This window comes from uncultured Halopseudomonas sp. (genome assembly GCF_963977355.1).
In the GTDB taxonomy this organism is placed as follows: Bacteria; Pseudomonadota; Gammaproteobacteria; order Pseudomonadales; family Pseudomonadaceae; genus Halopseudomonas.
The window spans coordinates 1-56,625 of record NZ_CAXBOV010000021.1 but is presented as its reverse complement, the minus strand read 5'-3'; the positions used below and the strand labels follow the sequence as shown (position 1 = coordinate 56,625).

Annotated in this window: 55 protein-coding genes, 1 other RNA gene and 1 riboswitch (1 of these 57 only partly in view); of the genes, 16 read left to right on the top strand and 40 right to left on the bottom strand. The window is 56.3% G+C overall.

The window, feature by feature from the left end:
• Positions 1-824, bottom strand: partial view of a murein biosynthesis integral membrane protein MurJ gene (murJ, locus tag AAC076_RS12640; RefSeq protein ID WP_339846178.1) — the 5' portion only. The gene continues 748 nt to the left of window position 1, outside the view; only the first 824 of its 1,572 coding nucleotides appear in the window; its start codon is at positions 822-824; the stop codon falls past the left edge of the window.
• A 242-nt stretch (positions 825-1,066) separates the two neighbouring features.
• On the opposite strand from murJ, the gene rpsT reads away from it, so the two are divergent.
• Complete coding sequence (gene rpsT / locus AAC076_RS12635) at positions 1,067-1,339, top strand: 30S ribosomal protein S20 (protein ID WP_339846175.1); 273 nt, start codon at positions 1,067-1,069, stop codon at positions 1,337-1,339.
• A gap of 179 nt (positions 1,340-1,518) precedes the next feature.
• On the opposite strand, the gene proB is transcribed toward rpsT, so the two are convergent.
• The 4 genes from proB to rplU all read right to left on the bottom strand — a co-directional run bounded on the left by proB (position 1,519) and on the right by rplU (position 4,666).
• Complete coding sequence (proB, locus tag AAC076_RS12630; protein ID WP_339846173.1) at positions 1,519-2,637, bottom strand: glutamate 5-kinase; 1,119 nt, start codon at positions 2,635-2,637, stop codon at positions 1,519-1,521.
• Between the two features lie 133 nt (positions 2,638-2,770).
• Positions 2,771-3,973 carry an Obg family GTPase CgtA gene (cgtA, locus tag AAC076_RS12625; RefSeq protein ID WP_339846171.1) on the bottom strand — a complete coding sequence of 401 codons (1,203 nt, stop codon included), beginning with the start codon at positions 3,971-3,973 and terminating at the stop codon, positions 2,771-2,773.
• A gap of 100 nt (positions 3,974-4,073) precedes the next feature.
• Complete coding sequence (rpmA, locus tag AAC076_RS12620) at positions 4,074-4,331, bottom strand: 50S ribosomal protein L27 (RefSeq protein WP_150278154.1); 258 nt, start codon at positions 4,329-4,331, stop codon at positions 4,074-4,076.
• A 23-nt stretch (positions 4,332-4,354) separates the two neighbouring features.
• The gene (gene rplU, locus AAC076_RS12615; protein WP_339846167.1) at positions 4,355-4,666 is read right to left on the bottom strand and encodes a 50S ribosomal protein L21; all 312 of its coding nucleotides are present in this window, start codon (positions 4,664-4,666) and stop codon (positions 4,355-4,357) included.
• A gap of 296 nt (positions 4,667-4,962) precedes the next feature.
• Between rplU and AAC076_RS12610 the strand changes: the two genes are divergently transcribed.
• Positions 4,963-5,931, top strand: coding sequence for a polyprenyl synthetase family protein (locus tag AAC076_RS12610; protein WP_339846165.1), 969 nt, complete (start codon positions 4,963-4,965; stop codon positions 5,929-5,931).
• A gap of 68 nt (positions 5,932-5,999) precedes the next feature.
• Here the strand turns inward: AAC076_RS12610 and AAC076_RS12605 are convergent, their stop codons facing one another.
• Positions 6,000-6,614 carry an FKBP-type peptidyl-prolyl cis-trans isomerase gene (locus tag AAC076_RS12605; protein WP_339846162.1) on the bottom strand — a complete coding sequence of 205 codons (615 nt, stop codon included), beginning with the start codon at positions 6,612-6,614 and terminating at the stop codon, positions 6,000-6,002.
• A 119-nt stretch (positions 6,615-6,733) separates the two neighbouring features.
• Between AAC076_RS12605 and AAC076_RS12600 the strand changes: the two genes are divergently transcribed.
• Positions 6,734-8,026, top strand: coding sequence for an NCS2 family permease (locus AAC076_RS12600; RefSeq protein ID WP_339846160.1), 1,293 nt, complete (start codon positions 6,734-6,736; stop codon positions 8,024-8,026).
• A complete protein-coding gene (gene trmA, locus AAC076_RS12595) occupies positions 8,026-9,111 on the top strand; it encodes a tRNA (uridine(54)-C5)-methyltransferase TrmA (RefSeq protein WP_339846159.1) in 1,086 nt (361 codons plus the stop codon). The genes AAC076_RS12600 and trmA overlap by 1 nt, the downstream gene beginning before the upstream one ends.
• Positions 9,112-9,140: 29 nt before the next feature.
• Here the strand turns inward: trmA and AAC076_RS12590 are convergent, their stop codons facing one another.
• The 6 genes from AAC076_RS12590 to AAC076_RS12565 are packed head-to-tail and all read right to left on the bottom strand — an operon-like array spanning position 9,141 to position 14,982.
• Positions 9,141-9,536: a type IV pilin protein gene (locus AAC076_RS12590; RefSeq protein WP_339846157.1), complete on the bottom strand. Its 396-nt coding sequence runs from the start codon at positions 9,534-9,536 to the stop codon at positions 9,141-9,143.
• A gap of 9 nt (positions 9,537-9,545) precedes the next feature.
• Positions 9,546-12,794 carry a PilC/PilY family type IV pilus protein gene (locus AAC076_RS12585; protein ID WP_339846155.1) on the bottom strand — a complete coding sequence of 1,083 codons (3,249 nt, stop codon included), beginning with the start codon at positions 12,792-12,794 and terminating at the stop codon, positions 9,546-9,548.
• On the bottom strand, positions 12,781-13,269 hold the full coding sequence (locus tag AAC076_RS12580; RefSeq protein ID WP_339846153.1) for a PilX N-terminal domain-containing pilus assembly protein: 489 nt from the start codon (positions 13,267-13,269) through the stop codon (positions 12,781-12,783). The genes AAC076_RS12585 and AAC076_RS12580 overlap by 14 nt, the downstream gene beginning before the upstream one ends.
• A gap of 11 nt (positions 13,270-13,280) precedes the next feature.
• Positions 13,281-14,015, bottom strand: coding sequence for a prepilin-type N-terminal cleavage/methylation domain-containing protein (locus AAC076_RS12575; RefSeq protein ID WP_339846150.1), 735 nt, complete (start codon positions 14,013-14,015; stop codon positions 13,281-13,283).
• A complete protein-coding gene (gene pilV / locus AAC076_RS12570) occupies positions 14,012-14,500 on the bottom strand; it encodes a type IV pilus modification protein PilV (RefSeq protein ID WP_339846147.1) in 489 nt (162 codons plus the stop codon). The genes AAC076_RS12575 and pilV overlap by 4 nt, the downstream gene beginning before the upstream one ends.
• On the bottom strand, positions 14,497-14,982 hold the full coding sequence (locus AAC076_RS12565) for a GspH/FimT family pseudopilin (RefSeq protein WP_339846146.1): 486 nt from the start codon (positions 14,980-14,982) through the stop codon (positions 14,497-14,499). Before AAC076_RS12565 ends, pilV begins: the two co-directional genes overlap by 4 nt.
• A gap of 161 nt (positions 14,983-15,143) precedes the next feature.
• Between AAC076_RS12565 and AAC076_RS12560 the strand changes: the two genes are divergently transcribed.
• Positions 15,144-15,659 (top strand): GspH/FimT family pseudopilin, encoded by a 516-nt coding sequence (locus tag AAC076_RS12560; protein ID WP_339846144.1) that lies wholly within the window; start codon positions 15,144-15,146, stop codon positions 15,657-15,659.
• A 34-nt stretch (positions 15,660-15,693) separates the two neighbouring features.
• Here AAC076_RS12560 and argJ read toward each other — a convergent pair whose 3' ends face one another.
• The 3 genes from argJ to AAC076_RS12545 all read right to left on the bottom strand — a co-directional run bounded on the left by argJ (position 15,694) and on the right by AAC076_RS12545 (position 20,946).
• Positions 15,694-16,911: a bifunctional glutamate N-acetyltransferase/amino-acid acetyltransferase ArgJ gene (gene argJ / locus AAC076_RS12555; protein ID WP_339846141.1), complete on the bottom strand. Its 1,218-nt coding sequence runs from the start codon at positions 16,909-16,911 to the stop codon at positions 15,694-15,696.
• Positions 16,912-17,029: 118 nt separating this feature from the next.
• Complete coding sequence (secA, locus tag AAC076_RS12550) at positions 17,030-19,774, bottom strand: preprotein translocase subunit SecA (RefSeq protein ID WP_339846140.1); 2,745 nt, start codon at positions 19,772-19,774, stop codon at positions 17,030-17,032.
• 248 nt (positions 19,775-20,022) lie between these two features.
• A complete protein-coding gene (locus tag AAC076_RS12545; protein ID WP_339846137.1) occupies positions 20,023-20,946 on the bottom strand; it encodes a M23 family metallopeptidase in 924 nt (307 codons plus the stop codon).
• Positions 20,947-21,022: 76 nt separating this feature from the next.
• Between AAC076_RS12545 and AAC076_RS12540 the strand changes: the two genes are divergently transcribed.
• Positions 21,023-21,475: a DciA family protein gene (locus tag AAC076_RS12540; RefSeq protein WP_339846135.1), complete on the top strand. Its 453-nt coding sequence runs from the start codon at positions 21,023-21,025 to the stop codon at positions 21,473-21,475.
• 93 nt (positions 21,476-21,568) lie between these two features.
• Here AAC076_RS12540 and lpxC read toward each other — a convergent pair whose 3' ends face one another.
• The 17 genes from lpxC to rnpB all read right to left on the bottom strand — a co-directional run bounded on the left by lpxC (position 21,569) and on the right by rnpB (position 40,044).
• Positions 21,569-22,480 (bottom strand): UDP-3-O-acyl-N-acetylglucosamine deacetylase, encoded by a 912-nt coding sequence (gene lpxC / locus AAC076_RS12535; protein ID WP_339846133.1) that lies wholly within the window; start codon positions 22,478-22,480, stop codon positions 21,569-21,571.
• Positions 22,481-22,625: 145 nt separating this feature from the next.
• Positions 22,626-23,807, bottom strand: a complete 1,182-nt coding sequence (gene ftsZ, locus AAC076_RS12530) for a cell division protein FtsZ (protein ID WP_339846130.1) — start codon at positions 23,805-23,807, stop codon at positions 22,626-22,628.
• A gap of 98 nt (positions 23,808-23,905) precedes the next feature.
• Positions 23,906-25,135, bottom strand: a complete 1,230-nt coding sequence (ftsA, locus tag AAC076_RS12525; protein WP_339846127.1) for a cell division protein FtsA — start codon at positions 25,133-25,135, stop codon at positions 23,906-23,908.
• Positions 25,136-25,144: 9 nt separating this feature from the next.
• Positions 25,145-26,011 carry a cell division protein FtsQ/DivIB gene (locus tag AAC076_RS12520; protein ID WP_339846124.1) on the bottom strand — a complete coding sequence of 289 codons (867 nt, stop codon included), beginning with the start codon at positions 26,009-26,011 and terminating at the stop codon, positions 25,145-25,147.
• 9 nt (positions 26,012-26,020) lie between these two features.
• Positions 26,021-26,938, bottom strand: a complete 918-nt coding sequence (locus AAC076_RS12515; protein WP_339846122.1) for a D-alanine--D-alanine ligase — start codon at positions 26,936-26,938, stop codon at positions 26,021-26,023.
• Positions 26,935-28,350 (bottom strand): UDP-N-acetylmuramate--L-alanine ligase, encoded by a 1,416-nt coding sequence (murC, locus tag AAC076_RS12510; protein ID WP_339846219.1) that lies wholly within the window; start codon positions 28,348-28,350, stop codon positions 26,935-26,937. The genes AAC076_RS12515 and murC overlap by 4 nt, the downstream gene beginning before the upstream one ends.
• A 34-nt stretch (positions 28,351-28,384) precedes the next feature.
• Entirely contained in the window at positions 28,385-29,455 is a 1,071-nt protein-coding gene (gene murG, locus AAC076_RS12505; RefSeq protein ID WP_339846120.1) for an undecaprenyldiphospho-muramoylpentapeptide beta-N-acetylglucosaminyltransferase, read from the bottom strand.
• Positions 29,448-30,623, bottom strand: coding sequence for a putative lipid II flippase FtsW (gene ftsW / locus AAC076_RS12500; protein WP_339846117.1), 1,176 nt, complete (start codon positions 30,621-30,623; stop codon positions 29,448-29,450). The genes murG and ftsW overlap by 8 nt, the downstream gene beginning before the upstream one ends.
• On the bottom strand, positions 30,620-31,969 hold the full coding sequence (gene murD / locus AAC076_RS12495; protein WP_339846114.1) for a UDP-N-acetylmuramoyl-L-alanine--D-glutamate ligase: 1,350 nt from the start codon (positions 31,967-31,969) through the stop codon (positions 30,620-30,622). Before murD ends, ftsW begins: the two co-directional genes overlap by 4 nt.
• 10 nt (positions 31,970-31,979) lie before the next feature.
• Positions 31,980-33,062 carry a phospho-N-acetylmuramoyl-pentapeptide-transferase gene (gene mraY / locus AAC076_RS12490; RefSeq protein ID WP_339846113.1) on the bottom strand — a complete coding sequence of 361 codons (1,083 nt, stop codon included), beginning with the start codon at positions 33,060-33,062 and terminating at the stop codon, positions 31,980-31,982.
• Between the two features lies 1 nt (position 33,063).
• The gene (gene murF / locus AAC076_RS12485; protein ID WP_339846112.1) at positions 33,064-34,458 is read right to left on the bottom strand and encodes a UDP-N-acetylmuramoyl-tripeptide--D-alanyl-D-alanine ligase; all 1,395 of its coding nucleotides are present in this window, start codon (positions 34,456-34,458) and stop codon (positions 33,064-33,066) included.
• Positions 34,451-35,923 (bottom strand): UDP-N-acetylmuramoyl-L-alanyl-D-glutamate--2,6-diaminopimelate ligase, encoded by a 1,473-nt coding sequence (locus AAC076_RS12480; protein ID WP_339846111.1) that lies wholly within the window; start codon positions 35,921-35,923, stop codon positions 34,451-34,453. The genes murF and AAC076_RS12480 overlap by 8 nt, the downstream gene beginning before the upstream one ends.
• Positions 35,920-37,653: a penicillin-binding transpeptidase domain-containing protein gene (locus tag AAC076_RS12475; RefSeq protein WP_339846110.1), complete on the bottom strand. Its 1,734-nt coding sequence runs from the start codon at positions 37,651-37,653 to the stop codon at positions 35,920-35,922. The genes AAC076_RS12480 and AAC076_RS12475 overlap by 4 nt, the downstream gene beginning before the upstream one ends.
• The gene (gene ftsL / locus AAC076_RS12470) at positions 37,650-37,943 is read right to left on the bottom strand and encodes a cell division protein FtsL (RefSeq protein ID WP_339846217.1); all 294 of its coding nucleotides are present in this window, start codon (positions 37,941-37,943) and stop codon (positions 37,650-37,652) included. Before ftsL ends, AAC076_RS12475 begins: the two co-directional genes overlap by 4 nt.
• Before the next feature lie 20 nt (positions 37,944-37,963).
• Positions 37,964-38,905, bottom strand: coding sequence for a 16S rRNA (cytosine(1402)-N(4))-methyltransferase RsmH (rsmH, locus tag AAC076_RS12465; protein ID WP_339846108.1), 942 nt, complete (start codon positions 38,903-38,905; stop codon positions 37,964-37,966).
• Positions 38,902-39,357: a division/cell wall cluster transcriptional repressor MraZ gene (gene mraZ, locus AAC076_RS12460; protein WP_339846106.1), complete on the bottom strand. Its 456-nt coding sequence runs from the start codon at positions 39,355-39,357 to the stop codon at positions 38,902-38,904. The genes rsmH and mraZ overlap by 4 nt, the downstream gene beginning before the upstream one ends.
• 333 nt (positions 39,358-39,690) lie before the next feature.
• An RNA gene (gene rnpB / locus AAC076_RS12455) (RNase P RNA component class A) lies at positions 39,691-40,044 on the bottom strand.
• Between the two features lie 260 nt (positions 40,045-40,304).
• Positions 40,305-40,405, top strand: a riboswitch (guanidine-I (ykkC/yxkD leader).
• Positions 40,406-40,451: 46 nt separating this feature from the next.
• On the opposite strand from rnpB, the gene AAC076_RS12450 reads away from it, so the two are divergent.
• The 5 genes from AAC076_RS12450 (at position 40,452) to uca (ending at position 47,153) form a co-directional block, all read left to right on the top strand.
• Complete coding sequence (locus tag AAC076_RS12450; RefSeq protein WP_339846105.1) at positions 40,452-41,270, top strand: ABC transporter permease subunit; 819 nt, start codon at positions 40,452-40,454, stop codon at positions 41,268-41,270.
• Position 41,271: 1 nt separating this feature from the next.
• Positions 41,272-42,081, top strand: coding sequence for an ABC transporter ATP-binding protein (locus tag AAC076_RS12445; protein ID WP_339846104.1), 810 nt, complete (start codon positions 41,272-41,274; stop codon positions 42,079-42,081).
• On the top strand, positions 42,078-42,806 hold the full coding sequence (locus tag AAC076_RS12440) for an urea amidolyase associated protein UAAP1 (RefSeq protein WP_339846102.1): 729 nt from the start codon (positions 42,078-42,080) through the stop codon (positions 42,804-42,806). Before AAC076_RS12445 ends, AAC076_RS12440 begins: the two co-directional genes overlap by 4 nt.
• Positions 42,807-42,818: 12 nt before the next feature.
• Positions 42,819-43,454, top strand: a complete 636-nt coding sequence (locus AAC076_RS12435) for an urea amidolyase associated protein UAAP2 (RefSeq protein WP_339846100.1) — start codon at positions 42,819-42,821, stop codon at positions 43,452-43,454.
• Positions 43,455-43,550: 96 nt separating this feature from the next.
• Complete coding sequence (gene uca, locus AAC076_RS12430; protein ID WP_339846098.1) at positions 43,551-47,153, top strand: urea carboxylase; 3,603 nt, start codon at positions 43,551-43,553, stop codon at positions 47,151-47,153.
• A 27-nt stretch (positions 47,154-47,180) separates the two neighbouring features.
• On the opposite strand, the gene rsmI is transcribed toward uca, so the two are convergent.
• Positions 47,181-48,032: a 16S rRNA (cytidine(1402)-2'-O)-methyltransferase gene (gene rsmI, locus AAC076_RS12425; protein ID WP_339846096.1), complete on the bottom strand. Its 852-nt coding sequence runs from the start codon at positions 48,030-48,032 to the stop codon at positions 47,181-47,183.
• On the opposite strand from rsmI, the gene AAC076_RS12420 reads away from it, so the two are divergent.
• Genes AAC076_RS12420 through AAC076_RS12400 form a run of 5 tightly spaced genes read left to right on the top strand, consistent with a single transcriptional unit; the run spans position 48,031 to position 51,549 of the window.
• Positions 48,031-48,171 (top strand): hypothetical protein, encoded by a 141-nt coding sequence (locus tag AAC076_RS12420; protein WP_339846094.1) that lies wholly within the window; start codon positions 48,031-48,033, stop codon positions 48,169-48,171. The genes rsmI and AAC076_RS12420 overlap by 2 nt on opposite strands.
• 12 nt (positions 48,172-48,183) lie before the next feature.
• Positions 48,184-50,007 carry a penicillin-binding protein activator gene (locus AAC076_RS12415; RefSeq protein WP_339846091.1) on the top strand — a complete coding sequence of 608 codons (1,824 nt, stop codon included), beginning with the start codon at positions 48,184-48,186 and terminating at the stop codon, positions 50,005-50,007.
• A 5-nt stretch (positions 50,008-50,012) separates the two neighbouring features.
• A complete protein-coding gene (locus tag AAC076_RS12410) occupies positions 50,013-50,378 on the top strand; it encodes a YraN family protein (protein WP_339846215.1) in 366 nt (121 codons plus the stop codon).
• A gap of 14 nt (positions 50,379-50,392) precedes the next feature.
• Positions 50,393-50,986 (top strand): phosphoheptose isomerase, encoded by a 594-nt coding sequence (locus AAC076_RS12405; protein WP_339846087.1) that lies wholly within the window; start codon positions 50,393-50,395, stop codon positions 50,984-50,986.
• Entirely contained in the window at positions 50,983-51,549 is a 567-nt protein-coding gene (locus AAC076_RS12400) for a BON domain-containing protein (RefSeq protein WP_339846085.1), read from the top strand. Before AAC076_RS12405 ends, AAC076_RS12400 begins: the two co-directional genes overlap by 4 nt.
• A gap of 73 nt (positions 51,550-51,622) precedes the next feature.
• Here the strand turns inward: AAC076_RS12400 and AAC076_RS12395 are convergent, their stop codons facing one another.
• The 7 genes from AAC076_RS12395 to rplM all read right to left on the bottom strand — a co-directional run bounded on the left by AAC076_RS12395 (position 51,623) and on the right by rplM (position 56,588).
• The gene (locus AAC076_RS12395) at positions 51,623-52,036 is read right to left on the bottom strand and encodes a ClpXP protease specificity-enhancing factor (protein WP_339846213.1); all 414 of its coding nucleotides are present in this window, start codon (positions 52,034-52,036) and stop codon (positions 51,623-51,625) included.
• 50 nt (positions 52,037-52,086) lie between these two features.
• Positions 52,087-52,716: a glutathione S-transferase N-terminal domain-containing protein gene (locus tag AAC076_RS12390; protein ID WP_339846082.1), complete on the bottom strand. Its 630-nt coding sequence runs from the start codon at positions 52,714-52,716 to the stop codon at positions 52,087-52,089.
• A gap of 174 nt (positions 52,717-52,890) precedes the next feature.
• Positions 52,891-53,673: a cytochrome c1 gene (locus tag AAC076_RS12385; protein WP_339846079.1), complete on the bottom strand. Its 783-nt coding sequence runs from the start codon at positions 53,671-53,673 to the stop codon at positions 52,891-52,893.
• On the bottom strand, positions 53,673-54,896 hold the full coding sequence (locus AAC076_RS12380) for a cytochrome bc complex cytochrome b subunit (protein WP_339846076.1): 1,224 nt from the start codon (positions 54,894-54,896) through the stop codon (positions 53,673-53,675). The genes AAC076_RS12385 and AAC076_RS12380 overlap by 1 nt, the downstream gene beginning before the upstream one ends.
• Positions 54,896-55,489: a ubiquinol-cytochrome c reductase iron-sulfur subunit gene (gene petA, locus AAC076_RS12375; RefSeq protein WP_339846074.1), complete on the bottom strand. Its 594-nt coding sequence runs from the start codon at positions 55,487-55,489 to the stop codon at positions 54,896-54,898. The genes AAC076_RS12380 and petA overlap by 1 nt, the downstream gene beginning before the upstream one ends.
• Before the next feature lie 265 nt (positions 55,490-55,754).
• Positions 55,755-56,147, bottom strand: coding sequence for a 30S ribosomal protein S9 (rpsI, locus tag AAC076_RS12370; RefSeq protein ID WP_150278111.1), 393 nt, complete (start codon positions 56,145-56,147; stop codon positions 55,755-55,757).
• A 12-nt stretch (positions 56,148-56,159) separates the two neighbouring features.
• Positions 56,160-56,588 (bottom strand): 50S ribosomal protein L13, encoded by a 429-nt coding sequence (rplM, locus tag AAC076_RS12365; protein WP_339846211.1) that lies wholly within the window; start codon positions 56,586-56,588, stop codon positions 56,160-56,162.
• Positions 56,589-56,625 lie beyond the last annotated feature (37 nt).

Below are 56,625 nucleotides of genomic sequence, written 5' to 3'. Positions count from 1 at the left end.
CTACCCGTCTCCAGAAAAGACGCCAGCACGGTATCCAGAAGCAAGTTGATCTGACTGACCGACACACCGAAGAGCGCCGGCAGCATCAGCGTCATGATGCGTTTGACTCCTTCGTGCTTGCGGTTCGGGCGCGGCATTGGCAACAGCTTGATCTGGGCGAGGAATGGCAACTGGAACAGCAGCTGCAGCACACCGGCGATAAAAACGCCCCAGGCCAGCGCCATGATCGGCTCGGCAAAATAGGGCGTCATCAGAACAGTCGCCCCTATCATGCTCACATTGAGCAATACCGGGGTAAAAGCCGGCACCGCAAATCGACCGTAGCTGTTGAGGATTGAGCCACACAGAGCTGTGAGTGAAATCAACAGCAGATAGGGAAAGGTAATGCGCAGCATATCGGTAGCCAGCGCAAGCTTCTCCGTGTCCCCATGGAAGCCTGGGGCAAAAATCGTTATCAGCACTGGAGCGCCCGCCACCCCCAGCGCAGTAATGGCCACCAGTGTGATCCCCAGCGTCCCGGCAACGCCGTTCACCAGATATTTAACATCCTCCAGGCTGCGTTTGGCCCGGTATTCGGAAAGCACCGGAACAAATGCCTGGGCAAAAGCGCCTTCGGCAAACAATCTGCGCAGAAAATTGGGGATCTTGAAGGCTATAAAAAAAGCGTCAGCTTCGGATTGGGAGCCGAAATAGGCGGCAACCACAACGTCACGCACCATGCCGAGCACGCGCGAGAGCAGCGTCATGATGCTCACAACCATGCCTGAACGCAGTAGCGTCGGGGCTTTGGGTTCAGGAGCTGTAGGAGGAGCCTGATCGGTCATGCGTTAGGGTCGCCGGATAAAACCGCGATGATAGCCTCCGAACGCACTCCCTGGCGAGAACCCTACTCAAGCAAAAGCTTGTGGCCAGGGCGCAAAAGCCTCAAGCTATCGTCCCACGGTAAATGGCTTGAAACTTCTGGTTTGCAGCCGACTTACAACCCTTGACATTGGTACAGGCTGGCGGCATAGTACGCGGCCTTATTTGTACCCTTATTCATCACGATTTTCTGAGGAGCACGACGGTGGCAAACTCACCTCAAGCCAAGAAACGCGCCAAGCAGGCCGAGAAGCGCCGCAATCACAACGCAAGCCTGCGCTCCATGGTTCGTACCTATATCAAGAACGTGGTCAAGGCTATTGAAGCCAAAGACCTGGAAAAAGCTAAATCTGCCTACACCGCAGCAGTGCCGGTTATTGACCGCATGGCTGACAAGGGCATCATTCCCAAGAACAGGGCAGCTCGTCATAAAAGCCGCCTGAACGCACACATTAAGGCAATGGCTACCGCCGCCTGATTTGCGTTCCTTGTGGAAGAAAAAACCGGCCTAGAGCCGGTTTTTTTGTGGGTGCTGTTTGGGCCACTAGCTTATTCGAGCAATGCAACAGAGCGTAGCTGTCTGCCCAGCAGAATGAATCCCCGCCTTCGCGATGATGACGGGACCAGGCGCGGGGTTTGCAGTTAGCGACCAAGAACTTAAACCAGGACCAGATTATCTCGATGGACCATTTCAGGCTCATCAATATATCCCAGTATCTTTGCCACCGAATCGGTAGGCTGGCCAAGGATACGACTGGCGTCCAGAGCACTGTAGTTGACCAGCCCGCGAGCAACCTCCCTCCCGTCAGGCCCAACGCAAACAACCATTTCACCGCGCCTGAAAGCACCTTCAACGGCAACTACGCCGACCGGCAACAGGCTACGGCGTCCAGAGGCAAGCGCTTTTACCGCACCTTCATCGATAACCAGCCGCCCGCGCGTCTGAAGATGCCCTGCGAGCCATTGCTTGCGAGCTGCCAGCATGCCTTTTTCAGGCAGCAATAACGTGCCCAGCTCCTCGCCAGCCTGAAGCCGCTCTACGACGCGATCAATCCTGCCGCCGACAATCACAGTACCTGCACCCGAACGCGCAGCCAGTCGCGCAGCACGCAGCTTGGTGAGCATGCCACCGCGCCCCAGCGCACCAGCGCTACCACCAGCCATTGCATCCAGGGAGGGATCGTCCGCCATTGCTTCGCGCACCAGCTCCGCCTGGGGGTTGTTTCTGGGGTCCGCTGTATACAAACCGTCCCGGTCGGTCAGTATTACCAATAAGTCTGCCTCGACCAGATTGGTCACCAGCGCGCCCAGGGTATCGTTATCACCAAAGCGGATCTCGTCAGTGACAACGGTATCGTTTTCGTTGACCACGGGAATCACACCCAGATCGAGCAAGGCCCGTAGCGTACTGCGGGCATTCAGGTAACGTTTGCGGTCAGACAGGTCATCATGGGTCAAAAGGACCTGGGCAGTAGAAAGACCATGGGCCTGAAAACTGGATTCCCATGCCTGAACCAGACCCATTTGACCAATAGCCGCCGCCGCCTGCATCTGGTGGATGGTTTTAGGTCGTTCAGCCCAACCAAGCCGACTCATACCCGCGGCCACAGCACCGGAAGAAACCAGTACCAGCTCCGCCCCACTCTTGCGCAACTCGACAAGCTGGTCGACCCAAACCGCCATGGCCTCCTTGTCGAGACCTCGACCATCCCCAGTCAACAGTGCGCTGCCAATCTTGACTACCCAGCGACGGGCATTGGTTACCTTGTCACGCATATTCGATCCAGAAGCAAAGTGTCAGTTGTATCGCCACATTTTAACCCATTCGCGAAGAAGCCGGCGCTCCTACCTGGGAATAATACCCCGTGGGAGCGCCGGCCCCGGCGCAAAGCTTAATCAGATAGCAACATCAATGCACGTAGATGATCTCTGGACCGTCTTCGTCATCTCCGTCGTCATCCTCATCCTCGTCGTTGAGCAGACCCTGCTTGCGCAGGACCTTGCGATCATCGAGATTCTGAATGTGGGCACGAGCCTCATCCTCGATCTGTTGATCCAGCGCACGCACCTCAGCGGCATACTCCTCATCTTCCTGCATGCGCAAGGTACGTTCATCCAGCCAGTTCATGACTTCCTTGGCCAGTTCGTCGGTACCCTGACGCTCTGATGCAGAAATGACGAAAACCGGCCCTTCCCACTCCAGCCGCTCAACCACGTCGTCCAGCAATGCTTGCTGCTCATCGTCCATCAACTGGTCGCACTTGTTCAGGACCAGCCAGCGCTCACGGAGCGTCAGTGCAGGACTGAACTTGCCCAGTTCGTGAATGATCGTCTCGATCGACTCGACCGGATCGCTGTCATCAGGCGGAACCATATCGACCAGATGCAACAACAGATGCGTGCGTGACAAGTGTTTGAGAAAACGTGTACCCAGACCCGCGCCCTCTGCAGCACCGGCAATAACTCCGGGGATGTCCGCAATCACGAAACTGCGCAGCTGCCCCACATCTACAACGCCCAGGTTGGGCACCATGGTGGTAAACGGGTAATCAGCCACTTTGGGCTTGGCAGCCGATACCGAGCGAATGAAAGTGCTCTTGCCTGCATTGGGCAGGCCGAGCAGACCCACATCGGCCAGCACTTTCAATTCCAGTTTCAGATCGCGCTGATCACCCAGACTGCCCTGGGATGTCTGCCGGGGCGCCCGATTCACGCTGGACTTGTAACGCGTGTTACCCAGACCATGGAAACCACCCTGCGCAACCAGCAGACGCTGGCCCGCCTCGGTCAGATCACCGATAATTTCCTGCGTACCGGCATCGATCACGGTCGTGCCGATAGGCACATCAAGGAACATGTCCTCACCCTTGGCACCAGAACAATCCTTGCCTCGGCCATTCTCGCCACGCTGCGCGTTAAAGCGTCGCTTGTAACGATAATCAACCAGGGTGTTGCAGTTCTCGGCGGCCACCAGATAAATGCAGCCACCGTCACCGCCATCGCCACCATCAGGCCCGCCCTTGGGAATAAATTTCTCCCGGCGAAAACTCATGCAGCCATTGCCCCCATCGCCGGCCTTGACCGTGATGGACACTTCATCAACGAATTTCATCTTGCTCCCTCCCAATACGGGATGGATTAAAGGTTGCTACAAAAAGAACAAACAAAAAAGCCCCGTCGTCAGACAGGGCTTCTTCGAACCGAGGGTGGTATCAGGCTTCTACGACGTTCACGTAGCGACGGCCCAACTTGCCCTTAACTTCGAACTTGATCACGCCAGCCGCTTTAGCGAACAGGGTGTGATCCTTGCCCATACCGACGTTCTTGCCGGGGTGGAATTCAGTGCCGCGCTGGCGAACAATGATGTTGCCAGGGATGATTGCCTGGCCGCCATACATTTTGACGCCAAGGCGTTTCGATTCGGAATCGCGACCGTTACGTGTGGAGCCGCCTGCTTTTTTGTGTGCCATGGGTGTTTATCTCCTCAATGGGCTTAGGCAGAGATGCCGGTAATCTTGATTTCGGTGTACCACTGACGGTGGCCCTGACGCTTCATGTGGTGCTTACGGCGACGGAACTTGATGATGCGGATCTTATCGCCACGACCGTGGGCGCTAACTTCAGCAGTCACCTTGGCGCCTTCAACAACAGGCGCGCCGATCTGCACGTCATCGCCATTGCCAATCAGCAGAACGCGGTCGAAATCAATACTGGCGCCAGTTTCAACGTCCAGCTTCTCCACTCTCAGAAACTCGCCTTCGGCGACCTTGTACTGCTTACCACCGGTAACAATCACTGCGTACATGATGCTTTCTCCGTAATCCTGCTCACCCGGCGCTTAGGTATAATCGTTAGTGGCCGGCATGGCTGCAAGTGAACCCGCCTATCGGGCCCTACCTTGCCATTGTCAAAACAGGGATGCTGTAAATCTGGTTTTCAGGGGCGGAAATTCTACGCAATAGATGCCTCTAGCGCAAGCATTGCGTTACTTATACAACAGCGCTGTTTACACCCTTTTATAGGCTACCAGACAGCGGCTTTCTTGACAGCGCTGGGCCTGCCGCCTAGCATGCCGCGCAACCTATGAGGAATGTGCAGTTAATGTCCACCCTGCCTTTTTACAACGCAGTCGCCGATGATTTTGATTCAGTCAACCAGCTGATCATTCGCCAGCTGCATTCGCGCGTTCCCCTGGTGGAGAAAATCGGCAATTACATCATCAACGCCGGAGGCAAGCGCCTGCGTCCGCTAGTGGTACTGCTCAGCGCACGCGCCTGCGGCCTGAGTGATGATCGTCAGCACAGTCTTGCGGCGATTATCGAATTCCTCCACACAGCCACCCTTTTGCACGATGACGTAGTGGACACCTCAGACCAGCGTCGCGGGCGCTCCACCGCCAACGCCAAATGGGGCAATGCGCCCAGCGTGCTGGTAGGTGACTTCCTGTATTCCCGTGCATTTGAAATGATGGTCGAGATGGGTGACATCCGCATCATGCAGGTCCTGGCCAACGCCACCAACGTTATTGCCGAGGGCGAAGTACTTCAGCTGACCAAGGTCCGCGACGCAGGCACCGACGAAGCGACCTACATGGAAGTCATCCGCAGCAAGACTGCGATGCTGTTTGAAGCCTCAACCCACAGCGCAGGCATTCTTGCCGGAGCTGATGCGGCTCAGATTGAAGCTTTGCGCCAGTACGGCAATGCGCTGGGCACTGCCTTCCAGTTGATCGACGACGTCCTGGATTACTCCGGCGATGCCGAAGCCATGGGCAAAAACGTTGGAGACGACCTGGCCGAAGGCAAACCTACCTTGCCGCTTATCTACACAATGCGTGAAGGCACGCCAGAACAGGCCAGACAGGTGCGCCAAGCCATCCAGAAAGGCGGCATTGATGACATTACATCTATCCAGGCGGCTGTGCGCGATTGCGGCGCACTGAATTACACATCGCAGCTCGCCCGCGCGCAAATTGATGAGGCAGTCAAACTGCTTCAAGTGTTGCCACCATCCATCTATCGCGATTCGCTGGAACAGCTGGCTGAATTTGCGATTAAGCGGAGCTACTGAGGGACAGCGGGCAGACCGGAGCCGCTACTCCTTAGCGTTGCAAGCAGCGGCCTCGGCACGTAAAGCTCTTACAGAACCTTCAAAAGCTCGATATCAAAGATCAAGGTGCTGTGCGGCGGAATGCTACCCGCGGCGCGACCGCCATAAGCCAGCCCCGGCGGGATGAACAGCCTCCACTTGGCACCTTCCTTCATTAACTGAAGGGCCTCAGTCCAACCAGCAATAACGCCACCGACCGGAAATTCCGCAGGCTCGCCGCGTTTGTAGGAACTATCGAATACTTCACCGCCAATCAGCGTGCCTTCGTAGTGAGTACGTACAGTCGAAGACGCATCAGGTGTGGCCCCGTCACCCTCGCTAACCACCTCATACTGCAATCCTGAGTCCAGCGTGACCACACCCGGACGCTCAGCATTCTGGACAAGAAAGTCGGCCCCCGCTTGCCCTGCCGCCCGCGCGGCCTCTTCGGCCACCGCCTGCATCTTGGCCTGCAAACCCTGGAAAGCCTCCTGGAGAGCAGCCTCGTCCACCTGACTGGGCTGCCCGGTGAAGGCATCACGCAAACCTGCGACAACCAGATCAATCGTCAGGTCAGGGATACTACTGGTCAATAACTGATCGCCCATCTGCCGGCCAATGCCGTAGCTGACGCGCTTTTCGTCTGTATCAAAGGTATCGCTCATACCGGTACTCCCTGGAAATTGGCCATAAAGCCTGCCATAAAGCGCTGAAGAATTCATTAAACGGCGCCAGTCCGTTACAATGCCGGCCTTTTCCTGTCACCGCCAAACGAGATTCCGCCATGCTGGAAAAGCTGTTTCAACTGCAAGCTCACGGCACCAGCGTGCGCACAGAAATCATTGCTGGTCTGACCACATTCCTGACCATGGCCTACATCATCTTCGTCAACCCGATGATGATGGCCGACGCGGGCATTGATCCGGGCGCCGCCTTTGTCGCGACCTGTCTGGCTGCGGCCATTGGCTCACTGATCATGGGGCTCTGGGCTAACTACCCCATAGCGCTGGCGCCGGGCATGGGCTTGAACGCCTTCTTCAGCTACACAGTGGTTGGCTCTATGGGCTACAGCTGGGAAGTAGCATTGGGAGCCGTATTCATCTCGGGCTTTCTGTTCTTTCTGCTGAGCATTTTCAAGGTCCGCGAATGGATCATCAACAGTATTCCGATGGCGTTGCGCTCAGCAATCGCCGCCGGGATAGGACTCTTTCTCGCGCTGATTGCCCTGAAAAACGCCGGGCTAGTAGTTGATCACCCCGCCACGCTGGTTACCCTAGGGGACCTTACCCAGCCAGGACCTCTTCTTGCGGGGCTCGGATTCGTTATCATTGTCGCACTTGCCTATCGCCAAGTAACAGGAGCCGTGATGATCGGTATTCTGTTGATTACCGGCATCAGTTTACTGGCAGGTTTCACCCAGACCACCGGCATAGTCTCTACACCGCCCAGCCTGACACCCACCTTTCTCGAGCTGGATATTCGCGGGGCGATGGAGATAGGCATGCTCAGCGTGATCTTCGCATTCCTGTTCGTCGACCTGTTTGACACCTCGGGAACCTTGATCGGCGTAGCCCAAAGGGCAAACCTTGTAGATCACGACGGCAAGTTGCCACGCCTCGGGCGCGCGCTGATGGCAGACAGCACCGCGACCATGGCTGGCGCCGCCATGGGCACCTCTACTACCACCAGCTACATCGAATCAGCCGCAGGCACCGCTGCTGGAGGCCGCACCGGCCTCACCGCCTGTGTCGTGGCACTACTTTTTCTGGTCAGCCTGTTTTTCTCGCCATTGGCAGGTGCAGTGCCTGCTTTCGCCACCGCGCCTGCACTGCTCTTCGTCGCAGTGCTGATGACCGGCGGCCTGGCCCAAGTGGACTGGGAAGACCTTACTGTCGCAGCCCCTGTAGTCATTACCGCGATCACGATGCCGTTGACCTTCTCCATCGCCAACGGCATCGCCCTGGGCTTTATCAGCTGGACGCTGATAAAGCTGCTGGCCGGCCGCTGGCGTGACCTGAATCCCAGCCTGTATGCATTGGCTGTCCTATTTATCATCAAACTCGCGTTGTTCAACTGATGAGCCTCTCCTTCGATCCGACCGAATATGACCAACAGCTTGCTGCCAAACGACAGCGCCTGGTCGAACTGCTGGCGTCATTCGACGCGCCTGAGCCTGAAGTATTTGAATCTCCCCGCGAGCATTTCCGTCTGCGCGCCGAATTCAGACTCTGGTACGAGAACGGCCAGCCGCATTACGCCATGTTTGAGAAGGGCAACAAGTACAAGCCGATTCTGATCGAGCAATTGCCCATCGCCAGCCGCCGCATAAACGAGCTGATGGGTCCGTTGCTGGAAGCCTGCAGAGCCGATCCCTTGCTCGGCCGCAAACTCTTCCAGGTCGAATTTCTCACCACCCTGTCGGGCGAAGCACTGGTCAGCCTCTGCTACCACCGTCCGATTGATGAAAGCTGGGATGCAGCCGCCCAGCGGCTTTCAGAACAGCTCGGAATACTTGTAATCGGCCGCAGCCGGGGTCGCAAGCGCGTCCTTGAGCGAGATTATGTAATCGAAGAACTGGATGTGCGCGGGCAGATCTGGCGTTATCAGCAAGTAGAGGGAGGCTTCACGCAGCCCAATGGGCAGGTCAATCAGCACATGCTCAGTTGGGCACAGGAAGTGGCCGGGAGTAACGAGGATGACCTTCTTGAACTCTATTGCGGTAACGGGAACTTCACGCTGCCACTATCCACCTGTTTTCGTAAGGTAATGGCAACCGAACTGGCAAAAAGCTCGGTGTATTCCGCAATTGCCAACATGGAAATGAACGGCGTTGAGAATGTGACCCTGGTGCGCCTTGCAAGCGAAGAAGTAACCCAGGCACTGACGGGTGTACGAGAGTTCAGGCGCCTTCAGGGCATTGACTTGAACGACTTCAACTTCGGCACCGCATTTGTTGACCCACCACGTGCCGGCCTTGATCCGGCGACACTAGAGTTGGTCAGAGGCTATCAGCGGATTCTGTATATATCATGCAACCCGGAAACCCTGGCAGCGAACCTGCAGGACTTTTCTAGCACCCATAGGGTAACGCGTTGCGCGTTGTTTGATCAGTTTCCCTATACCCATCACATGGAAAGCGGAGTGCTGCTGGAGCGGCGTTAAGGCCGTCCCCAGCAGCCCACTCTCGTCGGTTACTGCCTCCAACACTTATCGTTGCCTGGCGTCGTTTGCCCCAGCGCATTAATTGTCATCGTCGCACAGTCGTCGCCTGCCATCACACCGCCAGAAACCGCGGTAGCAGTAATCAGGTAACCACCGTCACCGGCCGATCCAGCGGCCAGTGCGACCGTATAAACCGCATCGCCGGTCATGGGGCTCCGTGCAGGGATCTGCGCGCCGGTATAAACCCCCGCTTGCGAGAACCTTCGCTCCGCTACCTGAGCGGCCTCAAAAAGCACCGCTGAAGCCTCTGCCCGACGTGTCTTCTTTGTGTACTCAACATAACTCGGATACGCGATCGCCGCCAGAATACCGACGATTGCAACAACGATCATTACCTCGATCAAGGTGAATCCCTTGCTTCTCATAGCGTTTCCTTATTGCAGCTGTCGCCACATGATACGACGGGATAAGCCAGAAGCGGCAGCTCTTTCGTCCAGGAACAGGGTTTGACCGGTAGACAGCAGAACCGCTTTGGTTTGCGTCGGCTTATCGTCACCGCGATCAATAATAACCGGCAGACCAGGCAAACCTTCATTAATGTCGATACCCGCAATAATGGAATCATTGGCATCAATGTTTCCATCTTTGTTGGTATCCAGCACCTCGTAATTCAGCATGCCACCGGTCAACAAATCCAGCTCGACAAGCCGGCCACTACCGGAACTGACACACGGATCCTCCGCATCAATAATCGCTGTCACAAACACCACCCGTCCCTCGGTGGTTTGTGCTGGGAAGATCACACGTTCACCTTCAGCCACACCATTATAAACCAGCGGCAAGTACCAGCCCCGCTGAGTATTAAAGTCAACCGTGTTAGAGCTGGTGCGGAAATAATCCTGTCCGCCGATTGTAACTTCCTCGGTAATAGCCTGGGACTGAAGAGCAGACAGGGGGACAGTTCCCGATGTGGACGGCTTGTCCCATATCGCATAAAACGCCTGCTGGGTCTTGGTCAGCTTGTCTGAAGCTTCAGACAGCTTCCCGGTACCTATTGATACCATGTGGCCACCCTGTGGATGGTCGGTAATCAACGGATAGGTAGTTATGGGCTGGCTGGCACCAGCTGCAAACAACTTGCTGGCTGCCCAGTCAGTTTCAACCGTAGAGGAGGTATCAAACTTCCACAAATTGCCGCGCAGATCACCGGCATAGATTTTCTCGATCTGGTGCTGGGCGTTCACCACGATTTGGGGGGAAGAAAGACCGGACCCCTTGGCCCGCTGCGCTGCGCTGCCAGTACTGTTTTCATCTACCACGATCTTGCGCACCAGAGCACCCGTCTGCAGGTCGACCACATACAGCGCCGCTTTCCCGGTATGACTGCCGTAACCGTTACCGAAAACCGCTACCCACTGATTATTTTTGGTTCGCGCGATCGCAGCGCGCGAATAGGTGTAACCGAGATCATTCCATTGGTTGGTTGTATCACTTGTTTCCGGAGGAGACAGCTCCCACAAAGCTGCAGGCGTGTTTGGACTCGCAGCCGTCTGCTGGAACAGCCTGACAGCGAAGAAACTCTTGCCGCCTGCACCCATGCCCGAGACGGCGACGGTCGACCAGGTAGTTCCCAACTGCGCATCGGACACCGATATCTGACCATCGACTAGAAACCGGTGAGTGCCGGTCTCGGTGTAATCCGGGTCAGCAACAATATTCAGCGACGGAAGCACGCTGGACGGCATGTAGCCGTAACGGTGCTGGCCGTTATCTGCGTTGAGTATATGAAAAAAACCATCGTTGGCATTCACCAACAGACTGGCTTCTAGATCGGATGTCTTGAAAGCCAGATAGCTGTCATAGGTAGTATCCCCCGCAATGGCAGACACCGTCTGAGTTTCGGGGGCTACTCGCTCCAGAGAAGAATTGACTACATCTCCGAGTAGGACAGAACGCGTACGCAGTCCGGCTACCGATGCACCTTTACTCCAGGAGAGCAAATCTGCACCCGTGATTGGGGAGTTCACCGAGCCATTCAACAGGGTTTTCTGGTTTGGAGACAGGTTACCAAAATCAAGGGTGACTGGCTTTTGATCGAGCGTATTGTACCCCTGATAACTGGCCGGATTCAGACTTGGTGTGAATGAACTGTCCGTTGTCCACAGCAAGGTGTCCGTACGACCGGTTACCGAATTCAACCGATATGCTTCGATGGTACCGCTCCAAGAAGCTGGTTCGTACAACGTCTTGTAGTACACGGTATCGGCAGTCAAGGTGGCAGAACTGGAGGCACCTGCGCCACCGGAACCGGCCTGTGCGGTAATAGCATTGATTGCTTTGGTCAGACTGTCGTTCAACTCCGCACTGTCATTAGCAGTGTAATATTCCCCCTTACCATAGTCGGCTGCGTCTTCGAGCATTTGATTGTCGATTGCGAAGCCAACAGTATAAGTCTGCATGTTCTGCTTAGGAAACCCCGCCGCGTTAAAGCTCTTTCCGGCCAAATCAAGAGCTGTTGTATCGCGCAAGTCGATATCATGTGCAAACTTAGCGATGTCATCCAGGAACAACGCATCCCCTTCTCCATCGTCTGTTGGGTCGTTACCATCATTATTATTACCATCCCAGTCAGGGAGGTTGTTATTTCCAGGCACAGCAGCATTATCGCGCTTTGGATCATCGGACGGAAAACTCCTATCGTAAGTAGGCAAACCATCCGTCACTACCACGCTAAAGGTCCGTTGGCACCGATATTCGATGGGGCTTGCATAATTACTTGTACCGGATAGTGTCGCCAGTCCTTGATATGGACTCATGCCGCGCAAGTAGCGAGTCATTTCATAATAAGTCTCAGCCAGCGGAGTATTCGTCGAAGCGGTAACACCATCCACCACAGATGTAAAATCTTCGAAATTCGACTGTGCCTGAGCAACACTGGTTATGGGTGTACCTTGAGGGGATATGGTTTCGGAGAAATCTTTAACTGGAATTATCAAGCTCCCACCCGGACCCGAGTCACCGTTACATACAGTCCCCCCCCACCAAGTTCTATAGCACTGCCGGGTGGATGGGTTAAAGGTAAAGAGGCCATATCTCAGGCCACGGTTGTCAGATACAATCTGGTTAGTGACATCCCGGGCTACTTTCATGCGGTATTCGTTAGGCAAGATCGAGGTTAGATCCTGACTCGAATACTCGTTATAGATATAAGATAAATACTTGGCGCTATAGCGAGTAGCCTTACCTCCAACGGGGTCTGGCAATGTAAAACACTTACGATCGTCCCGACCATTGCCAGTTGAACGCCAAAGTGCGACTTTGCCCGTTCCACATCCAGAGGAAGCCATTGAATCCAGGCTGAGATTATCCCTTACAAGAGGGTAATTATCGCCCGACCGATAACGCACAAATGGATAAGTACTATTCGCGACCGCGGAGGGCGCAATCGCATTTTCCATACTCCCCGAGTTATCCAACAGAACCAGCACGTTAGGAGTAACAGCCGAAGCACTCAAAATAGGCGCCTGCACGGGAGAAAAGGCATACACCGGAGCGGTGACAAACCCGCTCAACAGGATGCCGGAAACAAAACTGAATACCTTTTTCATTGTAATTCTCCCTGCCAAAGCCTGTTCGGGCTGGCGTGGTTGAGCTGCGGAGGGCAATTGCTCAATTCTTTGCATAAATACTTTCCAGCGCCGTGGTGGTATTACCTAATGTCGCCACTGAGGTGACCCGATACAAGGTCACGCTTTCACCGGGGTCAACGTTGATGGCGGCGCTGGAAGTACCTAGCTTCTGGATCTGATAGAGGCTGTTGCCATCCGAAGCGGCCTGCCATATACCGCAAGCGGTGTTACCGTTCTGCACCGCAGCATTGTCGAAAGCAGGAGTACGACAGGCATTGCCATTGCACACTGCGCACGCGGCGAGCGCACCACTGTTATTTAACGTAGCGATAAAACCTTCGCCTTCGCGCAGGCCCGCTTCCGCATACTGGAAAGTGATGGTCTTGAAGCGGGTATTACCTGACATTTTTTCCTGCAGGGTCGCGCTCTTCATTGCCGATACACCGACGATGGTAAGCAGCAGAAGAAAAACGAGGCTGACGAAGAGGGCCACACCCCCCTGGGCACTTCTTGAAGCGGGTCTGATCATGGGTTGGCTCCTCATAACAACCGGTTCCGTAATGCGGCGACCACTGTGTATTCCTGATCGGCGGTTCGCTGGTTTTCGTCTTCAAGAACCATGGCAATCCTTACGCTACGGATCAAAGCGGGGTTGCCTACAGTCGCAGGCGCAACATAGTTGCCCGAGACATAGGTATCCCCGGCGCTGGCAGCAACGCCGAACTGGATATCCAGGGACTTCACGTTTCCAATCAAGGGCTCAAAAGCACCTGCCCCGCTGTTGCGAACCTGAAGAACGCCTTCAGCGGCATCGAGCTTGTATTCGATCTGACGGATGGGCAATGCAATCTGGCCCGCCGCCGGAGCGGCGGCTCCAACCACAACATTACCGCCTGATCGACAATCCGTGGTCAGCGTCCAGTCAGCATTGGAAGTCTGACTTACTGCCTGAGTGGCATTTGACGTGATTATGCTCAGAGTAGCGTTGGGTGCGTCCCATGAAATAGGGTTGTCAAATGCCACGGGCACATTAGTCACAGAGCCTGATGCGAGCGAAAGACACCCGAACATACCTGCCATCCTCAGCTCCTGCGTCATACGAGTCAGCACGTAGCGGGCATCTTCCTGCAGTCTGGCCGACGCATCTTGTACCATCGAAGTCTGGCGACTGCTGGCAAAAATCTGTGTGATACCCAGTACCAGCACCAGCCCAAGCACCAGAGCGATCATGATCTCGATCAGGCCAAAGCCCTTATTGTGTGCCTTGATTCTCATGGCGCCGCTCCCACTGCATTAACTGCCACGTTGGTAGTGACCGCAAGCTCTCCGCGCTGGACATTACCCTCATCATCCACTCCGCCAGCGCGACCCTCGGACCAACTCACCTCAACGGTCACCCTCGAGCCGACCACGTCGATGGAGCCCGCACCTGCTGGCAGCGCAGCAACCGCATTGGCAAAATCGATCAAATCAGTCGTCAACACACTGGTTGCAGAACCGGGGACCGCCTCAAGACTCGCGATGTCATAATCACCCAACTGAACCGGATCAGCGTTCGCCCGAATACGATCGATAACGTCATAGACGATAAAACTGGCCTGTGAGCTAAGCCTTGAACTGTCGGTGTACTTCAGCGCATTGAGCTGCATAGCTGCAGCGCCCAGCACACCTATGGCTGTGACAAATACCGCAATCATGACTTCCAGCAGCGACACCCCGCGCTGGCGGTCACTACGTATCCATCCAAGTTTGCTTCTCATATGCAGGATGCTCCTGTGAGAATTCTTCCGGTCGGGCAGATCACCAGGTTTTTGGTCGAATCGCCCCGGGTATAGTTGAAGACAACCGAATTGGCAGGAGTCTTGAGGCCGCCAAGACTGTCAAACACGATAGTGTCCACATCGCCAGTAGCAGTGATGGATGCGCCCTGAGGCAGACCGGCATAGCGTCGTATTACTCGCTCTCCGTTATCCACTGAACCGTCGTTATCATCATCCAGGAACACAACCAGGTCCTGTGTCCAATCGTCGTCGGTGCCAGCAACTATTTTTACATCACGACTCTGGTTGATAGATTCAAGCCGCGCCAGACTGAATGCCCTGAGCAGATCGCTGAGATCCGAGTCAGCGCGAGAGCGTTCGAATACCCCGCTGAACGCGGGAAAGCCGATGAGCGTCACCAGTGCCAGAACCGCCAATGCGATCATCAGTTCAATAAGAGTGAAACCCTTCACACTTTTCATCAAAATCCCCTTTGGTACGTGCATACACTATAGAAAGCGAGGCGCGGCCGGTCGCGCTCGTTACGATAATCGGTAAGATCAAGGTGATGACAGGTTAATAGCGGTACACCCCGGAGCATACACGGCAGTAGCTTCTTTACCCACACCATGGAGGATAACCCATGCTCTCGCGTGGTTTCACTTTGATAGAGCTGATGATTGCGCTTGCGCTGCTTGGTTTTCTTATCGGCATTGCGATACCCGGCTTCGGCAGCATGATCGACCAACAGCGCATGAGCACGGGACTCACCAATCTGAGTCTTGGCCTGACATTGACCCGTGACGAAGCCGTGCGCATGAACCGCACCTTGACCCTAGCCCCCGTTAGCGGCGACTGGAATAAGGAGTGGATGATCTTCGTTGACAGGAACAACAACGGCACACCCGATGGTGGAGAAAAAGTGCTGCAACACTTGCCATCGAAAACCAAGCTACACATACACGCAAACAGACCCGTATCTCAATACGTGAGATTCAATGCACAGGGTCAGACTCAACTGCTAAACGGCGGTTTTCAAGCGGGTACCTTTCGATTCTGCCCTTCAAGAACCGGTGCAGAGGGTCGCAAACTTGTGATCAATCAGGTAGGACGCTGGCGCGTGGAGCGCACTGTGATCGATCCCAGGTATTGCCCATGAGCCGATCACTGTAACGACTAAACTCTACTGACAGTCACGTGCGATATTCCGCATTGATCCTGACATACTCATGCGACAGGTCAGTAGTCCATAGCGTTTCAGAGTGCTCGCCCCGTCCAAGCTCAATACGGATGGTGATCTCCGCTTGGGCCATGATTGCGGCACCCTGAGCTTCGGTGTAATCCTCGGCGCGGCCGCCATTTCGAGTAATACAGACCTGGTCAAGATAGACATCAATCTTTTCAACATCCAGATCGGGCACGCCAGCACGACCTACGGCTGCGAGTATTCGGCCCCAGTTGGGATCAGACGCAAAAAGTGCAGTCTTGATCAATGGGGAATGCGCTACCGCATAACCGACATCCAGGCACTCATCACGGTTGCCTCCGCCATTAACCTGAATGGTTACGAACTTGGTGGCACCCTCGCCGTCCCGTACGATAGCTTGAGCCAACTCAAGCATGATGGACTTGATGGTGTCGGCCAGCAGCGCATAGTCATCACCTGAGGCGTCCACTATCTCCGACATTTTCGCCTGACCGGTAGCAATAAGCATGCAGCAGTCGTTGGTCGAGGTGTCGCCATCAATGGTAATACGGTTGAAGGACAGGTCCGCCGTCTCCCTCAGCAAATTCTGCAATACCGGCTGGGCAATTCTTGCATCGGTAGCGATATAACCAAGCATGGTTGCCATATTCGGCCTGATCATACCCGCGCCCTTGGAAATACCCGTTACCGTAACGGTTTCACCGCCAAGAATGATCTGACGGCTCGCACCCTTCGGCAAGGTATCGGTGGTCATGATGCCTTCAGCCGCCTGGGCCCAATTGCCCTCGTCAAGATTTTCCAGCGCCGCCGGCAAGGCACCAACCACTTTATGAGCGGGTAGCAATTCGCCAATAACCCCTGTGCTAAACGGAAGAATCTGCTTGGTATCGACGCTGACAAGCTCTGCCAGGGCAGCGCAGGTTTCCTGAGCGGCTTGCATGCCAGGCTTGCCGGTTCCTGCATTGGCGTTGCCCGTATTGACCAGCAGGTAGCGAGGCGATTGATTCAGATGCTGGCGGCAGAGCGTCACTGGGGCTGCGCAGAAAGCGTTGAGGGTAAAAACACCCGCTATGGAAGAACCCGCTGCTGCCTCCATGACCACGACGTCCTTTCGGCCCGCGCGTTTAATGCCAGCCGAGGCTATCCCCAGACGAAAGCCTGGAACGGGATGCAAAACAGGAAGGGGGCCGAGTCCGACGGGCATGGTTCAATCTCCGGATAGATAAAGCCGGTATTGTAGCTGCCTGGGAGGGTCGAGTTCCATCTCGACTAGCGTGATGACTGATAGTCCGGCCGGGACAGAGCCCGGCCGGGTACTAAGGTCAACCTATCTTGCCGTGGCACTGCTTGTATTTCTTTCCGGACCCACAGGGACAAGGGTCATTACGGCCGACCTTGGGACCTTCACGGGTGACGGGAGCAGCCGCAGCAGCTGCGCTCTGCTCGCCCTCATCTGCCTGGCCGCCCTCGTTTGTGGCCGGCGCAACCGCTTCGTGCTTGAACTGCATGCGCTTGGCCATTTCTTCAGCCTGCCGACGCTGGCGTGCTTCTTCTTCGGCGGCGTCTTCACGACGCACCTGGACGTGGCTGAGAATACGAATAGTGTCGTGCTTGACTGACTCGAGCATTTCTTCGAAAAGATTGAAGGCTTCGCGCTTGTATTCCTGCTTGGGGTTCTTCTGCGCATAACCACGCAAATGAATGCCCTGACGCAGGTGATCCATGGTCGCAAGATGCTCTTTCCAGAGATCGTCCAGCACCCGCAACAGCATCTGCTTTTCGAAGGTACGCAGGGCGTCAGCACCCGTCAGCTCTTCCTTCTCGGCGTAGGCCTTGATCAGCTCATCAAGAATACGCTGGCGCAGACCCTCTTCGTGCAGGGTGTCGTCCTCGTCCAACCATTGCTGGAGCGGTACCTTGAGCGCCAACTCGGCACTCAGGTGTTGTTCCAGCCCGGCAATATCCCACTGCTCCGGCACGCTCTGGGGTGGGATGTACTGACTGATGGCATCTGCGACGACGTCTTCACGAATAGCCTGAATGGTGTCGGAAACGTTCTCGGAGGCCAGAATGGCATTACGCTGACCATAGATGACCTTGCGCTGCTCGTTGGCGACATCGTCATACTCAAGCAGCTGCTTACGGATATCGAAGTTGCGGCCTTCGACCTTGCGCTGGGCTTTTTCAATCGCATTGGTAACCATGCGGTGCTCAATCGCCTCGCCCTTCTCCATGCCGAGCGCCTTCATGAAGTTCTTCACCCGATCAGAGGCAAAAATCCGCATGAGGTTATCTTCCAGCGACAGATAGAAGCGGCTGGAACCCGGATCGCCCTGACGACCGGCGCGACCGCGCAGCTGGTTGTCAATACGACGGGATTCGTGACGCTCACAGGCAATGATATGCAGACCACCGGACTCCAGCACCTGCTGGTGGCGCTGCTGCCATTCAGCCTTGATCTGAGCGACTTTCTCGTCAGTCGGGTTCTCCAGACTGGCAACTTCGGCCTCCCAGCTACCACCGAGAATGATGTCGGTACCACGGCCTGCCATGTTGGTAGCAATAGTCACTGCGCCCGGACGACCCGCCTGGGCGATGATCTCGGCTTCTTTTTCATGGTGCTTGGCGTTAAGCACCTTGTGCGGGATTTTTTCAGCGTCCAGCAGACGGGAAACAGCTTCGGATGATTCGATCGAAGCCGTACCTACCAGAATCGGCCGACCCTCGCCCATGCTGTGTTTGATATCAGCAGTAATGGCCGCAAACTTCTCATCAATCGTCAGATAGACCAGATCGTTGTAGTCCTTTCGCGCCATTGGCTTGTTGGTCGGTATAACCACAACATCCAGGCCATAAATCTGACGGAACTCGAAGGCTTCGGTATCGGCCGTACCGGTCATGCCGGAAAGCTTGTTGTAGATACGGAAGTAGTTCTGGAAAGTAGTCGAGGCCAAAGTCTGGCTTTCAGCCTGAATCTTCAATCCTTCCTTGGCTTCAATGGCCTGGTGCAAGCCCTCGGAGAGACGACGGCCCGGCATGGTACGGCCGGTGTGCTCATCCACAAGAACCACCTGGTCGTTCTGCACTATGTACTCAACGTTACGGTGGAACAGAGTGTGAGCGCGCAGTCCCGAGTGCACATGGTGCAGCAGGTTAAGATTTTGTGCGGCGTACAGGCTGTCGCCTTCAGGGAGCAAACCCTCCTTGACCAGCAGGCTTTCCACAAATTGATGGCCCGACTCGTTGAGCTCTACCTGTCGGGTTTTCTCATCAATATAATAGTGGCCCTCAACTTCTTCCACACCCTCTTCGGCAAGATAACCGCGCTTGAGTGTTGGAATCAGCTTGTTGATCGCCGCGTACATGCGCGAGCTGTCTTCAGCCGGACCAGAAATAATCAACGGCGTACGAGCTTCGTCGATGAGGATCGAGTCGACCTCATCGACGATTGCGAAATTCAGCTCGCGCTGGAACTTGTCCTCAATGCGGAAAGCCATGTTATCGCGCAGATAGTCGAAGCCGAACTCGTTGTTGGTGCCGTAGGTGATATCGCAGCGATAGGCCGCTTTCTTGTCCTCGGGATCCTGAAAGGGAACGACAACGCCCACGGTCAAACCAAGGAATTCGTAAAGCGGACGCATCCAGTTGGCGTCACGGCGGGCCAGGTAATCGTTGACCGTAACCGCGTGCACACCCTTGCCTGACAAGGCGTTCAAGTAGGCTGGCAGTGTGGCAACGAGGGTTTTACCCTCACCTGTTTTCATCTCTGCAATGTGGCCTTCATGCAGGGTCATGCCGCCAATCATCTGAGCATCAAAGTGCCGCATACCCATTACACGCTTGCTCGCCTCGCGCACCAATGCAAAGGCCTCAGGCAATATCGCGTCCAGGTTTTCGCCCTTTTCTACCCTCTCCTTGTACTCGGCGGTCTTGGCCTTCAACTGCTCATCGCTCAGGGCGTTCAGCTTCTCTTCCTGGGCGTTGATCGCGTTGACGATCCGACCCATGCGCTTTAACTCACGCTCGTTTTTGCTTCCAAACAGTTTCTTCAATAAAGGCGCAAACATAGTCGACTTTGATATCCGTTTGAGGGTGGGCGGCGCGGCCGATTCGTACCGGGCCAAACCGTAAACAGGCATTCTACTCTGAATCGCGCCGCACAATAAACCTGCACAACTCCAAGGCAGAAAGTACCACTAGCGCGGGACGGCATTAAGCCAGCATTACTGACTGGAACCGGGCCAGAACAATAGCGCGCAGCGTAAAAGCAGAAACGTCCGCAGATCTGCGGACGTCGTGAACTCAATTCAGGGGATCACTTGAAAGCGATATAACGCGCCGGGTTGACGGCCATACCGTTGCGGTACACCTCAAAATGCAAGTGGGGCCCAGTGGACCTTCCCGTGGTACCCACGGTGGCGATTTGTTGCCCCTTGCTGACCAGCTCACCCTTCTCGACCTTGAGCTCGTGGGCATGGGCATATCGGGTCTTGTAGCCATCACCGTGGGATATTTCCACCATATTGCCATAGGCGCCTTTTCGGCCGGAGAAGGTCACAACGCCGGCACCCACGGCAAATATGGCAGTGCCACGAGGCGCTGAAAAGTCTGTCCCCGTATGCATCGCTATGCGCCCAGTCATCGGATCACTGCGACGACCAAATGAGGAGGATACATAACCTTCATGCACCGGAAGAAAGTCGATCATTGCATTACTGTCAGCCGAACGATTCATGATCAGCTGCTCGAGCAATCTCATCTGCTGAGTGCGGTTGTCGATTCGATCAGCCAGACGATCGATAACCGACTGCACATCAGATTCCTGATCGACGTTGTTTTTAAGCAACTCCGGCCCACCGAGGCCCGGCTCCGAATTGAAATCGAACTCCCCATCGGATAGCTCAGCCAGTTCGGTCAGACGCTCGCCAAGGGCATCCAGCCTGGTCAGCCGGGTCTGCAGGCGCGCCAACTGCTGCGTCATGTGCGCCAACTGCGCGTGCGAGCCTTCTTCATCTGCCTCACTGCTCGCCAGATCAGCAAGCGTCTGCTCCCAGACAGTGTCGGTATCTACCAGCGCAGCCTGCGACTGGACTGATGAATCACTCAGCAAGGACCAGGTCAACACAACGGCACTAATGGGCATAGCAATCAATGCTACCAATGCAGCCAAAAGGACCGGGAAGCTGAGGCTTATTGCCCTGGCCGCGCCCTGCCGGTCGGTTAGAATAATGATGTTCAATGAAAAATCCCCAAACTACGAGTTCTGCGGTTCTGATACGATGAACGCCGCACAATAACTCTGATCAGCTAATGCCATGTCTTTTCATCCCCTCGACGCACGCCGGCCCGGCGATTTAATTCGAACCAATTCAACCCTGAAGGGTCTATACGCTAGAGCCAGACAAGTAGAGCGTCTGCAAATCGTGCTCGATACGTTGCTGGAGCCTGCGGCGAGGGAACATTGCCATGTTGCATCAATGCGCGAAGGCGTGTTGAGACTGACGGTGTCTGACAGCCACTGGGCTACCAGAATGCGTTATCAGCAGAAACGCCTCGTGCGGCAACTACAAGCATTCAACGAATTCGCAACTTTAACCAAAATCCATTGCAAGGTACAGCCTGTACTGATCAAAAAACCACCAGCATTGAATCCAATGCGCCGATCAGCAGTGGCAGCGGAGGCGTTGAAAGATACCGCAGCCCAGGTAAAAGACCCTAGTTTGAAGGCCGCGCTGGAAAGGCTGGCTCGCCATCACAAAGGAGCGTGAGATCAACCTGCGGGCAAAAAAAATGGCCACCGAAGTGGCCATACGAAACGAAACAGAACGAAACTACACGAAACTACACGAAACGAAACTTCTTCATACTGCCGCAGCGGGTCGCATGAAAGAGATGGGCGCAGTGCCGGCATCTTCGAACGTCACTATCTCCCATGCTTCCTTGTTGGCTAGCAGCGCGCGGAGCAGCTTGTTGTTCAGGCCATGTCCTGACTTGTGTCCGCGAAACTCACCTACCAGGCTCTTGCCCAAGAGGTATAGGTCGCCGATTGCGTCAAGAATCTTGTGCTTGACGAATTCGTCCTCGTACCGCAGGCCGTCTTCGTTCAGTACTCGATACTCATCGACAACAATCGCGTTGTCTACGCTGCCACCCAATGCCAGATTCTGGGAACGAAGATGCTCGATGTCGCGCATGAATCCGAAGGTTCTAGCGCGGCTGACCTCTTTTACAAAGGACGTACTGGAAAAATCAACACAGGCAAACTGACTGCGACCACGAAACACAGGATGGTCAAAGTCGATCCCGAAAGACACCTTGAATCCTTCGAAGGGCAGGAAACTGGCTGTCTTGCCCTCTTCTTCAACCGTAATTTCACGCTTGATGCGGATGAACTGCTTGGCGGCATCCTGTTCCTCAATACCAGCAGACTGGATCAGGAATACAAAGGGACCGGCACTGCCATCCATGATCGGCACCTCTGATGCGCTGAGCTCGACATAGGCGTTATCAATACCCAGGCCGGCCATAGCTGACAGAAGATGCTCGACGGTATCGACCTTGGCGCCGTTGTTGACCAACGTCGTCGACATCGTCGTCTCGCCCACGAACTCGGCCCGGGCCGGAATCTCGACCACAGGGTCGAGATCGGTCCGGACGAACACAATTCCCGTACCAATAGGTGCCGGTTTCAGCGTGAGGTAAACCTTCTCACCCGAATGCAGACCAACACCAGTGGCCCGGATGATGTTCTTCAGTGTGCGTTGTCTGATCATGCTTTTATGCTTCCGCTGTAGTTGCGAAAAAGACGCGAAAATCGCAAATTAATATTCCTCAAGATGGGCGCATGATAGCAAAGTCCATCTTTATTGAACACCAATCAGCCCTATTCGCGCGATTGACTGAAGCTATCAACTCTGATCAATCTGCCTGACGACGCAGAAAAGCCGGAATATCCAGATAATCAAGGTCTTCCGGTTGCTGGCTCAAACGAGCAGCTGCGGCATTGTTGCCTTGCCCACCGGTGTTACGCATGACAGTCGGACGATCCAGATCACGATAGTTGGGCGCGCTGCTTTCCTGTGGCTGACGGGCTGCCGGTGCAGGGACGCTTGTGTTGTCGACGACTTTCACTGGCTTTTCAATCCGTGCACCAAGACCTGTGGCAACCACGGTAACACGCAACTCATCGCGCAGCTCGGGATCGATAACAGTACCGACAACCACTGTGGCAGTCTCGGAAGCGAACTCTTCAACCGTGCTACCCACTTCGGAGAACTCACCGAGGGACAGGTCTGGACCAGCAGTTATGTTGACCAGGATACCCCGGGCACCCATCAGGTTAACGTCTTCCAGCAACGGACTGCGGATCGCCGCTTCTGCAGCCTCACGTGCGCGATTCGGACCGCTGGCGTGACCAGTACCCATCATCGCCATACCCATCTCGCTCATGACAGTCTTAACGTCAGCAAAGTCGACGTTGATCATGCCGGGACGCATGATGAGGTCTGCGATGCCCTGAACGGCGCCAAGCAGTACGTCGTTGGCCTTGCTGAACGCGGCCAGCAAACTGGCGTCTTTACCCAATACAGTCAGCAGCTTCTCGTTGGGGATGGTGATCAGCGAATCCACATGCTCACTCAGCTCGCGGATGCCCTCTTCAGCGATCTGCATGCGCTTGCGGCCTTCAAAAGGAAAAGGCTTGGTAACCACTGCTACTGTGAGAATACCCATTTCGCGGGCGACTTCAGCAACAATAGGTGCAGCACCAGTTCCGGTGCCGCCACCCATACCGGCGGTAATGAAGACCATATCGGCGCCGCGCAGCACTTCCGCGATGCGCTCACGGTCTTCCATCGCCGCTTCACGGCCAATCAGCGGATTGGCGCCTGCGCCGAGCCCTTTGGTCACGTTCGGACCGAGCTGCAGGATGGTGCGCGCGCTGACATTCTTCAGCGCCTGAGCATCGGTATTGGCGCAGATGAACTCAACGCCTTCTACGTTGTTGACGACCATGTGCTGCAGGGCATTACCACCACCGCCACCGACACCAACAACCTTGATTACTGCGTTTTGCGGAACGTTATCAATTAATTCAAACATGGTTCCATCTCCTCGAGTACTTACTCGTTTCGTTTTCGTTTCGTTTCGTTTACTGCAATCCTCGCTTGCGCGAGGCCCTGACCGCTTTTATGCGGCTCTTAAAAATTGCCCTTGAACCACCGCTTGATGCGGATCAACGGCGATTCCTTGCTCGTTTCGGAACTGCTGGAGGCAGCGGCGTTATGCCGGTTGCCGTAATGCAGCAGACCCACGCTGGTGGCATAGATGGGATTGCGCACCACATCTGTAAGCCCCTTGAATTCCTGTGGCACACCCAGGCGTACCGGCATGTGGAAAATTTCTTCGGCTAATTCGACTGCGCCTTCCATCTTCGAGGTACCACCAGTCAGTACGATGCCGGCGGGAATCATGTCCTCGAACCCGGAGCGCCGAAGTTCAGCCTGAATTAGGGTAAACAGTTCGTCATACCGCGGCTCGACCACTTCAGCCAAGGCCTGACGGGACAGGTCGCGCGGGGGGCGCTCACCCACGCTTGGTACCTTGATGGTTTCCTCGGGGCCGGCCAGCTTGGCCAGCGCGCAGGCATAGCGAATCTTGATTTCCTCTGCGTACTGGGTTGGGGTACGCAGCGCCATGGCGATGTCGTTGGTGACCTGGTCGCCAGCAATTGGAATCACAGCCGTATGGCGAATCGCGCCTTCGGTGAAAATGGCGATATCGGTTGTGCCACCGCCTATATCGACCATGCAGACGCCCAGCTCTTTTTCGTCGTCGGTCAACACGGCGTAACTGGATGCCAGCTGTTCGAGAATCACATCTTCAACCTCCAGACCACAGCGGCGGATGCACTTCTCGATGTTCTGTACTGCGTTCAATGCACAGGTCACCAGATGCACCTTGGCTTCCAGGCGCACGCCAGACATGCCCAGTGGCTCGCGCACGCCTTCCTGGTTATCGATCACATATTCCTGGGGCAGAATGTGAAGTACCTTCTGGTCCGCGGGTATCGCCACCGCCTGACCGGCATCAAGTACTCGTTCGATATCCGCCTGTGCGACTTCACGATCACGTATAGCTACGATGCCGTGGGAATTGAGGCTGCGAATGTGATTGCCCGCGATTCCGGCGAACACCGAATGGATCTCGCAGCCGGCCATCAACTCTGCTTCCTCGATCGCGCGCTGAATCGATTGCACGGTGGATTCGATATTGACCACCACCCCTTTTTTAAGGCCGCGAGAGGGGTGCGAACCGATACCCACGATCTCCAGCATGCCGTCCACACCGATCTCACCGACCAGCGCGACCACCTTGGAGGTCCCGATATCAAGTCCGACAATCATTCTGCTACCCTGCTTGCTCGCCATAATATCCCGTCACTCTTTGATTGATTGCTGCACGGCCGGCTCACGCCAGGCCACTGCCATGGCATTGTTGTAACGCAGGTCGACCCGCGCTATCTGTGGTCTGTATTCGGCCAGCATCAACTGATCGATGGTCAGAAAACGCTGAACCTTGTCCACTAGCTCCTCACGTCCCAGCAGCACCTGGATACCGTCCTGTGTGGTCAGGAACCAGCTTCCGCGTTCGCGTAATTCCAGCTTTGCCACACCCTGACCGTAAGGCCTTAACAGCCGATTGAACTGCTGGTAATACTGCATCACACGCTGTTTGGCACGCTGGGGGCCATCCAGCTGCGGCAGCTCCGCAAACTGGCTGATATCCTCCGGAGTGAATGCCTTACCTGCATTATTCAGCAGAGCAGCATCGCCCCAGCGGGCCACTGGTAACTGCTCATCCAGATGGATAATCAACTGGCTGGGCCAAACCCGCGTAACCGCCGCGCTGGCAACCCAAGGCATTTCCGCCAGATCACCACGCATTGCATTCAGGTCAATACCCAGAAAACTCTCGTTCAGGTATGGCTGGATAACAGCCTGCACCGCAACCGGGTCGATGTACTGCAACTCGCCCTGCACACTGATCAATTCAATTGGCTGATCCGCCAACGGCAGAATACGGCTGCCCAATTCATAAAGCCCGACCCCCAGACCTACCAGCAACAGCGGCCAGATCACCTGCTTGATCCGCGTCAGTGCTCCGTCAAACGATGGACGGCTCAGCGACAGTTTCGGCCAACTGCGAGCAGCAACCGGAGCCACGCGTACAGCACCCTGGCCGGGCGCCACACGCCGGGTCCGGGTTTTGCCTGCCCGCGGGTCTCTGACCATCTGCCGCAACATGCTGTTCCCTCAGTAACGGGCACTGGCAAGAATCGCCAGAACCAGCTCGGTAAATGACATGCCCGCTGCAGCCGCAGCCATGGGCACCAGACTGTGATCGGTCATACCGGGCACAGTGTTGACTTCCAGCAGATAGAATTGACCCGCCTCATCCTGCATTACATCTACGCGACCCCAGCCGCGGCAGCCCACGGCATTAAAAGCCTCCAGACACAGCTCGCCCAGCTCTGCTTCGCGTTCCGGCGTCAATCCGCAGGGGCAAATATATTGAGTGTCATTAGTGAGGTACTTGGCTTCGTAGTCATAAAACGTATGCGGCGTGCGCAAGCGAATTGCCGGAAGCGCACGACCGTCGAGAATGGCTACGGTGAACTCGGCGCCGGTAATCCATTTCTCGACCAGGGCGATATCGTCGTATTGACGGGCTGATTGCCACGCCAGTTCCAACCCGTCGACATCTTGTACCTTGGCCATACCAATACTGGAGCCTTCATGAATCGGCTTGACGATTAACGGCGTGCCCAGGCTCGCGACTATCTCGCCGCAATCAGCCTGATCCCGCAGGACGGCGTAGGCAGGCGTGGTGAGCTCCAGGCTCTGCCAAATCAGCTTGGTGCGCAGTTTATCCATGCCCAATGCAGAGGCCATTACACCGCTACCGGTGTAGGGCAACTGCAAGCTTTCAAGCAGACCCTGTAGGCTACCGTCTTCGCCGCCTCGGCCGTGCAGAGCGATAAACACCCGATCCGGGCGATCATTAATCAACTGGTTGGCGAGATCATGGCCCGCGTCAATCCCATAGGCATCCACGCCAGCAGCCTGCAGCGCTTCGAGCACCGCTGCCCCGGATTTGAGCGATACTGCACGCTCGGCTGAGCGGCCTCCGAAGAGCACAGCTACGCGTCCGAAATCTTTGACGTTACTCATGCCGGATCCCCTGCGCCATCGGCTGCAAGCCGCTGCAAACCGTCCACAAGCTGCGCCGCCAGACCACCGATATCACCTGCACCCTGGGTCAGCAGAATATCGCCTGGTTTGAGTACAGCCTCGACCAGCGGAAATACATCCGCGTCACGCTCGACATAAATGGGGTCCAGATGGCCACGCTGGCGAATGCTGCGGCATAAGTTGCGGCTATCAGCGCCAGGGATCGCCTCTTCACCAGCCGGGTAGACTTCCATTAACAACAGCACATTGTTTTCGCCCAGCACCTGTACAAAGTCCTCATACAAGTCACGGGTACGGGTGAAGCGGTGCGGCTGATAGATCATTACCAGGCGACGTTCCGGCCAGCCGGCCCGCACAGCCTTGATGACGGCAGCCACCTCGCGGGGGTGATGCCCGTAGTCATCAACCACCATGACTTCCCCGCCTGCGAACGCATATTCGCCATACACCTGAAAGCGACGTCCAACACCCTCAAAACCGCTCAACCCCTGGACAATAGCTGCATCATTGATGCCCTCATCCGTAGCTACTGCGATAGTCGCCAACGAGTTCAGGACGTTATGTACGCCGGGCATGTTGACCGACACGTCCAGGTTTTCATGACCATGGCGCACGACGGTGAAGTGGGTCTGCATACCATGCTGATGAATATCGATCGCGCGGATATCGGCGTCTTCCGAAAGCCCGTAGGTAACAACCTGTCGGTTGATCTGGGACATGATCTCGCGTACCACCGGATCATCGACACAGACGACAGCCAGACCGTAAAACGGCAGGTTGTGCAGGAACTCCACAAAGGTACGCTTGAGCTTGTTGAAGTCGCCACCATAGGTGTCCATATGGTCCGAATCGATATTGGTCACGATCGATGTCATCGGCTGCAGATGCAGGAAAGAAGCATCACTTTCATCCGCTTCGGCAACCAGATAACGACTTTGGCCTAACTGGGCGTTAGTGCCAGCGCTTGTCAGGCGACCACCGATGACGAAGGTCGGGCTCAGACCAGCCGCAGCAAGGACCGAGGCTATAAGGCTTGTGGTAGTGGTCTTCCCGTGGGTACCGGCAACAGCTATGCCGTGGCGATAGCGCATCAGCTCAGCCAGCATCTCGGCGCGAGGCACGACGGGAATTCGGCGCTCTATCGCCGCTGCAACTTCCGGGTTACTGGTATTGATAGCGCTGGATACAACCAATACGTCGGCTTTCTGCACGTTCTCCGGACGATGGCCTATATCCACGCGGGCACCAAAACTTTCCAGGCGATCAGTTACCGCCGAGCGCTTCAGATCGGAGCCGGATACCTCGTAGCCCAGATTGAGAAGTACTTCTGCAATACCGCACATCCCAGCGCCGCCGATGCCGACAAAATGGATACAACGAATCCGGCGCATTTCCGGTAGGAAGAACGTTGCCTTCTGGCGTGGTTCAGCCATGGATCACCTCCTGGCAGGTGCGGACAACATCCGCTGTAGCATTGGGTGTGGCCTGGCGGCGGGCGTTATCGGCCATCGCTTGAAGAGTCTCCGGCTGGGTGAAAAGTGAATTGAGTTGTTCCGCCAGCGATTCGCTGCTCAAACTGTGTTGTGGCAGCAGCAAAGCAGCCTGCTGGCTTACCAGGAAACCGGCGTTTGCACTCTGGTGATCATCAATGGCGTGGGGCAGCGGGATCAGTAATGCTGGTCGACCGGCTGCGGCGAGTTCGCTTATGGTCAAGGCGCCAGCGCGGCAAACCACCAGATCAGCCCATTCATAGGCCGCGGCCATGTCAGCGATGAATGGCTCGACACGCGCCTGCACTCCGGCATCGGCATAGCCCTGCGTTGTGGCTTCCAGGTGCTGACGCCCACACTGGTGCCAGACCTCAGGTCGGATTGGCGCGCCCAGCATGGAGACAGCCGGCGGCAGCAGTTTGTTCAACGGCAAGGCTCCGAGGCTGCCTCCGAGCACCAGCAAGCGTGGCTGTCGCTCGCCCTGCCAGCTCATGGGCGCCACTTGAAAGATCTCTTCGCGGACCGGATTACCGGTCGTCAGGCGCTTCGGCGTATCGACGAAACTACCGGGAAAGCCTTCGCAATGTCGTTTGGCCAAACGGCTAAGCAGACGATTGGATGTGCCCACTACCGCATTCTGCTCATGGATAATCAGCGGGATGCGTTTGCACCAGGCTGCCAGGCCACCTGGTCCGGTTACATACCCACCCGCGCCAAGAACGCAAACCGGCTCGAGTACCGCCAATAGTCGCAACGACTGGAACAGAGCCCGAAGCAATTGGAACGGTGCCTTGAGCAAACCCAGTTTTCCCTTGCCACGCAAACCCTGGACATCGATGTAATGAATCGGAATTCCGGCCGCCGGTATCAGCTCCGCCTCGATCCCGCGGCGTGTCCCCAACCAGTGCACTTCATAGCCCTGTTCTGCAAAAAGCCTTGCACAGGCCAATGCCGGGAAAACATGCCCACCGGTGCCTCCGGCCATAATCAGCACGCGATCACTCATCGGCCACCTCCCGTAGCGCCTGACGGCGCTCCCAGTCGATCCGAAGCAGTATGCCCAGGCTGATACAGCAGACCACGAGCGAGCTGCCACCATAACTGAGGAACGGCAACGTCAAACCCTTGGTAGGCAACAAGCCCACATTTACACCGACGTTAATCAATATCTGACCGATCCACATGATTGCCAGACCGTAGGCCAGGTAAGCGGAAAACAGGCGACCCGCACGCTCGGCCCACAAGCCGATATACAGACTGCGTATCGCGAGGAAAATCAGCAGACCAAAGGCAGACAGAGCGCCGACCAGCCCTAGCTCTTCAGCCAACACCGCAAAAACGAAATCGGTATGGGCCTCTGGCAGATAAAACTGCTTTTGAATACTGTTACCCAGCCCGATCCCCAACCACTCGCCTCGCCCAAAGGCGATCAGAGCTTGGGTAAGCTGGTAACCGGTGCCGAACGGATCTTCCCAAGGATCTAGGAAGCCAGTCAGGCGCTGGAGCCGGTAGGGCTCGATCACGATCAGCAGGCCACCGAGAATTGCAATCGAACCGAACAGAAGAACGAAACGGAACAGGCCTACGCCGCCCAGAAACAGCATGCCCACAGCTGCGCCCATCAAAACCACTGTCGCACCAAAGTCTGGCTCAGCGATCAATAGCAGAGCCATTGGAAACAGCACCATGAACGGCTTGATAAAACCAAACCAGCCCTCCTTGACCTCTTCCTGGCGATGCACCAGATAGCCGGCAAGAAACACCACAGCAAAAAGCTTGGCCAGCTCCGAAGGCTGAATATTGATAGGACCCACAGCAATCCAACGCCAGCTGCCGTTTACCTCGCGACCGATACCAGGAATCAATACCGCCACGAGCAGAGCGATACCAATGAACAGCAAAGGAAACCGGAACTGCTCCCACAGACGAATCGGAACCGAGATAACGAATACCAGTGCAGCAAATCCGATCGTCACATAGACCAACTGACGGATCATGTAGAACAGGGGATTGCCCAACTGTCCGGCAGCAACCTCCATCGAAGCGGAAGAAACCATCACCAGCCCGAGCCCAAGCAGGCATAGCGCTGAAACCAGCAACGGCATATCCATATCGAACCGACGCGGCCCGAACAGCGGCGCGACTGACTGCTTGAGGGTAGAGATACCGATCATTGCGGCAACCTCCCTACAGCCTCGGCAAATAGCCGACCACGCTCTTCAAAGTTGCGGAACATATCCAGGCTGGCACATGCAGGCGAGAGTAAAACCATATCGCCGGCCTGCGCAGTCCCTGCCGCGGTTTCAACGGCCTGTTCGAGAGTGTCAACGCTAATCAATTGGGCGCAACCGTCGAGGGTTTCTGCCAGAAGGTGTGCATCCCTCCCTAACAGAACCACGGCCCGGCAATGCTGGCGGACAGCTTCGCGTAACGGTGCAAAATCGGCGCCCTTACCATCCCCTCCGGCAATAAGCACCAGCTTGCCACTGCAATCTGCGGCAAAACCCTTGATCGCAGCCAGAGCAGCACCAACGTTGGTCGCCTTGGAATCATCGTAATAATCCACCCCGGACAGCCCTGCGACCCACTGGCACCGATGCGGCAGACCGGTGAACTCTTGCAGCGTCTGCAGCATGGAGTCCATGGGCAACCCAACCGCGTGCCCGAGTGCCAATGCAGCCAGGGCGTTGGAATGGTTGTGCGCGCCGCGCATCCTCAGCTCGGAGATTGCAATCAACGGCTTGAATTCAAATGTCAGGAACTGCTCGCCATCCTCCTTGGTCAATCCGAAACCCTTGAAGTCAGGGCGCGACAAGCCAAAGGTCCAACAAGGCAATTGCTCGTTGAGCAATGGACGCGACAGACTGTCATCGCGGTTGACCACTATTTGACGGGTACCGCGGAATATCCTGTGCTTGGCCTGATGATAAGCGACCATACCGGGATACCGGTCCATATGGTCGGCGCTCATATTCAGTACTGTGGCGACTTCGGCATTCAGGTCGTCGGTTGTTTCCAACTGGAAGCTGGAAAGCTCCAGTACATACAGCTCAGCCTTTTCGTCAAGCAGGTCCAGTGCCGGTGTACCCAAATTGCCACCCACGGCAACCCGCTTGCCGGCGGCTGCGGCCATCTCGCCAACCAGGGTAGTTACCGTACTCTTGGCATTGGAACCAGTGATGGCGATGATCGGCGCCTTTGCCTCGCGTGCAAACAACTCCACATCGCCAATCAGACTCACACCCGCCTGGCGAGCAGTTTGTAAAGCAGACTCGGACAATGCGATGCCGGGGCTCACAATCAGCTCCGAGGCTTTGCTCAGAAGTACCGGATCGAGCTCACCTAAATGCAGATCAGCCATGGGCGCAAAGCGCTTGAGCTGATCCAGCCCCGGTGGGTTCTCGCGCGTGTCTGCCACGGCAAAAGCCAGCCCTCGGCCAGCCAAATAGCGCGCAACCGAAAGCCCGGTCTTGCCAAGGCCGACGATAATCCGCTGTTTGTCCGTGGTAATCAGTGACACAACTTTTTCCTCAACGAAGTTTCAATGTGGATAGACCAATCAACACCAGAACAACGGTGATGATCCAGAAACGCACGATCACACGCGGCTCAGGCCAACCTTTGAGTTCAAAATGGTGGTGGATCGGCGCCATGCGAAATACGCGACGTCCGGTCAACTTGAACGAAGCCACCTGGACGATGACCGACAGGGTCTCAACCACAAAAATGCCGCCCATGATGAACAGCACGATTTCCTGCCGGACGATGACCGCAATCACTCCTAACGCAGCACCCAGCGCCAGTGCCCCCACATCACCCATAAACACCTGGGCTGGATAGGTGTTGAACCAGAGAAAACCCAGCCCCGCACCAACCAGGGCGCCGCAGAACACGATCAACTCGCCTGCACCCGGCACATAAGGGATCAACAGATACTCGGCAAAACGCACGTTGCCCGAAAGATAGGCAAAGATACCCAGCGCGCCGCCGACCATGACTGTAGGCAGGATCGCCAGTCCATCCAGACCATCGGTCAGGTTGACTGCATTACTCGAACCGACAATCACGAAATAGGTCAATACAACGAAGAAAATTCCAAGCTGAAACTCAGCCTGTTTGAAAAACGGCAGAATCAGGGTTGTCTCTACCGGGTTAGTCGCGGTCATGAACAATACGATTGCCGCGGTCAAACCAAACACCGACTGCCAGAAGTATTTCCAGCGCGACGGCAGGCCCTTGGAATTCTTTTCCACTACCTTGCGATAATCATCCACCCAGCCAACCGCACCGAACGACAGGGTCACGCCCAGCACAACCCAGACATACAGATTGCTCAGATCGGCCCAGAGCAGAGTACTGATACCTATGGCAACCAGGATCAGCGCACCACCCATGGTTGGCGTGCCTGCCTTTGATAGATGTGATTGGGGCCCGTCGTTACGCACTGACTGGCCAATCTGACGAAAACTGAGGGTCCGGATCATCCACGGACCCAGGAACAGGGCCAGACCCAGGGCAGTAAGAACGCCCAGAATGCCGCGCAGCGTCAGGTATTGAAACACCGCAAAACCGGTGTAGAACTGCTGCAGATATTGAGTCAGAAGCAACAACATATCAGTTGGCCTTGTCGTTATTGTTATTGGTGCTGCCAGCCTCACGGGCAGTCGTCAGGGCCGCGACGACGCTCTCCATGGCAGCACTGCGTGAACCCTTCACCAGCACTCGGGTATTGGCATCAAGTTGCACTGCCAACGCCGCTATGAGCTCTTCCCGGCTCCCGAACAGATGACCTCCAGCGCCGAATTCTTCGGTCGCCAGGGCAGACAGCGAACCGACTGCAAACAAGCCCTCCAGACCTTTTTCACGGGCATAGATGCCTACTTCGCGATGACTCTGCTGCTCCCACTCGCCCAGTTCGCCCATGTCACCGAGAACCAGAATGCGCTGGCCATCCAGACCAGCAAGAATGTCGATCGCCGCCTTTACCGAGGCAGGATTGGCGTTGTAACTGTCATCGATAACCAGGGCGCCGTTAAGCCCAGAGAGCGGACAGGCGCGGCCTGCAACTGGCATCACCTTGCCCAGTCCACGACGAATCACTTCAAGTTCGGTATCCAGATGCAAGGCAGCGCCTGCAGCGGCAAGGGCATTGGCGATGTTATGAGCGCCCATCAGATTCAACTGAACGGTAATAGAGCCCTTCGGCGTGGCCAGCAGAAAGCCGGGGCATCCACGCGCATCCATCTCCACCGACTCCGCGCGTAGCTGAGCTGTTGGATTGGTCAGGCTAAAAGCAAGGGAGGTACGACGACCCAGTGACTGATACCAGTCTTCGAACCAGGGGCTATCAAGATTGATCACTGCCTTGCCGTCTGCAGGAAGCCCGGTGAGTATTTCGCCCTTGGCCAGGGCAATCTTCTCGGGGCTTCCGAATCGACCTACGTGGGCCATCCCGGCATTGGTCAATACGCTGATCTGCGGCTTGGCCAGGTTCATGCTGTACTCGATATCACCCTGCACCGCAGCACCCATCTCGATGACTGCGAATTTATGTGTAGAGTCCAGCGCAAGTAGCGTCAACGGAACACCCAGTTCGTTGTTCAGATTACCGCGCGTTGCCAGCACAGGACCGCGCTCGCGCAGAATGGCCGCAAGCATTTCCTTCACGCTGGTTTTTCCGCTAGAGCCGGTGATAGCCACCATCGGAGCAGAAAAGGCACTGCGCGCAAGTGCGGCAAGCTGCCCAAGGGCGTAACGACAGTCATGGACCAGCAACTGCGGCAACGGATCGTCCACGGTGTAAGCAACCATCGCTGCGGCAGCGCCGTTCTCACGTGCCTGGGCGATAAAGTCATGACCGTCAACGTGATCCCCGGCCAGCGCGACGAACAATCCGCCAGACACCAGAGTGCGCGCATCAATACTGACGCTATCAAAGGTCGCGTCCTGGCTGACCAGGCTACCGCCGAGGGTTTTGAGTAACTGGGACAAGCGCATGGCTTCAAGCATGGGCGGCCTCCCATTCCTTAAGGGCTTTGGCAGCCTGTTCGACATCGCTGAAAGGGTGACGCACGCCGTCAATCTCCTGATAGGTTTCATGGCCTTTTCCCGCCAGGAGAATCAAATCTCCGGCGTGGGCTTCCAGAATGCTGGTGCGAATGGCGACGCCCCGATTGGCCATCACGACAGCTGACTCGGGGCTCTGCATACCCGCCAGTATTTGCTGAATGATGCCCTGCGATGATTCGCTGCGCGGGTTGTCGTCGGTGACCACCACATGATCAGCGTGACGCTCGGCAACCTGACCCATCAAAGGCCGCTTACCGGTATCACGATCGCCGCCGCAGCCAAACACACAGGTCAACCTGCCCTCGGCATGGGCACGTACTGCGGCCAGAGCCTTTTCCAGTGCGTCCGGTGTGTGGGCATAGTCAACAACAATGAGGGGCCGATCGCCGCCGCCCAGGCGTTGCATGCGGCCGGCCGGCGGGTTCAGATCAGCTGCGAGGGCAATCGCGCGATCAAGTCGCACCTCGAGGGCGAGCAAGGTTGCGATCACCGCAAGCGTATTGGCCAGGTTGAACTCACCTAATAGAGGACTCTCCAGCGTCGCACGACGCCGCGCAGTATGCAGCGCAGCACGTATTCCCTGACTGGTATATTGAATATCGCTGCAGTAGAGGTCTGCATCAGTATTAGTCAGGCTGTAGGTAAAGCAGCGCGACGGGCTGTTCTCGATCAGCTCCAGCCCGAAGGCATCATCCAGATTGATGATGGCGGCCTGTAACGGACGGTCAAATAACTTGGCCTTCGCTGCGCCGTAACTGGCCATGTCGCCGTGGTAATCCAGATGATCACGACTGAGATTGGTAAATACGGCCAGGTCAAATTCCAGCTCCGCGACACGGCCCTGATCCAGCGCATGGGAAGACACCTCCATGCAAACCCAGCCAGCACCCTGGTCACGCATTTCCGCTAGCTGACGCTGCACGCTGATGGCATCGGGGGTAGTCATGCCGTGATCGACGAGTTGATCCAGCAGGCCACTACCCAGGGTACCTATGACGCCACAGGGCTTGCCCAGCGCACCCAAAGCCTGAGCCAGCATCTGGCTGACGCTGGTCTTGCCGTTGGTTCCGGTTATTCCGACTAGTCCCATATCCCGACTAGGTTCCTGATAAAAGCGACCCGCAATCGCCGAAACCTGACCAGACAACCCGCTCACCGGCACCATCACTGTGTGACCGTCGCCATTCTCCAGACCAGCCGGCTCGAAACCATCGGCACTTTCATAGGCAACGGCGCCAGCACCGGCCTGTATAGCCTGCTCAATATGATTACGACCATCCTGGCGAAAACCTGGCACAGCAATAAAAAGGCTGCCCGGCTTGACTTGCCGACTGTCCAGCGTCAGGTGCTGGATGGTGCAAGAATCGCCCTGCCAATCAGGGATTAACTGCTGGAGACTCATCATCCGCGCGATCCCTCCTGAGGCTGGAGGGGCGGCAACTCAACCTGCTGCAGCGCCGGCAGATCATCGGGCGTCACATTCAGCAGACGCAGCGCGCCGGACATGATTTCACCGAATACAGGTGCAGCCACCAGGCCACCGTAGTATTCGCCCTTGCTTGGCTCATCAATGACTACCACCGCTGCGAAGCGTGGATTGCTGATAGGGGCTATACCGGCGAAGACCGAACGATAACGGTCTTCGGCATAGCCACCATTAATAGCCTTATGCACCGTGCCGGTTTTTCCGCCCACCTGGTAACCGGGAACGCGGGCACGTGAACCTGTTCCGCCCTCGCTATCAACTACGCCGCGTAACATCGTCAGCATTTGTTTGCTTATATGCTCCGGGATGACCTGAGTACCTTCCGAAGGCTCGCTCACTTTGAGCAGGGAAAGGGGCAAACGGCGGCCACCGTTCGCCAAAGCAGCATATGCCTGGACGAGTTGCGTGGCAGTTACCGAGATCCCGTAGCCATAAGACAAGGTCGCGGTCTCAACCAGAGGCCACTTGCGATGACTCGGCAAGCTACCCGTGCTTTCACCTGGAAAGCCCAAGCCGGTGTACTCACCCAGGCCAAGCTGTTGCAGCAGGTTGTGAATATTTTCTGCACCGATATCCAGTGCCAGCTTCACCGATCCAACGTTGCTCGACTTCATGATCACGCCCGACAAGTCGAGCATGCCGTAGTTCCGGTGATCCCTGACGGTCATTGTTGACACGCGCATGGTGCCGGGCCGCGTATCCATGACCGTGGTGGGCTGGTAACGACCGCTCATCAGGGCAGCTGTGACGGTAAATGTCTTGATAGGCGAACCGGGCTCAAATACATCGATTAGCGCTCGGTTGCGCATCATGTCGGGCTTGAGGTTGGCTCGGTTGTTGGGGTTGTAGCTCGGATGATTGGCCATGGCAAGAATCTCGCCGGTACGAATATCGACCAGTACCGCCGAGCCCGCTTTGGCGCCAAAATTCTTCAGTGCCTCACGAAGCTCGCGGTGGGCAATGTATTGCAGGCGCAGATCGATCGACATGGCCAGGTCGTTGCCTGGTCGGGCGTTGCTGACCACCTGTACATCCTTGATCAACCGCCCGCGCCGATCCTGCAGTACCTGGCGCTTGCCCGGCACACCTTGCAACCAGTCGTTGTAGGTAAGCTCGAGCCCTTCCTGACCTGCTTCATCGACGTTGGTAAAACCAACCAGATGCGCAGCCACTTCGCCCGTCGGGTAGAAACGGCGATATTCTTCGATACTGTTAACGCCCGGTATCTTCAGCGCAGTTACCGTCGCACCGTCCTGGGGCGTCATGTGCCGACGCAGGTAAATGAATTCCTTACCAGCGTTGGCTCGCAAGCGCTCCGCGAAGGTCTTCGGATCTGTACCCAGCGCTTTGGCCAGTTCGTTCCACCGTGGCTCATGATTAATCAGAATACTGGGATTGGCCCACAGGGTCAGAACCGGCGTACTGACGGCCAGCGGCTCGCCATGGCGATCGGTAACCAGTCCGCGGTGAGCCGGTATAACGGTATGACGCATGCTGCGTTTGTCGCCCTGGTTTTTCAGGAAGCCGCCGTCCATCACTTGCAACTCGACAATCCGCCAGCTGATCAATGCACTGCATATGGCGAGCACACCAATGACTACGCGGAAACGCCATGGGTGCAAGCTACCGTTTGGCTTCAACGAGATCATGGCTTCACCAATATCACTTCGCTGGCTTCCGGCACGCGCATTTTCAGCTCGTTGGTTGCCAGTGCTTCTACCCGGCTGTGCGCAGTCCAGGTACTTTGCTCAAGAATCAGCCGTCCCCACTCAGCCTGTGCGCCCTCACGCTGGTCCATTTCGGCAGCCAGCTCATTCAGCAGAACTCGACTCCAGTGCGAGCTATATGACACCGCGAGCGCACTCACCACCACCAGAACCCAGACAATAAACAACCAACCGCTGCTACGCGGCAGACCTTTCTGCTCCTGGTTGTCCAGCGGGAGTTCAGCCTGGTTGCTCACGGGCGTTTCTCGGCGATGCGCAGTACCGCACTGCGGGCACGGGGATTGATTGCCGTTTCTGCAGCGGAAGGCATGATTGCCTTACCCACCAGATTGATGCTGACGTCGATATCCGCAGCGCGTATCGGCAAATCACGTGGCAACGGCGCGCCCTTGGCCTCACGGCGCATGAATTGCTTGACCAGGCGATCTTCCAGCGAGTGGAAGCTGATCACTACCAGTCGCCCGCCAGGTGCCAGAACGTCGAGCGCGGCCTTTAGGCCATCAGCCAGGTCGTCCAGCTCGCGGTTGATAAAAATGCGGATACCCTGAAAAGCCCGGGTTGCCGGATGCTTGTGCTTTTCCCAGGCCGGGTTGGCGACTTTAACCACTTCAGCCAGATCAGCAGTGCGCGCAAAAGGCAGCTCGACCCGACGATTGGCGATGGCGCGGGCGATGCGTTTGGCATAACGCTCTTCGCCATACTCCTTGAGTACCGCCGCTATATCTTCCTCGGCAGCGCTGTTGATCCACTCTGCAGCGCTCTGGCCGCTGGTCGGATCCATACGCATATCCAACGGGCCGTCATGCATGAAACTGAAGCCGCGCTCTGCATCATCCAGCTGCGGGGAAGACACACCCAGATCCAGCAGGACACCATCAACCTGACCGTGCATGCCACGCTGACGCAGTTCTTCTGCCATATCGGCAAAAGACCTTTGTATAACGACAAAGCGGCCGTCTTCGGCCGCCAGTTCCGCACCGACCCGGATAGCCGCCGGGTCCTTGTCAAACCCAAGCAACCGGCCCTTGGCGGAAAGCCTGGCCAGGAGCGCGCGGCTGTGTCCCCCGCGTCCAAAGGTGCCATCTATATATAGGCCGTCAGGCTTTACGGCGAGACCTTCTATGGCCTCATCCAAAAGCACGCTGGTGTGAGAAAAAGTATTTGGCGCGTTCATAGGCTCAAAGTCTGCAATACGTCCGGCAGCTCGCCCAGACTCTGTTCCTGATCCAGGTAGCCCGCTGTAGTGGCCTCCCAGGCGTCTTCACTCCACAATTCGAACTTGTCCAATTGCCCAACCAACATGACCTTTTTGTCGAGCCCGGCATGCTCACGCAACAATGGCGGCACAACAAAGCGGCCATTGCTATCAAGTTCGATCTCGTTGGCATTACCGATCAGCAGACGATTGAGGCGCTTGACTGCTGGATTCAGGTTAGGTGCCTTGCGCAGCTGGGCTTCTACCGCTTCCCAGGCGGGCATGGGATAAATCCACAGACAACGTTCTTCCAGAGCAATAGTCGCTACCAACTGGCCAGCACAGAGGTCCACGAGACGGTCGCGATAACGCGCCGGCATCGCAAGCCGCCCCTTGGCGTCCAGATTGATAGCATTTGCTCCACGAAACACGCTGCTGACTCCCCTTTCCGAGTTGGCCTGTAAAGTGACGGGATTTACCAAAACAACCCACTTTCACCCACTTCACACCACTTCGGCACACTATAGGAACCGCACGCACACACCGTCAAGTAAGGACTTCACGGAAAAACCTTTATATGGCAGGGAGTTAGTTCGAAAAATAGGGGCAAACCGGAGAAAATGCTTCAACTGGCAGACCTCAACATGAGGTATCCCAAGAGGATGGCTGTATTACTTAATGTAATACATTAGGTTTAAGATTTTTTTGGTATAACACGGAGGGTTTTCACTGCGCGTCGCTCGATTGGAGACGACGATAGAAAAAATAAGAGTTGGCCTGTAAGCCGGGTTCTGTCGTGAACAGTCATTCCTCTACGACAGCCATCACTGACTGCCTCTAGCAACCTACCCGAACCCAGTGCGGGCCACACCGATGGGTTCCTATTTGGTCTTGCTCCGAGTGGGGTTTACCATGCCACGAACTGTTGCCAGTCGCGCGGTGCGCTCTTACCGCACCCTTTCACCCTTACCTGATCCCCTTTCGGGGCCATCGGCGGTCTACTCTCTGCTGCACTTTCCGTAGGCTCACGCCCCCCAGGCATTACCTGGCACTCCGCCCTATGGAGCCCGGACTTTCCTCCCTATCGCAAGCGATACGGCGACTGTCCAGCCAACTCTTGTGGTGGAGATTATCGTTGTTCGCCGGACACGGCAAGCTTTGACTGAATGCGCACCCTGGTGGAGCATAAAGCGCCCCAAATAAGAGCATAATTGCGATTCATTTTTCACTCATCACTTGCCCCATTGCGGTGCAGCCCCCGCAAAACCGTGTAATAGACAAACTGGCACACCACCTGCATTAGCTACTACAGCATACGAGACTCGGGTGTTTCGAACCCTTGATGCGTTGCCGGGCACATGCCTGATACAACTTTGCACCAATAGACAACTAGGGTTCCGGTCTGCGCCGCAGACGCCTGGTCCGAGAGTTGTCGACCTCCGGCAGGGGGTTACACGGCGGGACAAAAGCCCGGGAGAACCTCAGACATCTGAGTTCTCGTTACCTGTAACCCATGGAGCTGCCCATGTCCCGACTAATGAATCGCACCCCCGGCAAGGTTTCAAAGCTGGGGCTGATTTTGCTCCCCTTCGCACTGCTGCTGGTGCTTTACCTATACAGCTCACAGGCACGTCTGGCCGAAAACCCCAACGACAAGCTCCTGCCCAGCTTCACGCAAATGGCCGACGCAGTAGATCGTATGGCCTTCACGCCTGACCGCCGCAGTGGAGAATATCTCTGGTGGGTAGACTCGGCGTCCAGTCTCAAGCGTCTGGGCACCGGATTGGGCATTGCTGCCGCGGCCAGTTTGGGGCTGGGCCTGATGATGCTGATCCCGATGGTGCGCGCTCCGCTTTCCCCGCTTGTGACAGTGATCTCGATGATTCCGCCACTGTCGATACTGCCCATCCTGTTTATTGTGATGGGCCTGGGGGAGCTGTCGAAAGTAATGCTGATCGTGATTGGTATTACACCGGTGCTGATTCGAGATATGCAACAGCGGGTCAGCGAGATCCCCGCTGAACTTCTCATAAAGGCTCAGACGCTGGGCGCTAGCACCTGGCAAGTACTGATTCGGGTAGTACTGCCCCAGTTGTTGCCGCGACTACTTCAAGGTTTATGCCTGGCACTCGGGCCTGCGTGGTTGTTCCTGATTGCCGCCGAGGCCATAGCATCGACGGATGGATTGGGCTATCGCATCTTTCTGGTACGACGCTATCTGGCCATGGACGTCATCCTTCCCTATGTCGCCTGGATCACATTACTGGCTTTCGTCATGGATCGTTCACTCAAGGGGCTTTGCCGGGTGATGTTCCCCTGGTTCGAGCCCAAGGGAGGCAACTGACATGAACGCTATTTCCATTCAACATATATGGCAGCAATACGGCGACAGCATTGTGCTGGAAAACCTGAATCTGGAAGTTGCCAGCGGCGAATTCATCACCATGGTGGGCGCCTCGGGCTGCGGCAAATCCACTTTTCTTCGACTGCTTCTGGGTCAGGAAGAACCAAGCAGGGGTAAAATTCTGCTGGACGGTCAACCGCTTGTGGCCGAGCCTGGTCCAGAGCGCGGAGTGGTGTTCCAACGCTATTCGGTATTCCCGCACCTGACCGTGCTGGGCAACGTCATGCTCGGCCTGGAGCTTCAGGCAGCGCCCCTGATAGGCAGACTGCTTGGCAGAGCAAGGCGCGAAGCTCGCGAAAAAAGTATTGAAATGCTTAAAGCGGTAGGCCTGGGTGATGCGATCAACAAATATCCCCACGCCCTGTCCGGCGGTATGCAGCAGCGCCTGGCCATTGCCCAGGCACTGGTAAAAGCGCCGCGCATTCTTCTGCTGGACGAGCCATTCGGCGCACTCGACCCTGGCACGCGCAAGGACATGCACGAACTGCTGTTATCACTTTGGCGTAAAACCGGCCTGACCGTATTCATGGTCACCCATGATCTGACCGAGGGCTTTACCCTGGGTACCCGTCTACTGGTATTTGACAAGGTACGCACCGACCCCCAGGCCCCGGGCGCCTATGGCGCGCGCATCACCTACGACATCCCCCTCAACACCGATCGACTGGCAGCGCGCAAGATGCTGGACGCACTGCCCGACCATGTTGCTCAGAAAGAGCTTCCATCCGATCAGCAAGGAGTCACCCAATGAGCCTTCCAGCGCCTATGCGCCCTACTCTTTATAGCGAGACCCTGCCAGGCGGCGGACATACCTCCTTTATTCTCAAGCGCGGTCAGTTAGTGCGCATCACGGACCTTGAAGGTGGTGCCAATGTCAGCCTGATGCTCTTCAACGCCCATGAGAAAAGCGAGCGCCTGAACCTGCCAGACAGCCTCAAGTGCCAACATACAGCCAAGCTCACTGCAGGCCACTGTCTGTACTCCGACATGGGCCGGGTTCTGGCCGCCATCGTCACTGACACCTGCGGCTGGAGCGACAGCTTCGGGGGCGTGCTTAACGCTGAGGAGGTTCAGGAAAAATACGGTACGGGCAGCTATCAGGAATTGCGTAACGGCTTCTTCCGCAACGGCATGGACAATCTGCTGGTTGAGATGGGCAAATGGAATCTCGGACTGGCGGATTTGCTGATGACGCTGAACCTGTTCAGCAAGGTGGCCGTGGATGACCAGGACCGCTTCGTTTTTCATTCAGGGAACTCTGTTGCGGGAGATCATATTGAGCTCTACGCGCCAATGGACACACTTGTGGTACTGACCGCGCTGCAACATCCGCTGGATCCCGCTCCAGCCTATGCGCCCAAGCCGGTCCAGTTGGATTGGCACCAGGTAGCCGACGATGGCATCACCGTCCTGTGCCGCAAAACCCGCGCAGAGAACGTTCGCGGACTGCACAACACCGATCGCATCCACCTCTGAGGGGCTACAACCATGTCATTGACCCACAGCGACAAGACTGCCGATACCGCCAGCCACAAGGCCACTGTTGGCGCGGGCGAGCCCTTCATGCTCGACATCAAAACCGGTCAGACCCTGCGTCTGCACGATCTGGAAGGCAACCAGGCAGTCGATACCCTGTTCTACAGCGCCAGCAACCCCCGCGAGCGTTATGACGTGCAACGCACCCTGCGCAAACAGAACAGCGTGTATCTGACCACCAACAGCGTGCTCTACAGCAATCTGGGCAAACCGATGCTGACCATTACAGCCGACACCTGCGGCCGCCACGACACACTCGGCGGTGCCTGCGCCCAGGAAAGCAATACTGTGCGCTACGCACTCAACACGCGCTACATGCACAGCTGTCGCGACAACTTTCTACGTGCCTGCCTGCATGATGGCAGGCTCGGCAAGGCTGACATCAGCGCCAATATCAATTTCTTCATGAACGTGCCGGTGACCCCCGAGGGCGGCCTGACATTCGAAGACGGCATATCCGGTGCCGGCAAGTATGTAGAACTGATCGCCCATATGGACATCATCGTGCTGATCTCCAACTGCCCGCAGCTGAACAATCCCTGTAACGGCTATAACCCGACACCGGCCCAGGTGCTGGTCTGGGACTGAAGAGCCGAAAGCTGGTTAAAAACTTGCTGCCGCAGGGACGACCCCGCGGAGTACAGAATGGATAACCCAGGACGACCTGGCCGAGGAATATCCAAGATGTTCGATACATTACTGATAGCCAACCGCGGTGCCATTGCCTGCCGGATCCTGCGAACCCTCAACGACCTCGAGGTCAAGGGTATAGCCGTCTACTCCGAAGCCGATGCGGCCAGTCTGCACATTCAACAGGCTGATCAGGCAATCTCCCTTGGTGAGGGTGGCGCCACCGGCACTTACCTGGACGTGGACAAGATTCTGGCTGCGGCTAAACAGAGCGGCGCGACAGCCATCCACCCCGGCTATGGTTTTCTGTCTGAGAATGCTGCGTTTGCGGAGGCCAGTGAAGCCGCGGGCATTGCTTTCGTTGGCCCGACGCCCGAGCAATTACGTGTCTTCGGCCTGAAGCACACCGCACGGTCTCTCGCCAAGGAGCATGGCGTACCCATGCTCGAAGGTACCGACCTGCTCGACAGTCTGGAGTCGGCACTGGATGCCGCCGAACAGGTTGGTTACCCGGTCATGCTCAAGAGCACCGCAGGCGGTGGTGGTATCGGCATGCGTGTGTGTTACACCGCAGTGGAGTTGAGCGAAGCCTTTGAGACGGTCAAGCGCCTCGGCCAGAACAACTTCAGCGATGCGGGTGTATTCATCGAAAAATACATCCAGCGCGCTCGTCATCTGGAAGTACAGGTTTTTGGTGACGGTCAGGGCGAGGTTCTGGCCCTGGGCGTGCGCGACTGCTCAGTGCAACGCCGTAACCAGAAGGTTATCGAAGAAACCCCCGCACCCAACCTGCCTGAAGGCATGGCAGAAGCGCTTTGTGAGGCGGCCATCCGCCTGGCCAGTGCCGTGCGCTATCGCAGCGCTGGCACGGTCGAGTTCGTCTATGACAGCGAGGCTGCGCAATTCTACTTTCTCGAGGTCAATACCCGTCTGCAGGTCGAACATGGCGTAACAGAACAGGTCTGGGGTGTGGATCTGGTGAGCTGGATGATCCAGTTGGCCGCGGGCGACCTACCCCCGCTCTCCGAGCTTGGTGCCAACCTCAGCGCCAAGGGCCATGCCATACAGGCTAGAGTATATGCCGAAGACCCAGGCAGGGACTTCCAGCCCTGCCCCGGACTGCTTACCGCGGTCAGCTTCCCAGCCGCAGATGGTCAGGCATTGCGTATAGACAGCTGGGTAGAGGCCGGCTGCGAAATTCCGCCCTACTTCGACCCGATGATAGCCAAGATCATCTGTTGGGAACCCACCCGCGAGCAGGCCAGCACCGCCTTGCATACCGCCCTTGGCGATACCCTGCTGTATGGCGTGGAGACCAACCGTGATTACCTGCGTCAGATACTCACCTTCACACCCTTCGCTACGGGCGAGCCCTGGACACGCTGCCTGGATGACCTGACCTACCATGCCAGTACCTTTGAAGTGATCAGTGGCGGCACCCAGACCACGGTGCAGGACTTTCCCGGCCGTCTGGGTTACTGGTCGGTAGGCGTCCCGCCCTCCGGGCCCATGGATAATCTGGCTTTGCAGCTGGGCAACCGTCTGCTGGGCAATGCACAGGACGCCGCCGGCCTGGAAATCACCATGAGCGGCCCCACTCTCATGTTCAATACTGACGCCGTGGTTGCCGTCACCGGAGCCGATATACCGGTAATGCTCGACGGCATTGAACACCCGATGCACACCTGCCTGTGGGTGAAAGCCGGCACCCAACTGAGCATTGGTACCATCGCAGGGTCGGGAGCACGCAGCTACCTGAGCATCCGCGGCGGAATTCAGCTGCCCGACTATCTGGGTAGCAAAAGCACATTTACCCTGGGCCAGTTTGGTGGACATACCGGTCGCGCCCTGCGCGCTGGCGACGTATTGCACCTGGAAACGCTCACTGACAGCCACTGTGGCAGCGTACTACCATCCAGCTTACGCATAGAGCTACCAGAGGTACGTGAGGTACGCGTTATCTACGGCCCCCATGCCGCACCTGAATACTTTACCGAAAACTATATGCAGTGCTTCCTGGAAACCGAATGGGAAGTGCACTTCAACTCCAGCCGCACCGGTGTGCGTCTTATCGGACCGCGGCCGGAGTGGGTACGCGAGGACGGCGGTGAAGCTGGCCTGCATCCCTCCAATATTCACGACAACCCCTACGCCATAGGCGCAGTGGACTTCACCGGCGACATGCCTGTGATCCTGGGGCCCGACGGCCCCAGTCTTGGTGGCTTTGTTTGCCCGGTAACCATTATTGAGGCGGACCTGTGGCACATGGGCCAACTCAAGGCCGGCGATCGTATTCGTTTTGTCCCGGTCAGTCTGGAAACCGCGCGTGAGCTGGCTACTTCGCGCCAGAAGGATATCGCGCAGCTGAGTGCGCACTGCCCGGCATCGAGCACCTCGATCACCCCCGAGTCACCCATTGTTCTCGACATTGGTGATGAAGATACCCGGCTGGTCGCCAGATTATCAGGTGACACCCACCTGCTCCTGGAGATTGGCCAGCCAGAGCTTAATCTGGTGTTACGCTTCCGTGGGCATGCCCTGATGCAATCCCTGGAGGCGTTGCAGCTGGACGGCGTTCACGACCTGACGCCGGGAATCCGCTCGTTGCAAGTACACTACCAACCCGAAACCCTGTCGATCGACCGGCTGTTACGGGTCGTGGAGGACGCGTGGGAGGACGTGTGCCAAACGCGCGATCTAAAGGTACCCTCTCGCATAGTGCACCTGCCCCTGTCATGGGATGACCCAGCATGCCAACTGGCCATCGAAAAATACATGACCACCGTGCGCAAGGATGCACCCTGGTGTCCAAGCAACCTGGAGTTCATTCGCCGAATCAACGACCTGCCAAACCTGGACGAGGTGTACCGCACCGTGTTCGAGGCCAGCTACCTGGTCATGGGTCTAGGCGACGTCTATCTGGGTGCCCCGGTAGCCACTCCGCTGGATCCAAGACACCGCCTCGTTACCACCAAATACAACCCGGCACGCACCTGGACAGCAGAAAATTCGGTTGGCATCGGTGGGGCCTATATGTGCGTTTATGGCATGGAAGGACCAGGCGGCTATCAGTTCGTAGGCCGCACTTTGCAGATGTGGAATCGCTACAGGGAAGTTGAAGCCTTTGGCGGGCAGCCCTGGCTGCTCAGATTCTTCGATCAGATTCGCTTCTATCCAGTCACCGCCGACGAGCTAACGCAGATCCGCCGGGACTTTCCGTTGGGACGCCACACTCTCGATATAGAGGAAACCGAACTGCATCTGAATGAGTATCAGTCTTTTCTGGAGCAGGAAGCCGACAGCATCCAGGCTTTCCGCACCCATCAAAAGGCTGCTTTCAATGCCGAGCGGGAACGCTGGATTGCCAACGGACAGGCCGATTACTCCAGTGAAGAGCCAACCGCAGACACGGGCATCGATTTGCCCTTACAGGCTGGGCAGCAGGGAGTAGAAAGTCATATAGCCGGCAATCTGTGGCAGGTTCAAGTCGCTGAAGGCGCCCAGGTCAAGGCGGGTGACGTGTTGGTAATACTCGAGTCCATGAAAATGGAGATCCCCCTGCTTGCGCCCTGCGACGGGGTGGTTGCCTCCGTGCACGTCCAGCCGGGTTCACCGGTAAAAGCCGGCCAGCGAGTCATGGTTCTGGAGGCGGATTAGCCTGGTAAAAGGGTCAGGCCGTGATGTTTACTTCGCGGCCTTGCCCAAGGCAATCTGATAAAGCCTGTTTTTCTTCTGTCCGGTTATCCTGGCAGCCAGCGCCGAGGCCTGCTTTACCGGCAATTCCTCGAGCAGCAAATCGAGCACCCGTTCGGCTTCAGGATCCAGCCCCTCGTCCTCATTGCGTGGTGGCATCGCTTCAACCACCAGCACGCACTCTCCACGCTGCTGATCGCTATCGGCCCGCACCCACTCGACCAGCTCGGAAATGGGCGCACCCCGGATGGTCTCGAAGGTCTTGGTCAATTCCCTGGCCAGCACAACCTGTCGCTGCGGCCCAAGGATATCCAGCATATCTTCCAGGCACTCGAGCAACCGATGCGGCGCTTCGTAAAGCATCCAGGTTCGAGGCTCGCTGGACAAGGCCTGCAGACGCTGACGACGACCGCTGGCTTTTGCCGGAAGGAACCCTTCGAATGCAAAGCGGTCAGAAGGCAGGCCTGCGGCACTCAGCGCCGCGACCAGAGCACAGGGCCCAGGCACAGGACAAACCCGCACACCGGCTTCCCGAGCGGCACGGACAAGATGGTAGCCGGGATCGGAAATCAACGGTGTACCTGCGTCCGAGATCAGCGCCATATCTTCACCGGCGAGCATGCGCTCTACCAGCCTGGCGCTCTTGTCGCGCTCGTTATGGTCATGGCAGGCCGTAGTGGGTGTCGAAATACCGAAATGTTGGAGCAGGCGGCCGCTGTGACGGGTATCCTCTGCAGCAATAAGTCCGACGTTAGCAAGCACCTCCAGCGCCCGCGGAGTCATGTCCTGAAGGTTGCCGATGGGGGTGGCAACAATGAAAAGCGTACCGGTAGATGTGGCCATGACAAATCTCGATCAAGGTGTGGTCACTATTGTACAGGACGTGATCCAGTACATGGCGCGAGCCCTGCCCCTTGGTTACAATGCTGCAGATAACTTCTGCAAGAAATCCAACGGGACACATCACGTGTCCCTTGCGTAAGGATACCGCTGCATGCCCTGCAATAAACGCCTGCCAATACTGTCGTTGGCACTCGCCGTGCTGGTTGTCGGCTGCGCCAGTCCACCCCAGAGTCTCAGCGAGCTTCCGCGCACGCCACAGGCATCCGCAGAAAAAATACTCGCCGATGCAGACAAGTATTCCGGGGCTGAAGCCAATCTATTGCGTCTTTACGCGGCGCAGGCAGCAAGCGACGCTGACCGGCCGGAGCAGGTCCTGTCGATTCTCCAGCGTGTACCGCAAAGCGAACTGCCACTGGATCAGCAGGTACGGTTCAGCACACTCCAGGCCCGAAGCGCCCTTGCGCTAAAAAGACCGGAAATGGCCCTGCGTGCCCTGCGGCACCCCTCCATGAGCCAGATCGATAGCCTGCCGCTGACTGATCAGGTCGCAATCCAGCGCCTGCGCGTGTTGGCCTTGGGTGCTACCGGGGAGCCTCTTAAAGCCGCCCGTGAGCGTGTATTCATGCATGGTGTCTTATCCGGCGGTGAGCGTAACGCGAACCTTTTGGCTATCTGGGACAACCTGCAGCAAGTGCCAACAGCGGAGCTTACAAAAGCAGCAGAGAGTGCCGACGGCGAGCTGCGCAGCTGGATTGAGCTGGCTCTGATCCAACGGGAATTTCGTAATATCGATCTACAGGTGCAAGCAATCAAGGCATGGAAAGAGCAGAACAGCGCCCATCCCGCCGCACAACCACTCCCGGACTCCATTCAGCAGTTGCTGGAGCTACACGCCAGCCGCCCCCAGCACATAGCCCTGTTATTGCCCTTCGAAGGGCCACTGGCCAGCGCTGCAGAAGCACTGCGCGATGGCTTCCTGGCCGCCCAATACCAGGCTCAGAGCAAGGGGCTGGATCAACCCCGAGTCAGCCTGTATGACAGTACCGCCTACGCCAACCTTGATCAGTTCTATGCCCAGGCCGTCGCTGACGGCGTCGAGTGGGTGATCGGCCCGCTGGATCGCGAGCGCGTGGGTCGCCTAGCAACGCGCAGTTCTCTGCCAATACCCACCCTGGCCCTGAACTATGCAGAGCGGGAAGGTCCCTATCCACAGGGCCTGTTTCAGTTCGGCCTGGCACCCGAGGACGAAGCTCGCTCAGCAGCCATGCAGGCCTGGGAGCAGGGTCATCGGCAGATGGGCGCACTGCACACAACCACCGACTGGGGTGTTCGGGCCTATGAGTCGTTCCGACGTACTTGGGAAGAAATGGGCGGCGTTCTGGTAGGTCGCGTGGTGATTGACCAGCCGGCAGAGATTTCTGGCCAGATTGCCGATCTGTTGCAGATACGTCAGAGCGAACAGCGAGGACAGCGTGTTTCCAGAGCGCTCGACGGCAACGTTGTGGTCCAACCTACACCGCGCCAGGATCTTGATGCCCTGTTTATCGCCGTCAATCCTCAACAGGCCCGCCAGATCAAACCTACCCTGGCATTCCAGTACGCTGCTGACCTGCCGGTCTTCGCAACCTCCCATGTATACCAGGTGGGTTTTGATGGACAGCAAAATGCCGATATGGATGGCATAGTGGTTGCCGAGATCCCATGGCTACTGACCCGTGAAGATGCACTTTACAGTCAGGTCACCAACAATTGGCCCCAAGCACAGGGTCCGCTGGGTCGCCTGTATGCCATGGGCATCGATGCTCAACGCATTTTTTCGCGCCTGCCACAGATGCAGCAATTTTCCAGCACCCGAGTTGATGGCGCCACGGGCGAGCTCACCTTGTCCCCCGATGGTCGCATCCAACGCCAGCTAAGCTGGGGAGTAATGGAGCGCGGACAACTATCTGCCACCTCCTCCGTCCGGGTGCAATGAGCGAACTGACCGAAAAACAGAAGCTCGGTAACCAGGCCGAGCGCCAGTCCGAACAATTGCTGCTGAACGCTGGAATGCGCCTGTTGGCGCGCAATTATCGTTGCAAGATGGGTGAGCTTGATCTGGTCATGCGTCACGCCGATACAGTAGTATTCGTCGAGGTGCGTTACCGACGCAGCAGTCGCTGGGGCAACGCGGTAGAGAGCATTGACTGGCGCAAGCAAAAGCGAGTGATCGCGGCGGCGCAGCATTATCTGCTGACCCATCCCCACCTGGCTGATAAACCCTGCCGTTTCGACGTCGTAACCGCACACGGCAATCCCGCCGATCCAGGTTCCTACAACTGGATCCGTGAAGCATTCACCTGCTAGCGAGTCATCTTTCTATGGATATGCAGCACCGTATTAGGCAACTGTTCACCGACAGTATCGAAACCAAGACCCGTGCCATGGAGGTGCTTGGACCGAGTATCGAGCAGGCCAGTCAGCTAATGGTCAATAGTCTTCTCAACGAGGGCAAGATCCTGACCTGCGGTAACGGCGGCTCTGCCGGTGACGCGCAGCATTTTTCTTCAGAACTGCTCAACCGTTTCGAACGCGAGCGTCCCAGTCTGCCAGCCCTGGCGTTGACTACCGACAGCTCGACCATCACTTCGATCGCTAACGACTACAGTTACGATGAGATATTTTCCAAGCAGATCCGCGCCCTGGGTCAGCCCGGCGACGTTCTGCTGGCAATATCGACCAGCGGCAATTCCGGCAACGTACTGCAAGCCATTCAGGCAGCCCATGACCGCGACATGCTGGTAGTAGCCCTCACTGGACGTGACGGCGGCGCCATGGCGTCACTACTGCTTCCGGAAGATTCCGAGATCCGTGTTCCAGCCCGCTCCACCGCTCGCATTCAAGAGGTGCACCTGCTGGCCATTCATTGCCTGTGTGATCTTATAGACCGTCAACTTTTCGGGAGTGAAGAATGAAGACTGCTTTATGTCTGTTGCTGGTTGTATCACTCGCCGGCTGCAGCTCCGTCTTGACCGCCACACGCGACACACCCATTGAAAGCAACAAGGGTACCCGTACCTTCGGCAGTACCATTGACGACCAATTGATCGAAACAAAGACCAACGTCAATATCGCCAAATCCAATATCGAGCTGGAACGAGATGCACGGTTCTCTGTTACCAGTTACAACGGCGTTGTCCTGCTCGCTGGACAGGTACCCCGGCAGGAACTAAAGGACCTGGCTGGGTCAGTGGCCCAGCGTGTGCAACGGGTGAAGGTGGTACATAATGAGTTGACTGTAGGCCCCCCTCTGCCGCTATTGGCACGTAACAATGACGCCCTGATCAGTACCAGCGCCAAGGCACGACTGCTCGCTGACAGCGCGATCCCAGGCCGCCGAATCAAGGTGACAACTGAAGCGGGTATTGTTTACCTGCAGGGTCTGGTGCGCCGGGCTGAGGCCGATCTGGCAGTAAGTACTGTCCAGCAGGTAGGTGGTGTGCAGCGGATCGTCAAACTGTTTGAATATATAGACTGAACTGAAACTTTCAGGGCAACAAAAAACCCGGACCCACTTGCGTGAATGGTCCGGGTTTTTTGTGCTCCTATAACTACTTGACGACTTTTAAAGCAGGCCTCTTGGCCTTTTCCTTTTTGGAAGCGTCGGCACTGGGTGCTGCATCGCCTTCAGAATCGTCAGTCGGCGGAACTGGCGAGGGCTCGACTTCAAACACCATTCCCTGACCATTCTCGCGTGCATAAATAGCCATGACCGCCAGGGCAGGAATCCAGACCTGCTGAGCTACGCCGCCGAAACGACCGTCAAAAGTAATCCTGTCATTATCCATCTCCAAATGCCGAATCGCATTGGGAGAAAGATTGAGTACTATCTGACCAGCTTCAACAAAAGCATCCGGAACGCTGGTCTGCGGATACTGGGCGTTGACGAGCACATAGGGAGTGCAGCCGTTGTCCAGTATCCATTCGTATAGCGAGCGTACCAAATAGGGTCGGCTTGAGCTCATCTGAGCCATGCGGGCCTCCTTCGGGGGGACACTGTTGGGATATGTGGGTGTTACTGCATTTCCTTTTCAGCAGCCGACAGGCTCGCCAAAAAGCCCTCACGCTGGAAAATCCTGTCCATGTAATCCTGCAGCGGCTTGGCCTGCTTGGGTAATTCAACTCCCAGGATAGGCAAACGCCACAATATCGGGGCAATACAACAATCAACCAGGCTGAACTCCTCGCTCATGAAGTAAGGCATCTCGGCAAAGACCGGTGCGACCCCGATCAAGCTCTCGCGCAACTCCTTGCGGGCCTTGGTAGCCGCTGCAGCAGGCGTTTTGGGATTACTGATGGCATCAACCAGACCACACCAGTCACGCTGTACGCGAAACATCAGCAGACGGGTATTGGCGCGTGCGACCGGGTACACGGGGAGCAATGGCGGATGCGGGAAACGCTCGTCCAGGTACTCCATCATGATGTTTGGCTCATAGAGCACAAGATCCCTGTCCAGCAGCGTGGGAACGGTGTTGTAAGGGTTGTTCTCCGCCAGTTCTTCCGGATGGTTATCGGGCTCGACGTTGATAACGTCGACGGTCACACCCTTTTCTGCCAGCACGATTCGTACACGGTGACAGTAATGATCATTAGGATCGGAGAAAAAAGCCATCGAAGAACGCTTGTTGGCGGTAACGCCCATAAATCAACCCTCATCCTGTAGCGGACTGCGGTAACAACAGATCACGCGAATGCGTGTGCATGAAAAAAGCAGGCCGATCAAAATGGCCTGCGATTACTTAATAAGTAGGGATTATACCCCAGAAACAAGAGCGCGCCCCAAAGGGCGCGCTGATTTGATCAACGAATCCGCTAATCAGTGAATATCTCTCCAATATTCACGCTTGAGCAAATAGGCGAATACAAAGAAGAACGCCAGATACAGCAACACATATGTACCAATACGATGACGCTCAAGCTTGATCGGATCACCCGAGTAAGCCAGAAACGCCGTCAGGTTGCGTATGGTGGTATCGAATTCTTCTTCGCTTTGCACACCAGTGCCTTCGACAACGGTGAGCACGTCACATTGCTTGTCCATTACGGTATCACCAGTGAGCGGGTCTTTCTGGACTTTACCGTCTACCTTCACAGGCATGGCCTTGCAGCCAATAACCTGACGACCCTGCAGTTCTTCCAGGACGTTCGGCATGGCCGAGTTCGGGAATACCTTGTTGTTGACGCCAACTGGGCGCTCCGGATCAATGTAGAAGGTTTTGAGGTAGGTATAAATCCAGTCCTCACCGCGCACCCGGGCAACGTTGGTCAGGTCAGGCGGAGCAACACCAAGCCAACGCTTGGAGTCCTCCGGGCGCATACCGATTTTCATGTGTTCACCGATAAGGGCTGACGCAGGGAAAACCATATTATCCATCATAAGGTCGTCGGGAATCCCTAGGTCATTGGCTACACGCTCGTAACGCTGATACTGAGTGGAATGACAGCCCATGCAGTAGTTAACGAACGTACGCGCTCCATCCTGCAGTGAAGCCTTGTCCCTCAAATCGATATTAGCTGATTCAAGTGGAACGCTAGTAGCAGCCGCCATGACGACCGAGGGCACAAGGGCAAATACCAGTGCAATCAATTGCTTTTTCATTAGCCAGTGACCCTCTCTGGAACGGGTTTAGTCTTCTCCATGCGAGTGTAAAACGGCATCAGCAGGAAGAAGGCGAAATACAGTACGGTACAGATCTGTGACAGCAATGTGCGGAAGTCGGTACCTGGGATTGCACCCAAAATCCCCAGAATCACGAAGGAGATGCAAAATACGACTAGCGCAACCTTGCTCATCCAGCCCTTGTAGCGGATAGAGCGGACCGGACTGCGGTCAAGCCAGGGCAGCACGAACAGTACGGCAATTGCAGCACCCATCGCCAGAACGCCCGGGAATGCCGAGCCACCGATGGCCGGAACCGCCCGCAGGATGGCGTAGAAGGGCGTGAAATACCACACAGGGGCAATGTGGTCAGGCGTTTTCAACTGATTGGCTACTTCGAAGTTGGGATGTTCAAGAAAGAAGCCACCCATCTCCGGGAAGAAGAACACCACAATGCAGAAGACGAACAGGAAGACCACTACACCGACAATATCCTTGACCGTGTAATAAGGGTGGAACGCGATGCCGTCCAGCGGCTTGCCGTTCTCATCCTTGTGCTTCTTGATGTCGATACCGTCAGGATTGTTGGAACCTACTTCGTGCAGCGCGATGATGTGCAACACAACCAGACCCAGCAATACGATCGGTAGCGCAATCACGTGCAGCGCGAAGAAGCGGTTCAGTGTGATACCGGAAATCAGGTAGTCACCCCGAACCCACTGGGCCAGATCAGGACCAATGAACGGGATCGCACCAAACAGCGAGATAATCACCTGCGCACCCCAGTAGGACATCTGTCCCCAAGGCAACAGATAGCCCATGAACGCCTCACCCATCAACACCAGGTAGATGGTCATACCGAACAGCCAGATCAGTTCGCGGGGCTTCTGGTATGAGCCATACATGATACCGCGCAGCATGTGCAGATAGATCACCGCAAAGAACGCTGACGCGCCAGTTGAGTGCATATAACGCAGCAGCCAGCCGTAATCGACATCACGCATGATGTATTCGATAGACGCAAACGCGCCCGCAGCGGATGGCTCGTAGCTCATGGTCAGCCAGATGCCGGTGATGATCTGGTTAACCAGTACCAGCATGGCCAGGGAGCCAAAGAAATAAAAGAAGTTGAAGTTCTTGGGCGCGTAGTACTTGGTCAGGTGATCTTCGACCACCCTGTTGACCGACATACGCTCATTGATCCAGTTATTCAGCTTACCCATCAGACAGTCTCCGGATCCAGGCCGATGATAATGACATCATCGGACTCATAGTTATGGGGAGGAACCGGCAAGTTCAGTGGCGCCGGCTGGCCCCGGAATACCCGACCCGACATGTCATAACGTGAGCTATGGCACGGGCAGAAGTAACCGCCCTTCCACTCAGCGCCCATGTCAGCCGATGCGACTTCCGGGCGAAACAGCGGAGAGCATCCAAGGTGGGTGCAAATCCCCATCACGACCAGAACTTCCGGCTTGATGGAGCGAGCAATACCTTCCACGTAGTCAGGCTGCGACGCGGCTTCGGACTGTGGGTCAGCCACCCGGTCATTCATTTCCTCAAGCGTCTTCAGTGCTTCCTGGGTGCGTCTGGAGACAAACACTGGCTGACCACGCCATTCGGCAACGATCTGCTGACCGGCCTCGAGCTTGCTTACGTTTACCTTGACCGGCGCGCCAGCCGCTTTGGCCCTCGCGCTCGGGAACCACGATCCAACGAAGGGTACTGCTACCCCCACGGCTCCGGCTGCACCCACAACACTTGTGGCTGCTACCAGGAAGCGACGCCGGCCGTTGTTTACGCCGTCATTACTCATCCAGTCGTCTCCCATCTCAGCTAATTCAGGCTTTTAAGAGCCCTTTTAAGAGTTTTTATCCGCTTGCACAAAATGAAACCGATGTTAATGAAAAACCCCTTTTTTGACAAGGTGAACTATCACTAAACCATCCTGCGCCACTGTCTCAAACCTTCGAATTATGGGACGTTGCGGGCTGTACGCCGCCTTAGCGGCATTTTGTCGCACAAACAAAAACGCCCGGCTCCATAAGGATACCGGGCGCTCTCGAGATAAGTCTTGCGACTTAACGCTTGGAGTACTGAGGACGCTTACGCGCTTTACGCAGACCCACTTTCTTACGTTCAACTTCACGAGCGTCACGTGTGACAAAGCCCGCTTTACGCAGCACGCCACGCAGAGTCTCGTCATATTCCATCAGGGCACGTGTAATGCCGTGACGAATCGCGCCTGCCTGACCTGTAGTACCGCCACCTTTAACGGTAACGAACACGTCAAACTTGGAGACGTTCTCGGTCAGTTCCAGCGGCTGGCGTACAACCATGCGCGCTGTTTCACGACCAAAGAAGTTCTCGATGGTGCGGCTGTTGATCTGGATGTTGCCATTGCCCGGACGCAGGAACACGCGAGCGGTGGCAGTTTTACGACGGCCAGTACCGTAGTTTTGTGTCGCCGACATAGTGAGCTCCTGTTAGAACTTGAGTTCTTGGGGTTGTTGGGCCGCATGGGGATGAACTGCACCTTTGTACACTTTCATCTTGCGGTACATTGCACGCCCCAAGGGGTTTTTCGGCAACATGCCTTTTACGGCAGACTCAATGATGCGCTCTGGAGCGCGAATCACGAGCTTGTCAAAACTGATCGACTTGATACCGCCCGGAAAACCGGAGTGGCTGTAGTAGATCTTGTCCTGTGCCTTTTTACCGGTCACATGTACTTTCTCGGCATTGACGATGACGATGTAATCGCCGGTGTCCACGTGCGGAGTGTACTCGGGCTTATGCTTGCCGCGCAGACGGGTGGCAACTTCGGTAGCCAGACGACCCAAGGTCAGTCCGGTTGCGTCTACTATGTACCAATCGCGTTTTACGCTTTCAGGTTTGGCGCTGAAGGTTTTCATTAATCCTAGCCTCAGAGGCCGCTCTAATAATAAGAGG

What these genes read in the sequence shown, in the direction of transcription:
- proB (WP_339846173.1), bottom strand. Translation starts at nt 2,637, where the DNA reads ATGCGTGACAAGGTAACCAATGCCCGTCGCTGGGTAGTCAAGATTGGC.
- cgtA (WP_339846171.1), bottom strand. Translation starts at nt 3,973, where the DNA reads ATGAAATTCGTTGATGAAGTGTCCATCACGGTCAAGGCCGGCGATGGG.
- rpmA (WP_150278154.1), bottom strand. Translation starts at nt 4,331, where the DNA reads ATGGCACACAAAAAAGCAGGCGGCTCCACACGTAACGGTCGCGATTCC.
- rplU (WP_339846167.1), bottom strand. Translation starts at nt 4,666, where the DNA reads ATGTACGCAGTGATTGTTACCGGTGGTAAGCAGTACAAGGTCGCCGAA.
- AAC076_RS12610 (WP_339846165.1), top strand. Translation starts at nt 4,963, where the DNA reads ATGTCCACCCTGCCTTTTTACAACGCAGTCGCCGATGATTTTGATTCA.
- AAC076_RS12605 (WP_339846162.1), bottom strand. Translation starts at nt 6,614, where the DNA reads ATGAGCGATACCTTTGATACAGACGAAAAGCGCGTCAGCTACGGCATT.
- AAC076_RS12600 (WP_339846160.1), top strand. Translation starts at nt 6,734, where the DNA reads ATGCTGGAAAAGCTGTTTCAACTGCAAGCTCACGGCACCAGCGTGCGC.
- trmA (WP_339846159.1), top strand. Translation starts at nt 8,026, where the DNA reads ATGAGCCTCTCCTTCGATCCGACCGAATATGACCAACAGCTTGCTGCC.
- AAC076_RS12590 (WP_339846157.1), bottom strand. Translation starts at nt 9,536, where the DNA reads ATGAGAAGCAAGGGATTCACCTTGATCGAGGTAATGATCGTTGTTGCA.
- AAC076_RS12585 (WP_339846155.1), bottom strand. Translation starts at nt 12,794, where the DNA reads ATGCAAAGAATTGAGCAATTGCCCTCCGCAGCTCAACCACGCCAGCCC.
- AAC076_RS12580 (WP_339846153.1), bottom strand. Translation starts at nt 13,269, where the DNA reads ATGATCAGACCCGCTTCAAGAAGTGCCCAGGGGGGTGTGGCCCTCTTC.
- AAC076_RS12575 (WP_339846150.1), bottom strand. Translation starts at nt 14,015, where the DNA reads ATGAGAATCAAGGCACACAATAAGGGCTTTGGCCTGATCGAGATCATG.
- pilV (WP_339846147.1), bottom strand. Translation starts at nt 14,500, where the DNA reads ATGAGAAGCAAACTTGGATGGATACGTAGTGACCGCCAGCGCGGGGTG.
- AAC076_RS12565 (WP_339846146.1), bottom strand. Translation starts at nt 14,982, where the DNA reads ATGAAAAGTGTGAAGGGTTTCACTCTTATTGAACTGATGATCGCATTG.
- AAC076_RS12560 (WP_339846144.1), top strand. Translation starts at nt 15,144, where the DNA reads ATGCTCTCGCGTGGTTTCACTTTGATAGAGCTGATGATTGCGCTTGCG.
- argJ (WP_339846141.1), bottom strand. Translation starts at nt 16,911, where the DNA reads ATGCCCGTCGGACTCGGCCCCCTTCCTGTTTTGCATCCCGTTCCAGGC.
- secA (WP_339846140.1), bottom strand. Translation starts at nt 19,774, where the DNA reads ATGTTTGCGCCTTTATTGAAGAAACTGTTTGGAAGCAAAAACGAGCGT.
- AAC076_RS12540 (WP_339846135.1), top strand. Translation starts at nt 21,023, where the DNA reads ATGTCTTTTCATCCCCTCGACGCACGCCGGCCCGGCGATTTAATTCGA.
- lpxC (WP_339846133.1), bottom strand. Translation starts at nt 22,480, where the DNA reads ATGATCAGACAACGCACACTGAAGAACATCATCCGGGCCACTGGTGTT.
- ftsZ (WP_339846130.1), bottom strand. Translation starts at nt 23,807, where the DNA reads ATGTTTGAATTAATTGATAACGTTCCGCAAAACGCAGTAATCAAGGTT.
- ftsA (WP_339846127.1), bottom strand. Translation starts at nt 25,135, where the DNA reads ATGGCGAGCAAGCAGGGTAGCAGAATGATTGTCGGACTTGATATCGGG.
- AAC076_RS12520 (WP_339846124.1), bottom strand. Translation starts at nt 26,011, where the DNA reads ATGTTGCGGCAGATGGTCAGAGACCCGCGGGCAGGCAAAACCCGGACC.
- AAC076_RS12515 (WP_339846122.1), bottom strand. Translation starts at nt 26,938, where the DNA reads ATGAGTAACGTCAAAGATTTCGGACGCGTAGCTGTGCTCTTCGGAGGC.
- murC (WP_339846219.1), bottom strand. Translation starts at nt 28,350, where the DNA reads ATGCGCCGGATTCGTTGTATCCATTTTGTCGGCATCGGCGGCGCTGGG.
- murG (WP_339846120.1), bottom strand. Translation starts at nt 29,455, where the DNA reads ATGAGTGATCGCGTGCTGATTATGGCCGGAGGCACCGGTGGGCATGTT.
- ftsW (WP_339846117.1), bottom strand. Translation starts at nt 30,623, where the DNA reads ATGATCGGTATCTCTACCCTCAAGCAGTCAGTCGCGCCGCTGTTCGGG.
- mraY (WP_339846113.1), bottom strand. Translation starts at nt 33,062, where the DNA reads ATGTTGTTGCTTCTGACTCAATATCTGCAGCAGTTCTACACCGGTTTT.
- murF (WP_339846112.1), bottom strand. Translation starts at nt 34,458, where the DNA reads ATGCTTGAAGCCATGCGCTTGTCCCAGTTACTCAAAACCCTCGGCGGT.
- AAC076_RS12480 (WP_339846111.1), bottom strand. Translation starts at nt 35,923, where the DNA reads ATGATGAGTCTCCAGCAGTTAATCCCTGATTGGCAGGGCGATTCTTGC.
- AAC076_RS12475 (WP_339846110.1), bottom strand. Translation starts at nt 37,653, where the DNA reads ATGATCTCGTTGAAGCCAAACGGTAGCTTGCACCCATGGCGTTTCCGC.
- rsmH (WP_339846108.1), bottom strand. Translation starts at nt 38,905, where the DNA reads ATGAACGCGCCAAATACTTTTTCTCACACCAGCGTGCTTTTGGATGAG.
- AAC076_RS12450 (WP_339846105.1), top strand. Translation starts at nt 40,452, where the DNA reads ATGTCCCGACTAATGAATCGCACCCCCGGCAAGGTTTCAAAGCTGGGG.
- AAC076_RS12445 (WP_339846104.1), top strand. Translation starts at nt 41,272, where the DNA reads ATGAACGCTATTTCCATTCAACATATATGGCAGCAATACGGCGACAGC.
- AAC076_RS12440 (WP_339846102.1), top strand. Translation starts at nt 42,078, where the DNA reads ATGAGCCTTCCAGCGCCTATGCGCCCTACTCTTTATAGCGAGACCCTG.
- AAC076_RS12435 (WP_339846100.1), top strand. Translation starts at nt 42,819, where the DNA reads ATGTCATTGACCCACAGCGACAAGACTGCCGATACCGCCAGCCACAAG.
- uca (WP_339846098.1), top strand. Translation starts at nt 43,551, where the DNA reads ATGTTCGATACATTACTGATAGCCAACCGCGGTGCCATTGCCTGCCGG.
- AAC076_RS12420 (WP_339846094.1), top strand. Translation starts at nt 48,031, where the DNA reads ATGACAAATCTCGATCAAGGTGTGGTCACTATTGTACAGGACGTGATC.
- rsmI (WP_339846096.1), bottom strand. Translation starts at nt 48,032, where the DNA reads ATGGCCACATCTACCGGTACGCTTTTCATTGTTGCCACCCCCATCGGC.
- AAC076_RS12415 (WP_339846091.1), top strand. Translation starts at nt 48,184, where the DNA reads ATGCCCTGCAATAAACGCCTGCCAATACTGTCGTTGGCACTCGCCGTG.
- AAC076_RS12405 (WP_339846087.1), top strand. Translation starts at nt 50,393, where the DNA reads ATGGATATGCAGCACCGTATTAGGCAACTGTTCACCGACAGTATCGAA.
- AAC076_RS12400 (WP_339846085.1), top strand. Translation starts at nt 50,983, where the DNA reads ATGAAGACTGCTTTATGTCTGTTGCTGGTTGTATCACTCGCCGGCTGC.
- AAC076_RS12395 (WP_339846213.1), bottom strand. Translation starts at nt 52,036, where the DNA reads ATGAGCTCAAGCCGACCCTATTTGGTACGCTCGCTATACGAATGGATA.
- AAC076_RS12390 (WP_339846082.1), bottom strand. Translation starts at nt 52,716, where the DNA reads ATGGGCGTTACCGCCAACAAGCGTTCTTCGATGGCTTTTTTCTCCGAT.
- AAC076_RS12385 (WP_339846079.1), bottom strand. Translation starts at nt 53,673, where the DNA reads ATGAAAAAGCAATTGATTGCACTGGTATTTGCCCTTGTGCCCTCGGTC.
- AAC076_RS12380 (WP_339846076.1), bottom strand. Translation starts at nt 54,896, where the DNA reads ATGGGTAAGCTGAATAACTGGATCAATGAGCGTATGTCGGTCAACAGG.
- petA (WP_339846074.1), bottom strand. Translation starts at nt 55,489, where the DNA reads ATGAGTAATGACGGCGTAAACAACGGCCGGCGTCGCTTCCTGGTAGCA.
- rpsI (WP_150278111.1), bottom strand. Translation starts at nt 56,147, where the DNA reads ATGTCGGCGACACAAAACTACGGTACTGGCCGTCGTAAAACTGCCACC.
- rplM (WP_339846211.1), bottom strand. Translation starts at nt 56,588, where the DNA reads ATGAAAACCTTCAGCGCCAAACCTGAAAGCGTAAAACGCGATTGGTAC.